The 55,708-nt window shown below is 64.9% G+C and carries 54 protein-coding genes, 2 tRNA genes and 1 pseudogene; 17 read left to right on the top strand and 40 right to left on the bottom strand.

Going from position 1 to position 55,708, the window contains the following annotated elements:
- Positions 1–221: 221 nt before the first annotated feature.
- The 9 genes and pseudogenes from IPV08_RS14230 to IPV08_RS14195 all read right to left on the bottom strand — a co-directional run bounded on the left by IPV08_RS14230 (position 222) and on the right by IPV08_RS14195 (position 8,371).
- Positions 222–596, bottom strand: a complete 375-nt coding sequence (locus IPV08_RS14230) for a VOC family protein (protein ID WP_207412323.1) — start codon at positions 594–596, stop codon at positions 222–224.
- A 149-nt stretch (positions 597–745) separates the two neighbouring features.
- The gene (locus IPV08_RS14225; protein ID WP_207412322.1) at positions 746–1,291 is read right to left on the bottom strand and encodes a recombinase family protein; all 546 of its coding nucleotides are present in this window, start codon (positions 1,289–1,291) and stop codon (positions 746–748) included.
- A 132-nt stretch (positions 1,292–1,423) separates the two neighbouring features.
- Positions 1,424–3,574, bottom strand: coding sequence for an SIR2 family protein (locus IPV08_RS14220; RefSeq protein WP_207412353.1), 2,151 nt, complete (start codon positions 3,572–3,574; stop codon positions 1,424–1,426).
- A 12-nt stretch (positions 3,575–3,586) separates the two neighbouring features.
- On the bottom strand, positions 3,587–3,868 hold the full coding sequence (locus tag IPV08_RS14215; RefSeq protein ID WP_207412321.1) for a hypothetical protein: 282 nt from the start codon (positions 3,866–3,868) through the stop codon (positions 3,587–3,589).
- Between the two features lie 182 nt (positions 3,869–4,050).
- Positions 4,051–4,272: pseudogene (locus tag IPV08_RS24625) on the bottom strand (metallophosphoesterase); the annotation flags it as partial.
- A gap of 3 nt (positions 4,273–4,275) precedes the next feature.
- Positions 4,276–4,476: a hypothetical protein gene (locus IPV08_RS14210; protein WP_348646124.1), complete on the bottom strand. Its 201-nt coding sequence runs from the start codon at positions 4,474–4,476 to the stop codon at positions 4,276–4,278.
- Positions 4,477–5,253: 777 nt separating this feature from the next.
- The gene (locus IPV08_RS14205; protein ID WP_207412319.1) at positions 5,254–6,144 is read right to left on the bottom strand and encodes an ImmA/IrrE family metallo-endopeptidase; all 891 of its coding nucleotides are present in this window, start codon (positions 6,142–6,144) and stop codon (positions 5,254–5,256) included.
- Between the two features lie 197 nt (positions 6,145–6,341).
- A complete protein-coding gene (groL, locus tag IPV08_RS14200; RefSeq protein ID WP_207412318.1) occupies positions 6,342–7,988 on the bottom strand; it encodes a chaperonin GroEL in 1,647 nt (548 codons plus the stop codon).
- A 95-nt stretch (positions 7,989–8,083) separates the two neighbouring features.
- Complete coding sequence (locus IPV08_RS14195) at positions 8,084–8,371, bottom strand: co-chaperone GroES (RefSeq protein ID WP_207412317.1); 288 nt, start codon at positions 8,369–8,371, stop codon at positions 8,084–8,086.
- A 282-nt stretch (positions 8,372–8,653) separates the two neighbouring features.
- Here IPV08_RS14195 and IPV08_RS14190 point away from each other — a divergent pair, with 282 nt between their 5' ends.
- Entirely contained in the window at positions 8,654–9,112 is a 459-nt protein-coding gene (locus tag IPV08_RS14190; protein ID WP_207412316.1) for a GNAT family N-acetyltransferase, read from the top strand.
- A 50-nt stretch (positions 9,113–9,162) separates the two neighbouring features.
- Here the strand turns inward: IPV08_RS14190 and IPV08_RS14185 are convergent, their stop codons facing one another.
- The 3 genes from IPV08_RS14185 to htpG form a co-directional block, all read right to left on the bottom strand.
- The gene (locus IPV08_RS14185) at positions 9,163–10,059 is read right to left on the bottom strand and encodes a 3'-5' exonuclease (RefSeq protein ID WP_207412315.1); all 897 of its coding nucleotides are present in this window, start codon (positions 10,057–10,059) and stop codon (positions 9,163–9,165) included.
- Between the two features lie 357 nt (positions 10,060–10,416).
- Positions 10,417–10,506: transfer RNA gene (locus tag IPV08_RS14180), tRNA-Ser, on the bottom strand.
- Positions 10,507–10,664: 158 nt separating this feature from the next.
- On the bottom strand, positions 10,665–12,497 hold the full coding sequence (htpG, locus tag IPV08_RS14175; RefSeq protein ID WP_056421920.1) for a molecular chaperone HtpG: 1,833 nt from the start codon (positions 12,495–12,497) through the stop codon (positions 10,665–10,667).
- A gap of 248 nt (positions 12,498–12,745) precedes the next feature.
- Here htpG and IPV08_RS14170 point away from each other — a divergent pair, with 248 nt between their 5' ends.
- The 3 genes from IPV08_RS14170 to IPV08_RS14160 all read left to right on the top strand — a co-directional run bounded on the left by IPV08_RS14170 (position 12,746) and on the right by IPV08_RS14160 (position 15,657).
- Positions 12,746–13,039: a hypothetical protein gene (locus tag IPV08_RS14170; RefSeq protein ID WP_348646123.1), complete on the top strand. Its 294-nt coding sequence runs from the start codon at positions 12,746–12,748 to the stop codon at positions 13,037–13,039.
- 138 nt (positions 13,040–13,177) lie between these two features.
- The gene (locus tag IPV08_RS14165) at positions 13,178–14,329 is read left to right on the top strand and encodes an FIST N-terminal domain-containing protein (protein WP_207412314.1); all 1,152 of its coding nucleotides are present in this window, start codon (positions 13,178–13,180) and stop codon (positions 14,327–14,329) included.
- Positions 14,326–15,657, top strand: a complete 1,332-nt coding sequence (locus tag IPV08_RS14160; protein WP_207412313.1) for a hybrid sensor histidine kinase/response regulator — start codon at positions 14,326–14,328, stop codon at positions 15,655–15,657. The genes IPV08_RS14165 and IPV08_RS14160 overlap by 4 nt, the downstream gene beginning before the upstream one ends.
- On the opposite strand, the gene IPV08_RS14155 is transcribed toward IPV08_RS14160, so the two are convergent.
- The 6 genes from IPV08_RS14155 to IPV08_RS14130 form a co-directional block, all read right to left on the bottom strand.
- Positions 15,658–16,848 carry an L-dopachrome tautomerase-related protein gene (locus IPV08_RS14155; RefSeq protein ID WP_207412312.1) on the bottom strand — a complete coding sequence of 397 codons (1,191 nt, stop codon included), beginning with the start codon at positions 16,846–16,848 and terminating at the stop codon, positions 15,658–15,660.
- A gap of 32 nt (positions 16,849–16,880) precedes the next feature.
- Complete coding sequence (locus IPV08_RS14150; protein WP_207412311.1) at positions 16,881–17,852, bottom strand: SMP-30/gluconolactonase/LRE family protein; 972 nt, start codon at positions 17,850–17,852, stop codon at positions 16,881–16,883.
- 69 nt (positions 17,853–17,921) lie between these two features.
- Positions 17,922–19,127, bottom strand: coding sequence for an L-dopachrome tautomerase-related protein (locus tag IPV08_RS14145; protein WP_207412310.1), 1,206 nt, complete (start codon positions 19,125–19,127; stop codon positions 17,922–17,924).
- Positions 19,128–19,223: 96 nt separating this feature from the next.
- Complete coding sequence (locus IPV08_RS14140) at positions 19,224–19,589, bottom strand: response regulator (protein ID WP_056421932.1); 366 nt, start codon at positions 19,587–19,589, stop codon at positions 19,224–19,226.
- A 190-nt stretch (positions 19,590–19,779) separates the two neighbouring features.
- Positions 19,780–20,349, bottom strand: coding sequence for a hypoxanthine phosphoribosyltransferase (gene hpt, locus IPV08_RS14135; RefSeq protein WP_056421935.1), 570 nt, complete (start codon positions 20,347–20,349; stop codon positions 19,780–19,782).
- Between the two features lie 70 nt (positions 20,350–20,419).
- Positions 20,420–21,199: a zinc-ribbon domain-containing protein gene (locus IPV08_RS14130; RefSeq protein WP_207412309.1), complete on the bottom strand. Its 780-nt coding sequence runs from the start codon at positions 21,197–21,199 to the stop codon at positions 20,420–20,422.
- 159 nt (positions 21,200–21,358) lie between these two features.
- Between IPV08_RS14130 and ftsE the strand changes: the two genes are divergently transcribed.
- From ftsE to IPV08_RS14115, 3 genes are all read left to right on the top strand, one after another.
- Positions 21,359–22,057 (top strand): cell division ATP-binding protein FtsE, encoded by a 699-nt coding sequence (gene ftsE, locus IPV08_RS14125; protein WP_056421937.1) that lies wholly within the window; start codon positions 21,359–21,361, stop codon positions 22,055–22,057.
- Positions 22,058–22,089: 32 nt separating this feature from the next.
- Positions 22,090–23,025: an ABC transporter permease gene (locus IPV08_RS14120; protein WP_244478210.1), complete on the top strand. Its 936-nt coding sequence runs from the start codon at positions 22,090–22,092 to the stop codon at positions 23,023–23,025.
- A 270-nt stretch (positions 23,026–23,295) separates the two neighbouring features.
- Positions 23,296–23,982 (top strand): YdcF family protein, encoded by a 687-nt coding sequence (locus IPV08_RS14115; protein WP_246747954.1) that lies wholly within the window; start codon positions 23,296–23,298, stop codon positions 23,980–23,982.
- Between the two features lie 13 nt (positions 23,983–23,995).
- Here IPV08_RS14115 and IPV08_RS14110 read toward each other — a convergent pair whose 3' ends face one another.
- From IPV08_RS14110 to IPV08_RS14090, 5 genes are all read right to left on the bottom strand, one after another.
- Positions 23,996–24,415 (bottom strand): hypothetical protein, encoded by a 420-nt coding sequence (locus IPV08_RS14110; protein WP_207412358.1) that lies wholly within the window; start codon positions 24,413–24,415, stop codon positions 23,996–23,998.
- 180 nt (positions 24,416–24,595) lie between these two features.
- Positions 24,596–24,847, bottom strand: a complete 252-nt coding sequence (locus tag IPV08_RS14105) for a hypothetical protein (RefSeq protein WP_207412308.1) — start codon at positions 24,845–24,847, stop codon at positions 24,596–24,598.
- Positions 24,848–25,089: 242 nt separating this feature from the next.
- On the bottom strand, positions 25,090–25,248 hold the full coding sequence (locus tag IPV08_RS14100; protein WP_200919001.1) for a hypothetical protein: 159 nt from the start codon (positions 25,246–25,248) through the stop codon (positions 25,090–25,092).
- Positions 25,249–25,380: 132 nt separating this feature from the next.
- Positions 25,381–25,704 carry a hypothetical protein gene (locus tag IPV08_RS14095; RefSeq protein WP_056421950.1) on the bottom strand — a complete coding sequence of 108 codons (324 nt, stop codon included), beginning with the start codon at positions 25,702–25,704 and terminating at the stop codon, positions 25,381–25,383.
- Positions 25,701–25,874, bottom strand: a complete 174-nt coding sequence (locus IPV08_RS14090) for a hypothetical protein (protein WP_207412307.1) — start codon at positions 25,872–25,874, stop codon at positions 25,701–25,703. Before IPV08_RS14090 ends, IPV08_RS14095 begins: the two co-directional genes overlap by 4 nt.
- A 728-nt stretch (positions 25,875–26,602) precedes the next feature.
- Between IPV08_RS14090 and IPV08_RS14085 the strand changes: the two genes are divergently transcribed.
- Entirely contained in the window at positions 26,603–27,514 is a 912-nt protein-coding gene (locus tag IPV08_RS14085; protein ID WP_056421952.1) for an MBL fold metallo-hydrolase, read from the top strand.
- A gap of 63 nt (positions 27,515–27,577) precedes the next feature.
- On the opposite strand, the gene IPV08_RS14080 is transcribed toward IPV08_RS14085, so the two are convergent.
- Positions 27,578–29,047: an amino acid permease gene (locus tag IPV08_RS14080; protein ID WP_056454785.1), complete on the bottom strand. Its 1,470-nt coding sequence runs from the start codon at positions 29,045–29,047 to the stop codon at positions 27,578–27,580.
- A gap of 172 nt (positions 29,048–29,219) precedes the next feature.
- Positions 29,220–29,987, bottom strand: coding sequence for a DJ-1/PfpI family protein (locus IPV08_RS14075; protein WP_082470619.1), 768 nt, complete (start codon positions 29,985–29,987; stop codon positions 29,220–29,222).
- Between the two features lie 302 nt (positions 29,988–30,289).
- Here IPV08_RS14075 and IPV08_RS14070 point away from each other — a divergent pair, with 302 nt between their 5' ends.
- The 3 genes from IPV08_RS14070 (at position 30,290) to IPV08_RS14060 (ending at position 32,182) form a co-directional block, all read left to right on the top strand.
- Positions 30,290–31,033 (top strand): sigma-70 family RNA polymerase sigma factor, encoded by a 744-nt coding sequence (locus IPV08_RS14070; RefSeq protein ID WP_056421955.1) that lies wholly within the window; start codon positions 30,290–30,292, stop codon positions 31,031–31,033.
- A 224-nt stretch (positions 31,034–31,257) separates the two neighbouring features.
- Positions 31,258–31,668 (top strand): DUF1236 domain-containing protein, encoded by a 411-nt coding sequence (locus IPV08_RS14065; protein ID WP_056421956.1) that lies wholly within the window; start codon positions 31,258–31,260, stop codon positions 31,666–31,668.
- 208 nt (positions 31,669–31,876) lie between these two features.
- Positions 31,877–32,182, top strand: a complete 306-nt coding sequence (locus IPV08_RS14060; RefSeq protein ID WP_244478209.1) for a hypothetical protein — start codon at positions 31,877–31,879, stop codon at positions 32,180–32,182.
- Between the two features lie 2 nt (positions 32,183–32,184).
- On the opposite strand, the gene mscL is transcribed toward IPV08_RS14060, so the two are convergent.
- From mscL to IPV08_RS14045, 3 genes are all read right to left on the bottom strand, one after another.
- Complete coding sequence (mscL, locus tag IPV08_RS14055; RefSeq protein ID WP_056423204.1) at positions 32,185–32,607, bottom strand: large conductance mechanosensitive channel protein MscL; 423 nt, start codon at positions 32,605–32,607, stop codon at positions 32,185–32,187.
- A 56-nt stretch (positions 32,608–32,663) separates the two neighbouring features.
- Positions 32,664–33,509: a phosphatidylcholine/phosphatidylserine synthase gene (locus IPV08_RS14050; protein ID WP_056421958.1), complete on the bottom strand. Its 846-nt coding sequence runs from the start codon at positions 33,507–33,509 to the stop codon at positions 32,664–32,666.
- An 89-nt stretch (positions 33,510–33,598) separates the two neighbouring features.
- A complete protein-coding gene (locus IPV08_RS14045) occupies positions 33,599–34,309 on the bottom strand; it encodes a phosphatidylserine decarboxylase (RefSeq protein WP_018045459.1) in 711 nt (236 codons plus the stop codon).
- A 268-nt stretch (positions 34,310–34,577) separates the two neighbouring features.
- On the opposite strand from IPV08_RS14045, the gene IPV08_RS14040 reads away from it, so the two are divergent.
- Positions 34,578–34,748: a hypothetical protein gene (locus IPV08_RS14040; RefSeq protein ID WP_200919005.1), complete on the top strand. Its 171-nt coding sequence runs from the start codon at positions 34,578–34,580 to the stop codon at positions 34,746–34,748.
- A 37-nt stretch (positions 34,749–34,785) separates the two neighbouring features.
- On the opposite strand, the gene IPV08_RS14035 is transcribed toward IPV08_RS14040, so the two are convergent.
- The gene (locus IPV08_RS14035; RefSeq protein ID WP_207412306.1) at positions 34,786–35,718 is read right to left on the bottom strand and encodes a pyridoxamine 5'-phosphate oxidase family protein; all 933 of its coding nucleotides are present in this window, start codon (positions 35,716–35,718) and stop codon (positions 34,786–34,788) included.
- Between the two features lie 28 nt (positions 35,719–35,746).
- Positions 35,747–36,361: a glutathione S-transferase gene (locus tag IPV08_RS14030; protein WP_207412305.1), complete on the bottom strand. Its 615-nt coding sequence runs from the start codon at positions 36,359–36,361 to the stop codon at positions 35,747–35,749.
- Between the two features lie 139 nt (positions 36,362–36,500).
- On the opposite strand from IPV08_RS14030, the gene IPV08_RS14025 reads away from it, so the two are divergent.
- The gene (locus IPV08_RS14025; protein ID WP_056454775.1) at positions 36,501–37,409 is read left to right on the top strand and encodes a LysR family transcriptional regulator; all 909 of its coding nucleotides are present in this window, start codon (positions 36,501–36,503) and stop codon (positions 37,407–37,409) included.
- 45 nt (positions 37,410–37,454) lie between these two features.
- Here the strand turns inward: IPV08_RS14025 and IPV08_RS14020 are convergent, their stop codons facing one another.
- The gene (locus tag IPV08_RS14020; RefSeq protein ID WP_207412304.1) at positions 37,455–38,276 is read right to left on the bottom strand and encodes an oxidoreductase; all 822 of its coding nucleotides are present in this window, start codon (positions 38,274–38,276) and stop codon (positions 37,455–37,457) included.
- Between the two features lie 330 nt (positions 38,277–38,606).
- Positions 38,607–39,182: a TetR/AcrR family transcriptional regulator gene (locus IPV08_RS14015; RefSeq protein ID WP_207412303.1), complete on the bottom strand. Its 576-nt coding sequence runs from the start codon at positions 39,180–39,182 to the stop codon at positions 38,607–38,609.
- Between the two features lie 114 nt (positions 39,183–39,296).
- On the opposite strand from IPV08_RS14015, the gene IPV08_RS14010 reads away from it, so the two are divergent.
- Positions 39,297–39,995, top strand: a complete 699-nt coding sequence (locus IPV08_RS14010) for a glutathione S-transferase C-terminal domain-containing protein (protein WP_207412302.1) — start codon at positions 39,297–39,299, stop codon at positions 39,993–39,995.
- A 424-nt stretch (positions 39,996–40,419) separates the two neighbouring features.
- On the opposite strand, the gene IPV08_RS14005 is transcribed toward IPV08_RS14010, so the two are convergent.
- The 5 genes from IPV08_RS14005 to IPV08_RS13985 all read right to left on the bottom strand — a co-directional run bounded on the left by IPV08_RS14005 (position 40,420) and on the right by IPV08_RS13985 (position 50,567).
- Positions 40,420–42,114 (bottom strand): HAMP domain-containing methyl-accepting chemotaxis protein, encoded by a 1,695-nt coding sequence (locus IPV08_RS14005; protein ID WP_207412301.1) that lies wholly within the window; start codon positions 42,112–42,114, stop codon positions 40,420–40,422.
- Positions 42,115–42,469: 355 nt separating this feature from the next.
- On the bottom strand, positions 42,470–44,278 hold the full coding sequence (locus IPV08_RS14000; RefSeq protein ID WP_207412300.1) for a reverse transcriptase family protein: 1,809 nt from the start codon (positions 44,276–44,278) through the stop codon (positions 42,470–42,472).
- Between the two features lie 316 nt (positions 44,279–44,594).
- Positions 44,595–46,259 (bottom strand): SWIM zinc finger family protein, encoded by a 1,665-nt coding sequence (locus IPV08_RS13995; RefSeq protein WP_207412299.1) that lies wholly within the window; start codon positions 46,257–46,259, stop codon positions 44,595–44,597.
- Positions 46,256–49,384, bottom strand: coding sequence for a hypothetical protein (locus tag IPV08_RS13990; RefSeq protein ID WP_207412298.1), 3,129 nt, complete (start codon positions 49,382–49,384; stop codon positions 46,256–46,258). Before IPV08_RS13990 ends, IPV08_RS13995 begins: the two co-directional genes overlap by 4 nt.
- A 202-nt stretch (positions 49,385–49,586) precedes the next feature.
- Positions 49,587–50,567, bottom strand: a complete 981-nt coding sequence (locus IPV08_RS13985) for a hypothetical protein (RefSeq protein ID WP_207412297.1) — start codon at positions 50,565–50,567, stop codon at positions 49,587–49,589.
- 238 nt (positions 50,568–50,805) lie between these two features.
- Between IPV08_RS13985 and IPV08_RS13980 the strand changes: the two genes are divergently transcribed.
- Together IPV08_RS13980 and IPV08_RS13975 are read left to right on the top strand one after the other, a co-directional pair.
- Entirely contained in the window at positions 50,806–50,958 is a 153-nt protein-coding gene (locus tag IPV08_RS13980) for an RNase H family protein (protein ID WP_207412296.1), read from the top strand.
- Positions 50,951–51,781 carry an Abi-alpha family protein gene (locus IPV08_RS13975; RefSeq protein ID WP_207412295.1) on the top strand — a complete coding sequence of 277 codons (831 nt, stop codon included), beginning with the start codon at positions 50,951–50,953 and terminating at the stop codon, positions 51,779–51,781. The genes IPV08_RS13980 and IPV08_RS13975 overlap by 8 nt, the downstream gene beginning before the upstream one ends.
- Positions 51,782–52,223: 442 nt before the next feature.
- Here IPV08_RS13975 and IPV08_RS13970 read toward each other — a convergent pair whose 3' ends face one another.
- From IPV08_RS13970 to leuC, 3 genes are all read right to left on the bottom strand, one after another.
- Entirely contained in the window at positions 52,224–52,505 is a 282-nt protein-coding gene (locus tag IPV08_RS13970; RefSeq protein ID WP_207412294.1) for a hypothetical protein, read from the bottom strand.
- Between the two features lie 225 nt (positions 52,506–52,730).
- A tRNA-Leu gene (locus tag IPV08_RS13965) sits at positions 52,731–52,815 on the bottom strand.
- 104 nt (positions 52,816–52,919) lie between these two features.
- Positions 52,920–54,335 carry a 3-isopropylmalate dehydratase large subunit gene (leuC, locus tag IPV08_RS13960; RefSeq protein ID WP_056421992.1) on the bottom strand — a complete coding sequence of 472 codons (1,416 nt, stop codon included), beginning with the start codon at positions 54,333–54,335 and terminating at the stop codon, positions 52,920–52,922.
- 271 nt (positions 54,336–54,606) lie between these two features.
- Here leuC and IPV08_RS13955 point away from each other — a divergent pair, with 271 nt between their 5' ends.
- The gene (locus IPV08_RS13955) at positions 54,607–55,587 is read left to right on the top strand and encodes a 2-hydroxyacid dehydrogenase (protein WP_207412293.1); all 981 of its coding nucleotides are present in this window, start codon (positions 54,607–54,609) and stop codon (positions 55,585–55,587) included.
- Positions 55,588–55,708: the final 121 nt, after the last annotated feature.

The raw sequence follows: 55,708 nt of genomic DNA, 5'->3' as shown, positions 1-55,708 counted from the left end.
CGATCCCAAGCCGAAGTTGCTGCACGGCCGACGAATGACCGCTTTCCGGAAGCACCAATGTCCGTCTCAACGACCGTGTTGGGTCGCAGGCGGAACGTCCGCTTCTGGGCGAAAGGCCAGGGTCCGCTCCCCGTCCTTCTCAGACGCACAGCATCAGCGCTCGCCCTCGCCCTCGCCCTCGGTTTCGACGCCGAGCAGAGCGATGGCGACCATGGATTTTGTCACTCCGTGGCCTGAGTCCGTACGGTGAGCTTGTTTCCGTCCGGATCGCGAAGGTAAGCAACAAAGGACCCGTTCGGGCGCTCTGCGGGAGGGCTTTCGATGGCGGCGCCACCATGCTCGGTGCCGGCCTGATGCCACGCCAGAACACGCTCGCGGCTTGATGCGGCGATACCGATGGTTCCGCCGTTGGCTGCGGTCGCCGGCTTGCCATCGATGGGCTTCGTGATCATCAGCCGCCCGCCCTCGTGGTCGTAGATCAGCCTGCCTCTGGGGTCCATCACGCCGGGCTTTCCTCCCAACGCAGCGAATGTGGCATCGTAGAAGCACCGTGCCCGGTCCAGATCGTTGCTGCCGATCATGACGTGGGTGAACATAACTTCTCTCCGTAGAGGGGCAGCACGGGATAGCCGTGGTAGAGCGCGGCGACGAGCCGTTGCCGAAGGCATACCCGCATGTCCCGGGTGGCTCAACGACCGCTCATCAGCGGACCAGAAAATCGGCATAGCCCGCAACAGCTGGGCGCTCAGGCTTCTCGTAGTACCCGATACACCTGCATACGGGAGCAGCCCAAGGCCACAGCGATTGCTGCGGCCCCGCTGCCTGCCGATGCCATGGCCTTGATCTGATCACGGTCGAGGCGGCGCTTGCCACCAGCATACACGCCACTCCCCTTCGCGCGCTCAATGCCCTCGCGCTGCCGCTCCTTGATGAACCGCCGTTCCATCTGCGCCACCATGCCGAGCACCGTTAAAACGACATGCCCCATCTCCCCTCGGGTCGAGACATGGGGGTCGAGCACCGTGACATGCGCACCGCGCTGCTCGGCCTCATGAATGAGATTAAGGACGTCTCGGGTGTCGCGGCCGAGCCGGTCGAGGCGGGTGACCATCAACTCGTCACCGGGCCGAAGGAACTCCAGCACAGTCGCCAGCTCGGCGCGGCCGTCGCGACTGCCACCCGATACCTTCTCCGACCGAATGACGCCGCAGCCTTCGGCCTTGAGCCGGGCGACCTGCCCATCGAGATCCTGATCGAGGGTGCTGACGCGGGCGTAACCGATGCGGGCCATAGTTTGTAACCTCAGGGTGTAAGCCCGAGGCTACCTTGTCACAAATAGCCGGTGTCAACCCAGATATTACGATGACCGGCACCGGCTATGTTACGTCACGTAAGGGTATACCCTAATGTGAATTGAGTTCAGTTACTCTTCAATGACCTCATCGACCTCATGCTCTGTTGGTTCAACGTGAATTGCGGACATTCTTCTCTCAAACCGCGCAACCATTTTGCTGATATCTGCATCACCAATATCTTCTTCTGCTTTTTTCAATAGGGATATCGCGGAGTCAAAAGTCTCAAATTTTCCCGTTAATTTAGCTATCTCGATACCCACCTCGCAATAAGCACCAAGGACCGATTTCTGAGATTTGTATCTTTTCGCCGCCTCCACTGCGATAGCCTCCGCCTTACCAATCAGGGCTATCCGATCTTCTTGCATCAATCCCTTTGATCGCACAGCACGGGCGGTGGCTAGCTTAATACGATAGCGTGTGGTTGGAGCATCAATACGAAAATCAGAGCGAAACGTCTTAATCTCTGTTTCTGCGGCATCGAAATGCCCCATTTCAATAAGATTTCTGATCAGCCTATGCCGGGGAACCCGTTCGCCTGGTGCTACCGAGATCATTTTGCGAAGCAAAAAGTTTTGGTCCTTGAGGTTCACAATTGTAGCCAAACCGGACTCAACATTGCAAAGGTCGCGAATTGTTCTTATCTCAATGTCATATGTCGGCCTGATATTATCTATAATACGCTCGAACAAATCATAGCGCTTGTTTTTTTCATAATATTTATGTTCGGCAATAATTTTCATGATAACTTGATGCCGACCGCGCCAAGAATAGATGCCCGTTCGCGTATCAACGGCTTTCTCGTGTATGATGTCCTCAAGACGAGCCAGCACCGAACTAACTTGATCAGCAGGCAGTCCCAATAAGCGAATTACAAGTTGCCTATGAACATGCACGCCTGCGCTTTCCATTGCAGCAACAGATTTGTAGATATCCTGTAGGGTGTTTTCTAGCGTTGCATATTCACGGAGAATAATGTCATCAAGCTTGTCCGAAGAAAAGATGTTCTTAAGGCAGACGAACATATCTGCTTCACAACGCTGTGTTAGACGTCTCCTGCGCTCGGCCCTATTATATCCAGCAAATTCACTTTCTACTAATACACGAAGAGTATTGTTTCGATCAACTGAGTCCAAAAGCCGATCTATTTCGCTTCCTGCAACTTTATTTAAATTAAATGTCTTCGCAATCTTAAATAAAGGCGGCGACTTGAGCCTCGGTCCCCAGTTATGATTTGTAGACACCAGAACAAGACGCAGCGACGTACTGCCGTCCCTATGTAAGCCATCCACTAATTCATTAATTTTTGGCAGTTCTGTATGCGCATCATCGACAAGCAATACGCCATTTAAGGATTGGCTTGTTAATTTTAGGGCCATTTCTCGCCATTTATCAGGCAGAAAAACCTGGTCTTCAGAATGTTGCCAAGCATGAAAGCCGCTATCGACTAGGGATTTAAGTACTTGTCTAGCTGCTGTCGTCTTTCCTACCCCACTTGGTCCTAGCATAATTGCTATGTGGGTAGTAGACTTCGCAAAAGCATCAACAATATCATCGGCCATCAGTCGTCGAAAAGCAATACCCGCAGAAATATCTCCAAATGTTGCTGGCCAACCATTATACATAGCACTCACGTTTGAAGGCTGAGTCGCTAGAGCGTGTGCAGCGTCAATCGTAGAGGGGCGCAGTGCAATTAGGCTGTCCAACGGATCTCCAGAAACATCCGCTGTCGGGGCAACGTCGATCTTTCCTACAAGGCCGGCAAAAAAATCGTCCAGACTACCAAAGACGATTTCGACCCCACGGGCTTCCCACAGGGAAGCTCTACCTTCGTCGCGGGAATACATAAGTAAAGATATTCTTCCTTGCAGCCCGGATCTTGCTCTTAGAGATAAAGCCCTATTAACTACCGTGCGAATATCCTCATCGGCCAAAGAATGACCGATAATAATAAGATGCGACTCCCCAATATCTGCCTTAAGGCGATCAAATAGCTGATCCCTGTATTGATCTGTTACATCATAGTCGGCTTCCGTAATAATAATTCTAGATCTATCCCCTAGGCTCACATCCTTGCTTATTGTTCCATGAAGTTTAAAATATTCAGTTTCGTCGGGGCTGTCCTTCATTGTGAAATCAAAATTAGTTGAATATACCTTTATCGAGCGCATTCGTCGCTTGTAGGCGCCTTCTATTATCTCGTCGTAATTCGTAGTGTATATGCTTTTCCAGCTTTATAACGGCAGGTTTAGTATGGCTCCAGTGGGTTTTAGCCCCTTAAACTGGCTTTGCAACTCCTCAATTAAGCTTCTTCGGTCCCTAGTTGTCTGCTCTATGATGCCTGTTTGCTCAGCCAGACTGTATCCGACGCCGGAAACGCCAAATTTGTTTTCAAAATGGTGCTGCAGCCGGGCAACACTTGGGGCGCTTGATGGTATTGATGAACCAGCTCCAAACAGCAATACCGTTTTAGTTGGGCGAACATCCTGCACAAACTTTGCAATATCGATAGGCATTCCGGCTCCCAAATGCTTAAATTTTCAAAAAAGTAAGATACTCTGGGGCCGCCTGCAAACGCTTTTACATCCAATTGCATTAGTCCGCTGCATGATTTGGTCGCATGTTAGAATCGCATCATCCCGCAACGCCCATCGGCGGTGGCCCTTGCGTCCGTTGGGGATGCGTAGGAGAAACGAATGTTGGACAGTGATCTATGAGTATGACCATAGAGGTGCTGCGTCCCGCGCCACAGGCCCGGCCAAGTTCGATGCGCGTAGTGAATAAGAAACAGCCGCCATTCCGCACCAGCGGCATCGCTTACAGTGATCCGCGCACTTTCCTGCGGCGGCTTGAGCCACGGCAATTCGAGGACGCGATGGGTGTCGTGATTACCTCGAATCAGCCGCTTTCGGCCTCTTAGGCCTCAAGGTGCGCCAACGGCCTCGATGTCGAGCGAAAGATGAGCCCGGTAGACAACCCTACGCGCATCGTCTCGCACCACCGCGAGGTAGTCGTGGCGGTCGTTAGCAGGGTCGAACCCTTCGGCCACCCTGCGCATGATTTGCACGAGTTTTTCCCGCGCGGCGTCGGGATCCGGGAGATCGAAACCAACCGTATCCTGCACGTGGGTGGCTCCGTCGTGGATGTCGATGAAGTACCTTGGCATTGCCCGTGGCCTTTGAATGGGCTCCCCGGGGCGGCTTGTACTCCTTGGCGGGGGTGATGTGCCCAATCCCTATAGCCGCAGGAGGCCGGTTACCGTTCGGTGATGCTATCGGGCCGCTACCCTTCACCAGGCCAGAGCGGGGCCGCTGGGTATGACACGGCGGTGAGGGCCGTCGGTGCTTGGTGACATAGTCCCATCACGCGGTGGTGAACCTGCGTTGCCCACGCCCGTTGACCCAGCAGTTACTCTTACCCGCAAGCCAGGAGTGCTGATGCCGGATGCCCCCCTCATGCCACCTCAAGCCCCGATGGACGTCACCTTCAAGGGACGTGGGCTGGGCCGCATGTTGGGCTTAAAGCTTGCCTTACTGATTTGCCCAAGGTGCTCTCAACGGAACGCTCCGAAAATCGAGGCGAAGGGCTACTGCAACTGGTGCTCCTACGAGGCCACGCGGGAGGACGCGGAGCCGGCGGGGAGAGGGTGAAGGATAAAGGTTCGAGGGCCGGCTATCCGGCGCGGAATATACAACGACTCACAAACAAGATCGAAATGGCGAACCTCACTGGCAAATAGTTCCCCATATCTAGCACCGTCGAGAAAGCCCGCTGCGAGCAATTTCGGAATGCCAAGTCATTTGCGGGGTCGAACAGGCGCACCGGCACCGCAGGCCGCGGATGCTATGCGGGATGGGTACAAGTTAGTTCACTGCCCTATCCAATTCGGCCTGAGTGACGCCTACCGTCGCCCTGAGTGAAAGCGGTAGCGCCAGCCCTCCTCCAGCCTGCGCTCCTCCGCGCTCTCCTCCGGGGGTAGTTCTAGCCTCAGCAGGATCATCGCGAAGCCGTTCTGCTGGAGATACACCTGCTCGTAGATGACTGGCGCACGGAGGTCGCGCTTCACATCGATCCAAAGATCGGGACTACACGCGGCGATGTCGCTCGCGATGTTCGGCCGATGCGAACTGCGGTGATAAAGCGAGCCTGTCGGGACCGGGCTGCCGACCCTGCAGACGATGGTGGGAAAGGAGAGGCTGCGGTAGCACCGCTGCACTCGGCCGTTGCCCACCACGACGATGGCGATCTGCTCGGGGTGGTACTGCACGTAGGCCCGAGCCACCGTCTCCCGACCGACCGCGAAGTCGCGTGCGAGCGTAAGAACGTGCTGCAGATTGGGCTCGCGAAAGGCCGCCATGGCCCCTCGCAGCAGGTGCGGGGGCATCAGCACGAGAGCGGCGAAGCGGTTGGCCTCGACCTCCCTGCGCTGCCGCTGGTCGCCCTCCTTCGCTTGCACGCGCAGTAAATCAGAATTCTTGCACAGGAACCGGCCGGGCTGATCCGGGACATGGTGCGCCATCAGGAAGTGGCCGAGTTCGTGCGCGATGATGAAGCGGCGACGCGGTTCGCCCCCGCGCTTGGCGAGGATGATCCCTTCGGACCGCTTCGCGTCGGTCGCGAGGCCGCCTTCGAACCCATCGGCGTCGAGGTCGTCGATCCTCAGGATTCCGAGGCGCGCGCATAGCTGCTGGATCGGCACGGGTACCAGAAGGTTGGGCTCGGCCTGTAAGATGCGTTTGACGAGCGCCTCCGGCGAGCCCACATCCGCCAGATCCTTCCTGCTGATCGGCATGCGCGGTGCCCCTTCCTATTCCCGAGCCGATTCATCAGGCCGCCACGCACCCGCGATCCCGAAACCGGACTGCGGGGAGTTCGTACAGGTAGCAAGCCGAAACAGGCTTCGTAGCCGATTGAGTGGCATGCCATATTGAAAAGGGCCGCCCCAAAAGGCGGCCCTATCAAACCGGATAGCTTGGGTTTTTACGCGGATCAGAAATCCATGCCGCCCATACCACCCATACCACCGCCGCCACCGGGCATCGCCGGCGCTTCCTTCCTCGGAGCATCCGAGATCATGGCTTCAGTGGTGACCAGGAGCCCAGCAACTGACGCTGCACCTTGTAGTGCTGCACGCACGACCTTTGCGGGATCAACGATACCGGCCTGGAGCATGTCAACGTATTCCTCGGTCTGGGCGTTGAAGCCATAAGTCGCTGAGGAGTTGGCAAGGATCTTCCCGACCACAATCGAGCCTTCGACGCCCGAGTTCTGGGCGATCTGACGGATCGGGGCTTCGAGCGCCTTCAGCACGATCTTGATGCCGGCCTGAACGTCAGGGTTGTCGTTGGTAAGACCCTGAGCCGCGGCCTTGGCGCGAAGGAGCGCTACGCCGCCGCCGGGCACGATGCCTTCCTCGACCGCCGCACGGGTCGCATGAAGCGCATCATCAACGCGGTCCTTCTTCTCCTTGACCTCGACCTCGGTCGAGCCGCCGACGCGAATGACGGCGACGCCGCCGGCGAGCTTGGCCTGCCGCTCCTGGAGCTTCTCACGGTCGTAGTCCGAGGTGGTGTCCTCGATCTGCGCCTTGATCTGCGCCACACGTGCTTCGATGTCGGCCTTGTCGCCGGCACCGTCGATGATCGTGGTGGTCTCTTTGTCGATGCGCACCCGCTTGGCGTGGCCCAGCATTTCAAGTGTGACGTTCTCGAGTTTGATTCCAAGATCCTCGGCGATCATCTGGCCTTTGGTCAGCAGGGCAATGTCTTCGAGCATGGCCTTGCGACGGTCACCAAAGCCCGGAGCCTTCACAGCGGCTACCTTGAGGCCGCCGCGCAGCTTGTTCACCACGAGGGTGGCAAGCGCCTCGCCCTCGATGTCCTCGGCGATAATGAGCAGCGGCTTACCCGTCTGCACCACGGCTTCGAGGATGGGCAGTAAGGCCTGAAGCGAACCGAGCTTCTTTTCGTGGATGAGGATGTAGGGATCCTCGAGATCCGCCATCATCTTCTCGGGGTTCGTGACGAAGTACGGCGAGAGATACCCACGGTCGAACTGCATGCCCTCGACGACGTCGAGCTCGGTTTCGGCAGTCTTGGCCTCTTCGACAGTGATGACGCCTTCCTTGCCAACCTTCTCCATGGCGTGGGCGATCATCTCGCCGATTTCCTTGTCGCCATTGGCAGAGATCGTGCCCACTTGGGCGATCTCCTCGGAGGAGGCCACCTTGCGGGCACGCTCACCGATGTCCTTCACGACCGCCGCAACAGCGAGGTCGATGCCACGCTTCAGGTCCATTGGGTTCATGCCGGCGGCCACGTACTTCACGCCCTCGCGGACGATGGAGGCAGCCAGCACGGTTGCCGTTGTGGTGCCGTCGCCGGCGATGTCGCTCGACTTCGAGGCCACTTCGCGCACCATCTGGGCGCCCATATTCTCGAACTTGTCGGCGAGTTCGATCTCCTTGGCGACGGTGACGCCGTCCTTGGTGATGCGAGGCGCGCCGTAGCTCTTTTCGATAACGACGTTGCGACCCTTGGGCCCCAGCGTGACCTTCACGGCGCTGGCAAGAAGCTCGACACCGCGCAACATTTTCTCGCGGGCATCGACGGAGAAACGAACGTCTTTGGCAGCCATGGGGGTGATCTCTTCAGTGATGTAAGGCCCTGAGGCACGCCACAGCGGCCGCCTCGAAAGGGCAGGTCATTGGGTTTGCGAGCGACGCAACCGACCTAGGCGACGACGCCCATGATGTCGGATTCCTTCATGATCAGAAGGTCCTGACCGTCGATCTTGACTTCGGTGCCAGACCACTTACCGAACAACACCCGGTCACCAGCCTTCACATCAGGCGGGTTGATCCGGCCGGCTTCGTCCCGAGCGCCAGGGCCGACGGCAATGATCTCGCCCTCTTGCGGCTTCTCCTTGACGGTATCCGGGATGATGATGCCGCCCTTGGTCTTCTCTTCGCCTTCGATGCGGCGGACGACGACACGGTCGTGTAGGGGGCGAAACTTCATGTTTTGGATCCGGTTTCCTGGCGATCAACCGTCGCCAGTACGGCGCGGAATTGCAGGAGAGGCGACCGTAAAAGTCCTACAGCTAACCCCGCAACGTAGCCTTAGCACTCAATCCGCGAGAGCGCTAAACATCATCGTCGGCGCAGTGGTGGGATCGCGATGCAATGCTGGCCGGGATGTCGCTAAAATGTGTCTCAGCGTTGCGAAGCGTATCTGCTCAGTTGAGGCACTTCCCTCGCCTTGGGCGTTACGGCTGACAATCTAGGAAGAAACCGGCAAGACATGCATATCCGTCCCTGCAGGTGTGGAGACGACGAGGCTGCGGCCCTCGCGGTTTTTGACAGGACGTTCCCGATCTCGCATTCGTTCTTGGAGGGCCGGGAGCAAACCGCTGCTCGTGAGCATCTGGCACTTCTACTGAGGCACTCAGAAACTCTGATAATAGAGGTGGATAGCTCCGTGATTGCCTTCATCACCGTGGATGATGGAGATTACATTTCAGCATTGTACGTAGATCTCCCACATGTCAGCCGGGGTGTGGCATCGGCCCTCCTGCAGGCGGCACAAGATCGTCACCAGATCCTTTGGCTTCACGTCTTCGCGCAGAATGTTTCTGCCGTGCAGTTCTACAAAGCTCGGGGCTTCGCCGTAGTGGATGAGGATAGGCAAATCGATAGCTCAGGTCGCCGGCACCGACGCTTCGAAATGGAAAACGCCAACGGTTTCGCCACGTATCGTTGACTGCGAGCCACGCGACGGAGCTTCAGCTTGCGTTGGCTCAGCTCAGGCAGTTAGTCCGATGCTTCGGGGTTTACCCTTATGGAGAACCGATCACGCGCCGTGATGCGTTCGGTGGGGAGATCGATCACTTCCCCCTGGAAGATTTCCTGGCTTAAAAAGGCGCGCTCAATGTCGAACAGTTCTTCTTCGACGTCGATGTACCAGCACCGCCTACGACCGCTCCAGCGATAACTGCGAGCTTTCAGAACGTCCTTCGTTGCGATGGGTGAGCCGGCGGCCCAAATGCGGAGCGTGGGCTTGCGCGCGGTTTCGAGCAGGCACGCCAGCGCAAGCCGACCGGACGTCTTTAGGGGGGCTGCCAGGAGTGCACGAAGGGCATGGCAATCGTCGATGGCACGGTGGCCCTTATGGAAGAAACCGTAATCGGTCAGCAGGTAGCCGAGCTTCATGCCCTCGTGGCCTTCGTTACGCCATGGCACCTGATAGCAAGAGCAAGCCCAGTTCTTCTCAACGAAGATCGGCCAGCGGCTCTCACAAAACTGGCGGTCGAAGCTTGCGTTATGGGCGATCACCACGACGGCATCGCCAGCCATCGCTCGTACCGCCGCGTCATTGATCCGTTGACCGGCTACGTCAGCGTCCGTGATGCCGGTCAGTCGCGTGACCTCTGGCGGGATCGGCTTCTGCGGCTCTTGGAGTTGGTTGAAGACCTGAAGCACCCGGTAGATGCGGCCGCTCGCGCCGTACTCGAACTTGATCATGCCAAGCTCGATCACCTCGTCGTGTGTGTGATCGACCCCAGTCGTTTCGGTATCGAGTATCAGGCCAATGAAAGTAGGCTCGGTCGGCTGATCGGTGCAATCGGCGAACGGTCCGACCCTCCTAAGCACGCGGTATTCGCCTGTGCTCTCGAGCACAGAAGCTATGCTGTCGAGGGGGTGAATCACCGCTACCGTGTCCTTACCTTCAGACTCACCGTCGCATGGCATCTAAGGGGTGCGACCCGCTCGTGGAAAGACACGGTTGCGTTGGCTCAATTCGACGTGCTGAGCCTCGGTGCCCGAGGGAATCAGCATGTGTCAGGGTTCATGCCCCCAAAGGCAAAGCGGCTATGCGGCCCTACGGCTTACCCGCAATAACGCTGCCACGCTCTTCAAGCGCTCGGCCTCGCGTGCGCGAGGCGAAGTCCAGCAAGATCCAGCTTTAGCCGACGCAAGCCGATACAAAATGTGGGGTAAATTGAGGGCGACTGCCCAACGCTAAACCGGCTTTCCGAGCAAAAGCAATGACTTAGCAAGGGTAAATGGCGGAGAGGGGGGGATTCGAACCCCCGATGGGCTTGCACCCATGCCGCATTTCGAGTGCGGTACAATCAACCGCTCTGCCACCTCTCCGCGGGGCGCCTCGATGAGACGAAGGCTCGTTAGCACGAGTGCGGCGGAGATCGCAAGACGAGAAGCGCAAGACGAGAAGCGCGAGTCGAGAACCGCATCGGTACTCATGGCTGGCCAACGGAGGCGCCTGCTCCCGGCAGGCGCCTCCGGTCGTGCGTTCAGGCGCCGGGGGCCAGGGCAGCGGCGACCTTGCGGGCGAAGGCCACGGGGTCGCGCGGGGTGTCGCCGTCCTGAATGCGGGCGAGATCGACGAGGGTGCCGGCGGCCTCCGCCACATCCTCCCCGGCTTCCGCCTTGGCGCCGAGGGAGGCGATCAGCGGGTGGCGCGGGTTGATCTCGAGGATCGGCAATCCGCCGGCTCCACGCCCGGCCCGGCGCAGAAGGCGCTGCATCTGCAGGTCGGGTCCGCTACCGGAGGCCGAGAGCACCACGGCGCTCTCCACCAGCCGGTCGGTGGTTCGCACGTCGGCGACGTCCTTCGCGAGCGCCGTCTTGAGGGCGGCGACGAGGGCATCGACGGAGGCGGGCGCCTCGCCGGCTTCCTCGGTGGCGGCGATCTTCGAGAGGTCGAGGCCGCCCTGGGTCACCGAACGCAGGGGCTTCTCCTCGAACCGGCCGAGCTGCTCCGGCCAGAACGCGTCCACATGGTCGGAGAGCAGCAGAACCTCGACGCCGCGTGCGCGGAACCCCTCGAGCTGCGGCGAGGAGGCCAGGGCGTCGGCATCGTCGGCCACGAGGTAATAGATCGCCTCCTGACCGTCCTTCATGCGCGAGACGTAATCGGGCAGCGAGGTCCAGCCTTCCACGGCCGAGGAGCGGAAGCGCAGAAGCGGAGCGATCTCGCCCCGGCGCTCGTAATCCTCGTAGATGCCCTCCTTCAGGACGGGCCCGAAATTCTCCCAGAAGGACTGGTAGCCCTCCGCATCCTTGGCTCGGGTGCCGAGTTCGGAGAGGACGCGACCGGTGACGGCGCGACGGATCTTGGTGAGGACCGGTGTCGCCTGCAGCATCTCGCGGGAGACGTTGAGGGGCAGGTCCTCGGTGTCGACCACGCCCTGTACGAAACGCAGCCAGGTCGGCAGCAACTCGGCCTCGTCGGTGATGAACATGCGCCGGACGTGAAGGCGAACCTTGCTCGCGCGCTCGCCCTCCACCGCCTGGAACGGCTTCATGCCGGGGATGAACAGCAGCGCCGAGAATTCGAGGGCCCCTTCCACCCGCCAGTGCAGGGTCGCCCAGGGCTCGTCGAAGTTCATGCCGACATGGCGGTAGAACTCGGTGTACTGCTCCGGGGTGACCTCGGATTTCGACTTGCGCCACAGGGCCGTGCCCTGGTTCGCGGTCTCGGTCTTGCCCTCGGCGACGATGGCGACCGGCACGGTGATGTGGTCGGCCCATTTGCGCACGACGTGGTCGAGCCGGTAGCTCTCCAGATACTCGTCGGCATCCTCCTTGAGATGAAGGACGATGTCCGTGCCGGGCTCGTCGCGTGTCGCCTGTTCCAGGGTATAACTGCCCTGGCCCTCCGAGGCCCAGGTCCAGGCTTCGTCGGAGCCGGCGCGCCGAGAGGTCACGGTCACGCGGTCGGCCACCATGAAGGCGGAGTAGAAGCCGACGCCGAACTGGCCGATCAGGCTGGGTTTGTCCTCGGCCTTCGCGTCTCCGAGCGACTGGCTGAAGGCCCGGGTGCCGGAACGGGCGATGGTGCCGAGATTCTGCGCCAGCTCCGCCTTGGTCATGCCGATGCCGGGATCGGAGATCGTCAGCGTGCGCGCGGTCTTCTCGGGGGTGATCGTGACCTTTGCGTCGGCCGGCGGCGCCGAGACCGATTGCGTCAGCGCCTCGAAACGGCGCCGGTCCAGGGCATCGGCGGCGTTGGCCACCAGTTCCCGTAGGAAGATTTCACGGTCGGAGTAAAGGGCATGGACCACGAGGTCCAACAGCCGGCCGACCTCGGCACCGAATTCGTGCCGTTCCAGGGTATCGCTCAAGGGTTTGCCTCCGGGGATCGAACGGTGCGCGATATGATCCCTACAACGGGGAAATTCAATGCGTGCAACCGAGTGCGGGCAAACGGATGCCGGGAGAAGCGAACCGGTGTGCCGACTCGGAACGGCGCGAAAAACCGGCAGGTCGTGCAATCGATGGGTCGGCGGCTCCCCAGGAATGCAACCATGTCGGCTTTCAGGCGTAGCCGTGCCAGACGCACGACCCTGTTTGGAGGATGACGATGGAACCGATGAAGCCCATGGAACCGATGAAGCCTATGGAGCCGATGAAACCGATGTCCGGCGGCGAGGCCTGGTGGCCGCAGGAGCTGGGCCAGCCCTCCACCAGCGGCGGCCAGAACGGAATGCGCTATGCGTTCTTCCCCCATGCCCGCCGCCTCGTGATCGATACCGACGGCAAGCGCACCACCTACGATACCGGCGATCACCAGATCAGCGGCGTCTCCCAGAGCAACGGTTCCGCGCCGACCTTCTCGTCGCGGCAGGGCGACGTCTCGGTCAAGGACCTCAAGACGGTGGATTGACAGGTAAGGGCGGCGCGGGAGAGCGCCGCCATTGCACCCCGCTCGGCGCGCCGACATACTCGCCAGCGGCGTGACGACGAAGGCGCAAAGCCAGTCCACGACGCCGGAGGGAGCGCGACGGTGGAGGAGGACACGCGGATGCGTGGGCATCTGTGCGGGATCAAGACCTCCTGGACGATGGCGACGGCGGAGGCCGACGCCGTGGCGGACATCGCCGCCCATATCGGCCCGGCCGGCCTCTCGCACATGCTGGCCTTCTTCTCCCCCGATTACGATGTCGGCGCCCTGAACGCCGCCCTGGGGGAGGCCTTCCCCGGCACCCCCATCACCGGGTGTACGATGTCGGGCGGGATCTGTCCTGCGGGGGGCCTGGAGGGCGGCCTCGTCGTCGTGGCGTTTCCGGCCAAGGGATTTCGCGTCGTCTCGGCGATCCTCGATGCCATCGACCATCTCGATGTGGCTCGCACGGCCTCGTCGGTCCGCACGCTGCGCCGGGCGCTGGCGACGGACCCCACCGACCACGCGACGAACCGGCTCTTCGCCTTGTCCTTCATCGACGGGCTCGCCAATGCGGAGGAGACGGTGGTCTCGACCATCGCCTGGGCCCTCGACGGCATTCCGCTGGTCGGGGGATCGGCCGGCGACGATCTGCATTTCCGCGAAACGGTCTTGCTCCACGGCGGCACGATCCATCGCAGGGCGGCCGTGGTGGTGCTGGTGGAGACGGATCACCCGTTCCAGACCTTCAAAAGCGATCATTTCGAGCCGACATCGACGAAGTTCGTGGTGACGGCTTCCGACGACGAGCAGCGCATCGTCCATGAATTGAACGCCGAGCCCGCCGCCCGCGAATACGCCATGGCGGTGGGGCTCGATCCGGAAGCGCTGACACCGATGAGCTTTGCCGCCTATCCGCTCGCCGTGAAGGTCGGCGGCGAGTATTTCTGCCGCTCGATCCGGCGCATGAACGCCGACGGCTCGCTGACCTTCTTTTGCGCCATCGACGAAGGCGTCGTGCTGACCCTGGCCCAGCCACGCGACATCGTGGAGACCACCCGCAACGACCTCGCCCGCCTCGATGCGGCGTTGGGTGGGATCGACCTGATCATCGGCTTCGATTGCGTCCTGCGCCGCCTCGACGCGGAAAGCCGACAGGTCCGCCAGGGCATCTGCAATCTCTACCGCCGCTACGACGTGGTCGGGTTCGAGACCTACGGCGAGCAATACCGGGCGATGCATCTCAACCAGACCTTCACCGGCATCGCCATCGGCCGGCCGCGCGCCCGATGAAGGCCGATCATCCTGACGATGCCGCCCGCCGCATCGCCAAGCTCGAGCGCATCAACGCCGCCCTCATGGCGCATGTGGAACGCAACATGGACCAGCAGGGCGGGGCCTATTCGCTGTTTCAGACCGCGATCATCCTCGAGGGTCGGGTCCGCTCGCGCACCGAGGAGCTGACCGGGCTGATGTACAGCCTGGAGCGCTCCAACGCCGCCCTCGTCGCGGCAAAGGAGGAAGCCGAGACCGCCAACCGCTCGAAGACCCGCTTCCTCGCCGCCGCCGGCCATGATCTGCTTCAGCCGCTGAATGCCGCGCGCCTCTCGGCCTCGGCCCTCTCCGACATGCCGCTCAGCCCGGAAGCCCTGGCGATGTCGGGGCAGGTGGAGCGCGGCCTGCAGACCATCGAAGATCTGATCAAGACGCTGCTCGACATCTCCAAGCTCGATGCCGGCATCGTCCGGCCGATCATCCACCCGGTGGCCCTCGCCGATCTGCTCGGAGGCATCGCTGCGAGCTTCATGCCGATGGCCGAGCGCAAGGGCCTGCGCCTCGCGGTCCGCTGCCCGGAGCTCCGGGTGGACAGCGACCCGATCCTGCTTCGGCGCATCCTGCAGAACCTCGTCTCCAATGCCGTCCGCTACACCAGCCGCGGAGGTGTGCTGATCGCCGCGCGTCGGCGGGACCAGGCGTGCCGCATCGAGATCATCGATACCGGTTGCGGCATCGAGGAGAGCGAGCGGCATCTCGTCTTCGAGGAATTCTACCGGGGCGGCAGGGAGGGTGACGAGGGTGAGCCCGGTCTCGGTCTCGGGCTCTCCATCGTCCAGCGCATGGCAACGGCCCTCGATCACGCGCTCACCCTGAATTCCCGGCCCGGCCACGGAACGCGGATGAGCCTGACCGTCCCCATCGGCACCTCTCCGATCGAGCCGGTGGCCGGCCCCACGCCGATCGCGACGCGGCTGACGGGCGCGCGCGTGCTCATCGTGGAGAACGATCCGGCCACCGCAGATGCACTGACGCGCCTGCTGCGGAACTGGGATGCCGATGTGAGTGCTCATCGCGATCTCGCAAGCGTCGGAGAGTACGTCTCCGCCGGACGTCCACCACCGGACGTGCTGATCCTGGATTACCACCTCGACAACGGCGCCTGCGGCCTGGACGTGGCCACCTACCTGCGGGGCGTGACCCGCGCGGACCTGCCAGCGATCGTCACCACCGCCGACCATTCCGCCGCGATCGAAGCCGATGTGGCGAGGCTCGGGGCGGAACTGATGCACAAGCCGATCAAGCCGGCGCAACTACGCGCGCTGCTCACACATCTGCTCGGCTGATCACGCCGGGTCGGCGTCGATGCGTATCCTTAGAATCTTATAGGGCGGCTGCCTGAGGTCGCGCCCGTTATTGTAGTCGGGGCTGCGATTGACCTGCGCGGCCGTGATGTAGAGCCAGCGGTCGGGGGTGATCCAGAACGTGTCGGCCCAGATGAGCCGGGGATCCGTGGCGAGGATCGTGACAGTGCCGTCCGTCTCGCGCCGGCCGACCGCGTTGTGCTCCTGCAGGGCGAGATACACGCGGTCCTTGGAATCGGCAATGAGCCCTCCGGTCATGCCCTTCTCGCCGAGATCCTCCACAGCGGCGGCGACCTCGGCATCGGACACCGCCGGGTCGAGGAGAAGAGCGGTCTCCACCGCATAGAGGCGCCGGCCCATCAGTGGGGCGTAGTAGAGGCGTCGGCCGTTGGGGCTGAGGGCGATGCCGTTCGCGCCGCCCTGGACCGGACGCGGCGGCCCCTCGGCCTTGCGCTGCAGGATCTGGCGATTCTCGACTACTTTGACGATGCCCTTCTGGGACTCGGTACTAGCATGCCGGGCAAGTCGCCGGGTAACACGACCGCTCGCGAGATCAACCGCGAGGATGGCACCATGGCCGTCCTGGCCCTGGTCCGTGATGAACGCCACCGCCCGTCCGTCCCGGATATCGACCCTGAGGTCGTTGAGCGAGGAGGTCGCCGTGACGCCGGCCTCCAGCGGGACCACCTGGGCGATCCGGTTGGTGGTCAGATCGAACCGGACGAGCTTGGCACCTCCCGGCATGGGCGGGCCCGACCCATCCGGCAATCCGGCATCGAGCACCCAGAGCCTGTCGTCGCGGTCCATCACACCATTGGGGACGTGAAGGAGCCGGTGCTGAGAGGCCTTCGGGTCGGGCTGATTGGTGGCCTCGTCGGGATAGGGCGTCACGCTCCCGTCCGGCATGACCTCGCCGAGGGTGAAAGGGACCTTGGCGTTGAAGCGCGGCATCATCACGAAGACGCGGCCGCTTCGCGACAGGGTGATGCCGGTGGGGTTCGAGGGCGCATTCGCCAGCATGGCGAGTTCGAGCCCGGGAACGCCCTGATCGCTGGCGACCCCCGTGCCGGATTCTGCTTGGGACGCGTCCTTTTGCTCAGCGGAGGCCTGGCTGGTCAGTGCGGCAAATCCGGCGAGGCCGGCAGCCAGCATGTCACGTCGAGCGAAGGTCATGGATGCTGCAATCCTGAAGGATATGAATGCGGTCAGCGGGCTTTCACCGCGCCCCGGACCTTGAGATCGATGGCCGCCACCACGGAGCCCGCCGAAATGAAGAGGCGATTCCCGTCCTGCCCGCCGAACTCGACATTGGAGGCCGGCGTCGCGGTGGCGATCCGGCCGAGCAACGTCCCGTCGGGCAGGTAAACACGTACGCCGTCGTCACAGGCCGCGTAGATCCGCCCGGCTTCGTCGATGGCGAGCCCGTCCGGAGCGCCCGTCTCGAGCGAGGCGACGACGCGTGGATCACCGAGACGGCTCTCTTCCACCGGAAAGGCGAGGATAGCGCGGGCCCCTTCCGCATTGTCGAGGGCGGCACTGGTCTCGGTGACGTAGAGCGTTCGCCCATCAGGCGAGAAGGCGATGCCGTTCGGTTGGCCGACCGCGTCGGTCATGGCCAGGATCTCACCGGCCGGATCGATCCGGTAGACCCGCCTCGCGGACTGGGAAGGCGTGGTCTGAATGCCTTCATCCGGCACGGTGATGCCGAAGACAGGGTCGGTGAACCAGATCGCACCGTCCGGCGCGAGCGCCGCGTCGTTGGGGGAATTCAATGGCTGGCCGCCATACATGTCGGCCAACACAACCATCGATCCATCGGATTCGCGGCGAACGACGCGACGGGTGCGGTGCTCGCAGGTGACGAGACGTCCCTGACCATCGAGGACGTTTCCATTGGCATTGTTGGACGGATCGCGGAACGGCATCACTCCGCCATCCTCGCCGATCACCAGCATGCGGTTCGATCGCACATCGCTGACGATGAGGCCCCCAAGGTGCGGCGCCCAGCACACGCCTTCGCACCACCGACCCTCGCGGTAGAGGGTCACCGGCCGGGCGGAGGGATCGACCAGTTCGGCGAACCGGGGATCGTCCGAACGAAGGATCGGGGCCGCCGAGGCCGGCGGGCTCCAGAGGGAAGATGCGGCGAGGCCGCAGAGGATATCGCGTCGGCGCATGGAAAAGCTCGCAACGGAGGGCAGCGGCGAGGCCCAGGCGGGTCTCGTCGACAGGTCGGGCCTTCGGTCTCAGCGGGCCGATGGGCTCGTCGTCGAGCCGGCGGCGTCGCTCGTCAGTTTGATGCTCCACAGGTCGGTCGGCAGAGCCGCCGGGGCGCCGGCCTTGTAGAAGGCCGAATCCTGGATACGAGAGGTCGTCACGTAGAGGGTCCCGTCCGGTCCCTCGGCGAAAGTATCGGGCCAGCGCAGGCGCTTGTCCTGAATCAGAATCGTGAGGGCGGAGCCCTTGGTGGACAGGTCCCGAACCTTGATCGAATCGTCCTGGGGCGAGGTGACGTACATCCGCCCATCCTTGCGCGAGATGATGAGGCCGTCAGCGGGACCGTTGTCGCCCACCGTCTCGACCTTGGCCGACAGGCTCCGGTCGCTGAGCGCCTCCGGCACAAGCGACGAGGTCAGCCAGCCGGTGAGCGCGGATGTGGGCAGGCTGTAGAGGGTTCGCCCCTTGATCGCCTGCCAGTAGAGGGTGCCGCCATCGGGCGAGAGGGCGATACCATCGGCGGCGAATTCCACGCCGCGCCCATCGGGTCGCCGCAGCGGCTTGCCCTCATAGGTCACCGTGACGCTCTTGTCGGGTTGGGTCGTCGGATCGCCGTCGAGGAGGCGACGGGCCTTGCCGCTGGCGAGATCGACCACGACGAGGGCACCGCTGGCACCCGAGTCGGTGATGTAGGCGGTCTTCCCATCCGGCGAGAAGCGGACGTCGTTGAGGTAGGAGCCCTGCGGGGCCACCGCCTCGTCGAAGGCGATGATGCGAGCGGGCTTGTTCGTCTTGAGGTCGATCTCCACGAGCTTCGGCCCGTTCTTCACCAATGCGGCCATAGCGGGAGCGGCCGGATCGAGAACCCAGAGATTGCCGTCGGGGCTCGCCACGACACTCTGGACACAGATCCAATGGTCGCCCGCCGAAACCTCGTCCTTGCGCGCGTTGCGCCAGGCGTTCCACTCGGCATCGGGGAAGGGCGTGATCCGACCGTCCTTTACCTCGGCAACGGAGACGGCGCTGTCCTCCGTCCAACGGGGGAAATTGACGAAGACGCGTCCGTCCTTCGTCACGGTAACGCCGGTCACTTGGTGCTCGAAGCTGGCGACCTTGGCGAGGGCGCCGGCGGGTGCCGAACCGGTCTGGGCTTCAGCCCATGCGGAGCCCGCGACGATCGTGCCGGAGAGAAGCACCGCGGCCAGGGCGGCGCGGGTGGTCGTCGATGACATCATGGGGCACTCGTGGCGGGGAGAGAGAGGTACTGCTCCCTCCGGCAACGCAACGACCGGCGGCCAAGCTTCAATCAAATTTTCAAGGATGACGCGTCTTCAGGCGGCGAGCGCGCGCCTCACGGTGGAACGCAGGTCCGCCAGCGAGAACGGCTTCGTCAGCACGTCGGTGACGATGGCGTCGAGACCGCGGGCACGCTCGCGCTGGTCGGCGAACCCCGTCATCAGGAGGATGGTCAAGTTGGGAAAATCGCGCTTTGCTGCGAGGGCGAGGGCGATGCCGTCCATGAGCGGCATGCGGATATCGGTGAGCATCAAATCGAACGCCCCGTCCGCCTCCGTCAGCCGATCCAGTCCGTCACTGCCATCCGACGCCGTCACGACGGAATGACCGTCAATTTCCAGGCCCCGCTTCAGGAAACCACGTACCGGCTCTTCGTCATCAACAAGGAGAATTCGCGCCATCAACTCTTTGTCTCTGCTGGACCGCCCAGACTGCGCTTCTACTCAGCCCCTATGTCAAGGGCTGCTTTGCATCAAATAATACGTAAATGTTGCGCAATATGTGGCCGCGCGCAATTGTCGCCATAAACCCACGGGTGAACCCTCGCGAACCCGATTCATCGCGTGCCTCGCCTCCCTGAAGAGGGGGGGCTCAGGTTCCGCCGAAGAGATCCGGCTCGCTGCTCACATGGTCCACGAGACCGACGAAGGGAAGTTGCCGATATTCGTGCGCGACATCCATGCCGTAGCCCACCACGAACACATCGGGGCAGGTGAAGCCGACGAAATCGGCATCGATGGTCACGGCCCGCTTGCCCGGCTTCTCCAGCAGAACGGCGGTCAGCACCCGCTTGGCCCCACGCGCCATGAGCAGATCCTTGGCGAAGACGACGGTGCGTCCCGATTCAAGGATATCGTCCACGAGCAGCACGTCGCGTCCGCGAACCTCGCTCTCCACGTCCCGCAGGATCGCGACCTGCCCCGAGGATACCGTCCCGCTGCGGTAGCTCGACAGGTGCACGAACTCGACCTGTGGCGACAGGCCCGAGCGGTGCAATGCCCGCAGTAGGTCGGCGGCGAACATGAAGCTGCCTTTGAGAACCGCCACGACAAGGAGGTTCTCGGGCTTGGCCGCGACGATGGCTGCGGCTAGCTCCTCGTTGCGGTTCGCGATGGCGGCTTCGTCGAAGAGGACGCGGACGCGTCGGGTCGGGCTGGTCATACATTCTCCCTACCACGAGCAGAGCCGGCTGGCATCGATTTTCGCCCTCAACCAGCGGCAATGTCAGGGGTCAGTGAGCGACATCCGCTTCCGGCGCACCCCGTTCCGGTGCGAACCCGACCTTGATCGTACGCCCCTGTGCCGGAGGAGACGACAGGCTCGCCCTGAACCGGGCCGTCTCGCGGTCCTCGAGGCTGGAACGCGGCGGCGTCACGGTCCAGCGGTAGATGGTCTGGTCCTGCGCGTCGCGCACCTGGATTTCGATCGGCGGTACCGGGACGGTGGTGCCCGCCACACCGACCACGTCGCCTTCTATGACGAGTTGGGACGCCGCCCCCTCGCCCTGGGTCTGGTAGGCCGCGAGATCGCGGATCTCGATGCCGCGAAGGTTCACCGGCATACCGATCCGGGCATAGAGCGAGGCGCTCTGGGGCATGGCCCGAACCACGGTGCTGCGCGCGAGGAGCGCCAGGGGAATGCCGGCCAGCAGGGCGAGCCCGAAGGCGGCGGCGGGCGACGGGGCGCTCCAGCGCTTCTTTGGCGGCGTCCGCCCCCTGGCCTTGCGAACCGGCTTATCTTCGGACACCGGCTCTACCGTCGCGGACTGGGCCTCCTCGGCCAAAGCCGCCTCCCATGCATCGAGATCGGCCTGCGCTTCGCCGCGCCCCTCCACAGAGCCCATCGCCGCCTGAATCTCGGCCATCTCCTCGGCAAGGGCGGCGGCGACCTCGTCGGGTGAGATGAACCAGGTCTCGCGACAGGCGGCGCAGCGCACGGAGCGACCCTCGACGCCGACCCTGTCGGTGGCGATGTCGTATTCACTTGCGCAGGAGGGGCATACGATCAGCATGGCGAATCGCCGCCTCGAATATCTCGATCGGCAGTTGCCGGCTCGGTGAAAAAGACTCACACCGTCATCGCCGGAAGCGGTTAATCCTCCGTGAAGCGGCGGATATGGGAGGGCAGGCTTGTCAGCAGAATCGCGCATCGACGGATCCGGGACCCTAGCGTGAGCCGTGACAGCCTCCTGTCGGGCGTCGAGGAGCCCGTGGTTCAGTTCGAGAATGTCGGCATGCGCTACGGCCTCGGGCCGGAAGTGCTGAGCGACGTGAGCTTCCAGATCGCCCCGCGCTCGTTCCAGTTCCTCACCGGCCCTTCGGGCGCGGGAAAGACCACCCTGCTGCGCCTGATCCTGCTTTCGGTGCGGCCGACGCGCGGATTGGTCTCGGTGTTCGGGGAAGAGGTCAGCGATATTTCCAACGAGGCGCTCACCGGCCTGCGTCGGCGGATGGGCATCGTGTTTCAGGATTTCCGCCTGCTCGACCACCTGACCACCTACGAGAACGTCGCCCTCCCCCTGCGCGTCCAGGGTCGGGCGGAAACGAGTTACCGCGCCGAGGTGGTGGAACTCCTGCGCTGGGTCGGCCTCGGCGAGCGCATGCATGTCCTGCCGCCGCTTCTGTCGGGCGGCGAGAAACAGCGCGCGGCGATCGCCCGCGCGCTGATCGCCCGGCCCGACCTGCTCCTTGCCGACGAACCCACCGGCAATGTCGATCCCGGCCTCGGCCGCCGTCTGTTGCGGCTGTTCATCGAACTCAACCGCCTTGGCACCTCGGTCCTGATCGCGACCCACGATTTCGCCTTGATGGACCTCGTCGACGCCCCCCGGCTCGTTCTGGGCCAGGGCCGGCTTCAGATCGAACGCTGATGGGTGAGGCTAGCCTAGACCCGCGTCCCGCGATGCCCGTCACACCAGACCAGGAGGCCGGCCTGCCGGCGACCCTGCGACGCAACGCGCCCCTCGTCCCCACCGATTCGGCGGCGAGCCGGGCGCTCGCCGCGGTGATCGCGATCCTGACCTTCCTGGCCGCCCTCTGCGCCGGGGCGGCCGAGATCGTCGCGTCCAGTGCCAACCAGTGGCAGGGCAGCGTCGCGCAGGAAGTGACGATCCAGGTGAGGCCCAGCGTCGGCCGTGACATCGATGCCGATGTGGCGAGGGCCGAGTCGCTGGCCAAGGCCACGCCCGGCATCGCCAGCACGCGGATCTTCTCGAAGACGGAGGCGGAGCGCCTGCTCGAACCCTGGCTCGGGAGCGGCCTCGACCTCTCGGACCTTCCGGTACCGCGTCTCGTAACCCTGAAGCTCGCGGAATCCCCTCCCCCGGATTTGAAGGGATTGCGGGGGTCGCTCAGCGAGGCGATGCCGGGGGTCGCGAGCCTCGACGACCATGCCTTGTGGCTTCAGCGGCTCTCGACCATGGCCAATACCTTCGTCGGCGTCGGAGTCGGTATCGTGACCCTCGTCCTGATCGCCACCGGCCTCGCCGTCGTGTTCGCCACACGAGGAGCCATGGCCGGCAATCGCGAGGTCGTGGAGGTGCTGCATTTCGTCGGCGCGAACGACGACTTCATCGCCCGCGCGTTCCAGCGTCGGTTCTTCCGCCTCGGCCTGCGTGGCGGGATCATCGGCTCGTGCTTGGCTCTGGCCGTGTTCGCGCTCGCCGGACTGCTCGCCCAGGTCTGGCGCTCGGGACCCGCCGGGGACGAGATCGAGGCCTTATTCGGTGCGTTCCATATCGGTTGGCGCGGCTATGCCGCTGTCCTCCTCATCGGCGTCATCGCATCGGTGGTCACCGGCATCGTCTCGCGGCTGACCGTCCGGCGTTTCCTGCGCTGAAGCCGGTTTTCCGGTCGCCGGACCCGCCAGATCAGCGGTTCCGTATGACATCATAGGACTACAGACATCCGCGCCGGATCCGCGTTAACCATTCGTAAACCCATCGGGGCGGAAATGTCGCCTCGCGGATGACGCATTCCGCGCTACCTTTGGAGAATGGCCACGCGGATGTCAGGACACGGCACCACTCGCCCTCCAGAGGCGTTCGGTTGGGTCTGGCCACGGGGTCGGGCGGAATCGTCGGTGCCTCCCGCGCGGATCGCCATGGTGATGTCTTCAACCCTCCGCCGTCTCGGTCAAATCGCCTTCGGCCTCGGTGCCGTCGCTACCCTGGCCCTGGTCGCCGGCTTCCTGGTGTTCGCGGAATCGATCGCCCGTGACGAGCGCACTCTCGACGGCCGTGCGGACGGGATCGTGGCCTTGACCGGGGGTGCCCAGCGCATCGGCGACGCGATCGACCTTCTGGCCGGTGGCTATGGCCGACGTCTTCTCATTACCGGCGTGAACGAGCGGACCAGCCGCGACGAGATCGCCCGGCTCAATCCGAGCCAGCGCCACTGGATCGAGTGCTGCGTCGATCTCGATTACCGGGCTCGCAACACGATCGGCAACGCCATCGAGACCCGTCGCTGGATGCGCCAGCACCGGTTCAACACCGTGGCCGTGGTGACGTCGAATTATCATATGCCCCGAACCTTGGTGGAGCTCGACCACGCATTGATGGGCAAGGACCGCGTCCTCCCCCATCCGGTGATAGCAGAAGGTTTCGACGCCGATCGCTGGTGGCGTCATCCGGGAACGGCGAAGCTCATTGGTTCAGAATACCTGAAGTTCCTCGTCGCCTGGTTGCGGACGCGGTTCGAGGCCGACCCGGAACAGTCGCGGGCGGCGATCATGATGGGCAGGGGAAAGCCGATCAAGCTCGTCTCCGAAGCGGTCCTGCGCGCGCAATACTGACAAGGCTCTGTCTTCAGCGCGAGCTGGTGCGCTCCATGCGCAGGGTCACGACCTCCGCGCCGGCCTGATGGTGTATGGCAAGAGATGCAGGATCCGGCTTTCGCGCCTTACGCGACACAATGCGCGGCCCGGGATTGCGGGTCTGGCGCATGACCCGGCGGGCGGGCGTGTCGATCACGTATACAACGGGTGTCCCTACTGAGGCGGGACGGATGCCGGTCGCGGTGGGAATGCCGTAAGTTCCATAGCCCCAAGCGCTCGGAACGAGTTCGGTCGGACGCGGGAACCGTACCAGCGGAGCGACACCATACGCCGCAGCCGGATACGGTCCGGCGTAGCGATCATCGAACCGGAGATCCGAATGACCGTAGCCGGAAGTCACCGCTCTCTGAGCATGGGCAACGGGCACAACGAGGAGGGTGAGCATCAGCATTGCTGAATGCGCTGACCATCTCCTCATCGCCAACATGCGAACCTCGCAGCGCGTAGGCCTGAGCCGGGAACGATGGCTCGACTGACGACCGAGCCATACGGTGGTCGGATAGCCGGAATGAACGAAACGGACGAGACCCCATGGATGAACCGGTCCCGCACGACTACGGCGGCGATCACCTCAGCGGCAGGTGGTGACCCGGCGAACGATCCAGCCCTCGCCATCGACGAACAACCGCTTGCGCGATTTCGTGCAGGCCAGGGCATCGTCCTCGGCCTCTACCGTCAATGCGACTTTGCCGACTTCCGCGTCCCGCTGAACACTCGTGGACGAGGCTCCCTCGGTTCCCGGCATCGCGGAGGCCGGGATAGAGGTGGCGCCGACGATGAGCGCAACGCCCAACGCAGCGGAAAGACCGAATCGTTTCGCCATCGCAACCTTGCCCGCGCGCCGTTGTCCGGAGCGCCTTAAAGACCCAAGCCAATGCGCTCACCGCAGCGCTTGGTCTATAAAGTCGCGTGAGGGCGAAACAGTTGCAGTGCGATGACGCAACGCACTGTGAAAGTCGTCAGCATGGGTCGATTGTGTCGAACCGCACAGCCAGCGCCATGATCGTCGCCTGAGGCGATCACTTCAGGCATCGTCTGCCGGGTCGCAAATCCGGCGCGAAACCCTCAATGTGCGGCGGTGACACTGAGCAAGGGCAGGGTCACGGCGAGTTCCGGAGCGCCGAGTATCCGGGGCGCCAGCGAAGGAAGGGCCAAGGCCGCGATGCCAAGGACCAGGGTGAGGCCGAGGAGCGACGTTTCGAGACCGCGGTAGATCACGTCCATTCCCACCTCCACCCTGCAGGATCGACCCAATCATGCGGGCTGGTGGGTTAACCAATCCCTTCCGCGATGTTGCGTCTCGATAGGGGGGACGGTGGATCGACGCCCCGGCGCGCCAGTGACCCCGATGGGACGTCACGCTCGTCCGAGCGTCACCATGTGGGCGAGGTCTGGTTCGGGCGGCTTCAGCAGGGAAGCGGCCAGATTGGCTTCGAGCACGATGAGATCGCTGTCCGGATCGGGCTCCCAACCGCAACCACAGCCGCCGGGGCCTTCATGTGCCTGGGCAATCTGTCGATACAGGGTCCCGATGGTCCGTGCCGCCGTGGCCAGCGCCTGGAGCGCTGGAAGGGGATGGCGGTTCAGGCTGGTCCAGAAGGCGCGGCGCAAGGCCTCGTCCAGTTCGCTTCCCTCTTTGGGCGGCTCGATACATGGCCGGGTCGATCGGAAGGCGCTCACGCAATCTCTCCTTTTACAATCGGAATCGGCTCGTGCCTAAGCACCGGCTCCCTCGCGGCAGCCAGGAAATCGATGAAGTCGGCAAGGCGGTGAAGGCGCATGTCGACGGCACAGCCATCCCACCACGCCAGCCGTGCATAGCCGCGGACCAGTTCCAGCATCCGTTCCATTTTGGATGGGCCTTCTCATCGCGCATTGCCCCGATAACCGACATAAAGAGGCAATATCCCCAATCAATCAAGAGTAAGCTGGAATATTGGAAAGACTATAAAACGCGAGCAGCGGAAATATTCCGCAGTCTTGATTTAGAAATATTCGAATTCGTGAGCCATAGCTGCCCATCAGCGGTAGCACGGGAGAGCGCCAAGCTGCTCCACGTCCGGTTCCTTGCATCCGCATCCAGCGCCAGCGATGGCCGTGACGGCCCATGCTGTCAGCCCGGCCATAGGCCGGAATCCATGCGCAGCCTCGGCCCTCATCGTCTTCTGGACGATAGACTTCAGCAAAGACATTTCCCAATTTTCTCTGGAATCGCGACGGAGATGCTGTCGTCAGGATCGGGCACGAACTCGTCACGAGGGCCGGCTTCGCCGTCTCGTCAACGCCACATTGGCTCTGCCCGAAACAACGGCCGCCCGGAGCATCGGCCATTTCACGCAGGCGAATATTGGGCTCGCTCCGATTGAAAGCTGGCCGGTGAGCGCGGTTTTGCCGGGGACGAGCGTCTCCAAGCTGTGTGCGTGGCCGCACATCGATGTCGGAGGGGGCTGACTACCTCATGGTCAACCCCACTTCGATCCTGGCAACCTGTTTGTGACCGTTCTCGCGAAGAATGGATCGCATCGGTGCGCCGAAAGGCACCGGGTCTCAGGCGGATCGGGCAATCGGTAGTCGAACCATGAGTATGACGCACACGCCCTCGACCGAAGACGGCCTCTCCCTACGCTTCTGGGGCGTCCGCGGTTCCACGCCCGTTAGCGGGCCGGATTATGTCGAGTTCGGCGGCAACACCCCGTGCCTGGAGATCCGCTGCGGCTCGCGCCTGTTCATCGTCGATGCCGGCTCGGGCCTGAATGCCTGCGGGCTGCATCACCGCGAGGAGATGCCGAAAGAGATCGACCTCCTGTTGAGCCATCTGCATCTCGACCACACGGCGGGTCTGCCGTTCTTCAAGCCGGTCATCTTCAACCCGGAACGGACGATCAACACCTATTGCGGCAATCTCGACGGAGCGAGCGCGAAGGAGACCCTGGACCGCCTGTTCTCGCCGCCACTCTTCCCGGTGACCTTGGACATCCTTCCCTGCACCCTTGCGCATCACGGCTTCAAGGCCGGCGAGGCGCTCGATTTCCCCGATGGGTCGCGTGTGGACACGATCCTCCTCAACCACCCGCAAGGATCGGTGGGGTACCGCTTCGACCATGGCGGAAAACGCCTCTGCATCATCAGCGACATCGAGCATTCCGACCCGTGGCCGGACGAGTCCCTGCGCCGGTTCGTGGAAGGCTCGGACCTCCTCGTCTACGACGGCATGTTCACCGAGTCGGAATATCCGCGCTGCTGCGGCTGGGGTCATTCCACATGGCAGAAGGGCGTCGAACTGGCGAAGGCCGCCGGTGCCAAGGCGCTCGCGATCATCCATCTCCATCCCGCCCATAGCGACGCCATGCTGCGTGCCGTGGAAGCCGAGATGCAGTCCGAAATGCCGACGGCGTTCGTCGCGCGCGAGCGGCAGATCGTCCATGTGGGCGAGGTGATGGTGGAGAAGGATTCCAAAAGCCCTCTCTTGTCGCTTATCAAGACAGCCTGACGGATCAGGCCGCCGTCCCGAGCACCGGATCCCGTTCCCCGGGGACGGCCGAGACTGCTACGGTCAGGCCGCCTCCTCCCGGCCGAGGCGGCTGTTGCGTCGGCTCCAGGCGAAGTAGATCACAAGTCCTACCGCGAGCCAGGCAATCAGTCGCAGCCAGGTCTGGCCGTCGAGGGACACCATCATGGCGAGGCAGCTGACGATGCCGAGGATCGGCACCAGCGGCACCAGCGGCGTCCGGTAGTCCCGTCGCGCATCGGGCTGAGTCCGGCGCAGGATGATGACTCCCGCACAGACCAGGATGAAGGCGAGCAGGGTGCCGATGCTGGTCATGTGGCCGAGCTGGCTGATCGGCAGGAAGCCGCCCAGAGCACTCGTGAACACCATGAAGAACAGGTTCGAACGATAGGGCGTCTTCCAGGTCGGATGAATCTTGGAGAAGAAGCCCGGCAACAGCCGGTCCTGGCTCATGGAATAGAACACCCGGCTCTGGCCCAGCAGCAGGACCAGGATCACGGTGGAGAAGCCGGCGATGACGCCGAGCGTCACGAGGCTTTTCAGCCACGGGAACGGTGTCTGGGCGATCGCCGTGTTCACCGGCGCGGCATCGCCCTTCATGGCGTCGTAATGCACGAGGCCGGTCAGCACGCCGGCGAAGGCAATGTAGATCACCGTGCAGATGGCCAGCGAGCCGAGGATGCCGATCATCATGTTGCGCTGGGGGTTCTTGGCCTCCTGCGCCGCAGTCGAGACCGCGTCGAACCCGATATAGGCAAAGAACACCACGCCGGCGCCGCGCATGATGCCGCTCCAACCGTATTCGCCGAAGGTCCCGGTGTTCTCGGGAATGAACGGCACGTAGTTCTGCGCCTTGATGTAGAACAGGCCGACGCCCACCACGACCGCCACCACCGCGAGTTTGATCGCCACGACGACGGCGTTGACCCGGGCGGATTCGCGGATGCCGATCATCAGCAGGGCCGAGACGGCGACGATGATGAGGATCGCCGGCAGGTTGACGATGCCATGCGCAGTCACCCCGTCGACCGTGTAGGTTTCGAAGGGGGAATTGACGAGGCTGGGCGGCAGGTTGATGCCGAGGGTGTCCCGCAGGAACCGGGTGACGTAGCTCGACCAGCTCACCGAGACGGTGGCCGCGCCGACAGCGTATTCGAGCACGAGGTCCCAGCCGATGATCCAGGCCACGAACTCGCCCATCGTGGCATAGGCGTAGGTATAGGCCGAACCCGCCACGGGGATCATGCCCGCGAGCTCGCTGTAGCACATGCCGGCGAAGGCGCAGGCGATCGACGCGATGGCGAAGGAGATCACTACGGCGGGACCGGCATGCTCGGCCGCCGCGATCCCGGTGAGGGAGAACAGGCCAGCTCCGATCACCGCGCCGATCCCGAGGGCGACGAGGCTCCAGGGACCGAGGGTGCGCTCGAGCTTGTGCTCCCCCCCTTCGGCATCGGCATTCAGTCGCTCGAGGGATTTCGTCCGGGTGAGATCGCCAGCGAGGCCTGATGCCATGGATCGATGCCCTTCATGGTTGGAGCGCGGAAGTCCGGCGGCCAGCGCATCGCGACCATGCAGCTTTCTCGCCAGGGGCTAAACCTTGGCAATTCAACGGAGTTCCGGCAAAATGACGCGCCCTCGCGGGAGACGGTGACCACGTCCGGTCGGAGGCCCCGCGCCCCGGACCTCATCGCGGCGCGTAGCTCGCTGCCGCCGCGAGAGACCCATCCACCAGATCCTTGAGAATCGCTCCGGCGCCAGCGGCGATATCCGGCCCGGCAGTCTCGGGCGTGCCGGCGGAGAAGGGCGGTTCCGGCGCATATTCGGCGACAAGCTGGCTCGTCCTCGCAGCATCGTCGCCGTGCAGAAGGGCGGCCAGGACGAGAGCGAAGTCGAGGCCGGCGGAAATACCCGCCGCCGTGATCCGGTTGCGATCGACCACCACGCGCCGGTTCACTGGAATGGCGCCGAGGCGGGGCAGCACGGTCTCGCGCACGCACCAGTGCGAGGTGGCGCGGTAGCCGTGGAGCAGTCCCGCCGCGCCGAGGATGAGCGAACCGGTGCAGACGCTGGTGACCCAGGACGCTCGTGCCGCCCGGTCGCGCAGGAAGGCGAGGGTCGCCTCCTCGCGCATCTGGCCGGGGGTCGCGTCGCCGCCGGGCACGAAGAGTACGTCGATCTCGCCCGGACAGGTCTCGAAGGACGTATCGGCCACCATTGTCAGGCCCGTATCGCTGGGGATCGGGCCTGTCTGGCGAGCCACGAGGTGGAGCCGGCCGCCGGCCAGACCCGCCAGGATCGCCTGCGGCCCGACGAGGTCGAGAGCCGTCATGCCGGGAAACATCAGCATGGCGATGCTGACGGGTGGCCTGCTACGAGCCGACGCGCGAACCGCATCGCCCGGCCCGGCCAGGACGGCCGCCGTGAGACTCGCCGTGAAGGCGCGACGATGCATGGACGATCCCTTTCGCGATGGCAGAGAGACAGGTGAGACAATGGCCGGATATGGGGCGCAAGCAGAGGCGGCCCTCCTTCCTCGATATCGGGAAGATGTCACCGCCGCCGATGCCATCCGCCGCATGTGGACGCGAACGGCGCAGGTCGCCATTTGCGTGGCTTGGCGGGGTGCGTGACCGGGTATGATGCGCTACAACCCGAGACACGCTACGGCCTCGCCGTCGATGTCAGGCGGACCGATCCGATACGGCCGGCCCGAACCGGACGATTTCCTGCCCAACGACCAGAATACGACGAGCCATGACACGCGACGTCCTTGAAACCAGCGACGACCTCCTGAGCGACACGAACGACGATGGGCGGCCGGGCCTGACCGCGACCATCCGCTCACATCTCGGCGACCAGCTCCGCACCGTCTACGACCGCCTTGGCGCGGACGAGCCGGCAACGCGCTTCGCCGAACTCATCGAGAAGCTGGAAGCCGCCCTGAAGGCCCGTGGCGAGCAGGTGGAACCCGAGTTCCGCAACGGTTTGCTGGCGGCGGTGCCGTCGCTGCGAGCCTTCGCGCTCTCGCTCACCAGCAATCCGGCCCGCTCGGACGATCTCGTGCAGGACACCCTGCTCAAGGGCTGGCAGCATCGCGCACGGTTCCAGCCGGGCACGAACCTGAATGCCTGGCTCTTCACCATCCTGCGCAACATCTTCTACTCGGACCACCGCAAGCGCGTGCGCGAGGTGGAAGACCAGGACGGCTCCTACGCGGCGCGTCTCGCGACGGCACCGCACCAGGGCGACCGCCTCGATGTCGAGGATCTGCAGACGGCGCTCGCCAAGCTTCCGCCCGATCAGCGCGAGGCCCTCGTCCTCGTGGGCGCCGAGGGTGTGTCCTACGAAGAGGCCGCCACGATCATGGGCTGCAAGGTCGGCACGGTGAAAAGCCGCGTGAGCCGTGCCCGCGGGCGGCTCGCCGAATTGCTCGGCTACGACGAAGAAGACCTCAGCTCGGACCGGCTGATCCAGTCGGCCATGCCGAAGGACGCCTGACTCCGCCCGGTGAGCGGTCGGGATCGGCTCCCCACCATGCTCACCGGGCTACCCCTTCCGCGACGCCTTGCGGACGGGGAATATCGTTCTCCCATTGGGGGCATGATCGGGACATTCCGGCAAAATCGATTTTCGAGGCATCCCTTTCCCGAGATGGGGCGTTACTGCCCCGAACCCCGCTGAGCGTCACCGTTCGCGGGTCATCGGATACGGAGATCTCGATCATGAACATCAAGACCCTTCTCGCCGCTTCGGCGATCGCTCTGTCCCTCCCCCTCGCCGCCCAGGCCCAGGGCCTCGTGCGCGGCGCTGAGCGTGGCGCCCAGGAAGGTGCCGATGCAGCTGGTCCCGTAGGTGCCATCGTCGGTGGTGCCGTCGGCGCTGCGACCGGAACCGTCGGTGGCATCCTCGGTGTCGACGACCGTCCCCGCTTCCGCCAGTACGTCACCCGCGAGCGTCACAGCTCCTACAATTACGACGGCGACGTCCGCGTCGGCGCGACCCTGCCCGGCACCGGCGTGACCTATTACGACGTGCCGTCCGAGTACAATGCCCGCGGCGCGCGCTACACCATCGTCAACGACCGTCCGGTCCTGGTGGATCGCAGCCGCCGCATCGTCGAAGTCATCGACTAATCATCGTCGATCGCAGCTGACCATTCGGCAAGAGCCCCCGGTGCCACGGCACCGGGGGCTTTTTCGTGGATCGGAAGATCGTCGGGGTTCGCGCGAGAAATACCAGAAATACCGGCGCTGGATCGGGTACCATCAACATTTGTGAGTCGAGGCACGCAACACTCTCCGCCCCGGCTGGTTATTGCTCTTGATTGAGGAGAGACCCGATATGGCGAACGATCCGATCTTCCGCATTGATAAATCGCCCCCCGGTCAGGCCGGCGGCGCGGATGTCGATCCGGCCTTGCCCGAGCCGGTGCGGGATCATCTCGGCCAGCAGCTGCGCTCCGTCTTCACCACGCAGGACGATGCGCCGAAATTCCTCGGCGATCCGGCTGTGCCGGAAGAGTTCGAGCCGCAATTGCGCCGTCTCGAGATCCGTCTGAAGACCCATGAGGAAGGCACCGGGGCGGTGGAGCAGGCCCTGGATGGCCTCCTCGACGACCTGAAGGTACCGCCCGCGACGACGATCTGATCTCAGACCTTGGGTCTGGCCGCGAGGATATCGCGGATCTCGCCCAGCAGCTTCACGTCCGCCGGGGTTTCGGGAACAGGCTTCGCCTCCTCCTGGGACTGGAGCTTGTTCATCGCCCGGATGACGAGAAATAGCACGAAGGCGACGATCATGAAGTTGAGCGCCACCGTGATGAACTGGCCGTAGCCGATCACTGCGCCCTGTTTCTTGGCGTCCGCGTAGGCCGCCCCCTTCTGCACGCTCGACGAGAGCGCGATGTAGTAGTTCGAGAAGTCGAGCCCGCCCGTGATCGCGCCGATGATCGGCATGAACACGTCCTGGACGGCGGAGGTGACAATGGAGCCGAAAGCGGCGCCGATGATCACGCCCACCGCCAGATCGACGACGTTGCCGCGCAACGCGAATTTCTTGAATTCTTCCAGCACCGTCGCCTCCAAAACTTGCGCCGCCCGCATTCCCGCCGGGACGTTAGGCGAGGCGATCAGGTTTCGACAGGCGCCGTACCGATCTGTCCACGGTCGGTTGCGTCGAGGCGCTCCTCGTGTTTCGCCCGGCGCCGATACTGCGCCGCCCCGATCGGCAGGGTGATGAGGTAGCCGGCCGCCATCACCACCATGGCCTCGAACGGGTAGCTGATGAAGAGGCCGAAGGCCGCGACCACCACGAGGAAGATCGGCAGCACCCATTCGCGGGGAACGCGCTTGCCCATGGTCTTGCCGGAGAAGGTCGGCACGGTGGAGACCACCAGGAGCGCGATGCAGAGCGTGTAGCCGAGCACCACCGGCGCGGCCCAACGCTCGATCGGCAGGCCGAGGAAGTGGAGATAGAGCGGCAGCAGAGCCGTCAGGGCCCCGGCCGGCGCCGGCATGCCGACGAAGAAATCCTTCTTCCAGGCGGGCCGGTTGGGATCGTCGAGCATCGCGTTGAAGCGGGCGAGACGCAGGGCCATGGCGATGGCGAAGATCAGGGCGACGATCCAGCCCAGCGAGCGCAGCTCCTTCAGGGCAAAGCCGTAGAGGATGAGCGCCGGCGCGCAGCCGAAATTGACGAAGTCGGCGAGGGAATCGAGCTCGGCGCCGAAACGTGACGTTCCCTTGAGCATGCGGGCGACGCGCCCGTCGATCCCGTCGAGGAAGGCGGCCGCGACGATGGCGATCACGGCCGGTTCGAACTTGCCCTCGAATGCCAGTCGGATCGCGGTCAGCCCGAGGCACACCGCCATCAGGGTGATCATGTTGGGCGCGATCATCCGGAAAGGCACCGCCTTGAAGCGGCGCGGCTTCGGCTCGTTGGCATCCGGCTCGAAGGGCGGAAAGAGATCGTCCATGACGCGCCTTTTCAGAAAGACGGGCGAACGGGCCTCAAGGGCACCGTCCGCGAAGGATCGCGACCCCGCCAGGGCGGGGCCGGGCGGGATCAGATGCGACGGAAGCTGCGCTCGGGGCCGCCGCCGAGATCGGCGAGAACGGTCTCGCCCGCCACCGCCTTCTGGCCGAGGCCGACCAGCACCCGAGTCCCCACCGGCAGGTAGACGTCGACGCGGGAGCCGAAGCGGATGAGGCCGAAGCGCTCGCCCACGTTCAAAGTATCGTTCGCCTGCACCCAGCCGACGATGCGACGGGCCACCAATCCGGCGATCTGCACGACGCCGACGCGCAGGGGGCTGCCGCGATGCGTGGTCTCGATGACGAGGCCGTTACGCTCGTTGTCGTCGCTGGCCTTGTCGAGTTCCGCATTGAGGAACAGGCCGGGCGTGTAGACGATCTGGCCGATCTTGCCGGTCACGGGAACGCGGTTCACGTGGCAATCGAACACGTTCATGAAGACCGAGATCCGGGTCATCGGCTCCTGCGGCAGGTCGAGTTCGGGCGGCGGCAGCACGGTGGAGATCAAGTTCACCCGGCCGTCGGCCGGGGAAACCACCAGGCCGTCCGCCACCGGGGTCACCCGCTCGGGATCGCGGAAGAAATAGCAGACCCACAGGGTGAGGATCAGGAAGATCCAGCCGGCGAACTGGGCGAAATAGCCGAACAGCACGGTCAGCACGATGCCGATCAGGATGAAGGGGTAGCCCTCCTTGTGGATCGGCACGAGGGTTCTGCGGATCGTCTCAAGCAGATCGGACATGAAGATTCGGTACTCCTGCGGACCGAGGGAGCGGCCGCGCCCGCAATGGGGCCGGGTTGGCAGTCCCGACGGCCTGCGTCAACTCTCGGAGCGGATCGGCGGCGCCGGGATGGCCCGCCCGCTGCCGGAGCGGACCTTCGTGAAGACGGGCGAAGAATGGACGCGTCCTTGGGCGCGCGCGACCGCTCCGCCCCGGCATCCGGCTTGATGATGCCTTAAGCACAGCGGCGCTAGGCAGGAAGGGAATGAGGCGAAGAGCGGGGTTCGGATGCTGGATCGGGCGCTGATGCATGTGCGAGCGGCGATCGCCCTGCGGGACTGTGCCGCGAGTGCTCCCTCGGACGTCGAACGCCGCCTCCTGATGAAGGTGGCCGCGATTCACGAGGCGCGGGCACGCAAGGTGCTCCACACGAAACAGAGCCAGGTCCGCCGTCGCTGAAGCGAAACACGGGGCGAAGTCCGTGCCGCCCAGGGGATCAGGCACCCCCGGGGGGTGAAGCGGCCTCGAACCGGAGCGGCACGGCCCCCACGCGCCGGACGAGGGTGCGGGGCGCGAAGCGCCAGAGCCGCTCGGCTCCCGGGAAACTCGCGATCTCGGGAGTATCGAGGAGCACCTCCGCCCGACCCGACATCTGCAGCAGGTCACCGCTGGTAAAGTCGATGAAGACGAGCCCGGCGCGAGGATTGGCACGGATGTTTCCAAGTGTATTGAAGAATCGGTTGCCGGAATAATCCGGGACCGTCAGCACGTCGTTTTCGCCGATCCGCACGAAACCTTTGGGGCCGCCGCGATGCGAGACATCGACTTGGCGGTTCCCCTGCTCCCCGTCCGCATAGGTCGCGACGAAGAACGTATCGGCGCCTGCGATGAGCGCCCGGGCGCGGTCATCGAGGCCGTGGGCGATCTCCGGGGCAGCCGCAACGGGAACAAGTAAACGCTCAGGCCCCTGTCGGACCCGGATGTATTGCGGGCAATTGCCGAAGCTTTGCTGCACCCGGACCTCGAATTCGTCGCCCCCCTCGCGCCGGACGATCCCGTTCAGGCGATTGCGGCGTCGCGTCGTCAGATCGATCCCGAGAAGACCGACCGCCGATCCGTCTGCCAGGCCAGCCTCGGCGGGATCGTGGGGATCGGCGGCGCTCCGAACGCGCAGGCGGAAGGGGTCCGGCGCGTCGAGAAATCCCGGCTCGCCGGCCCGGATCGTCGCCCAGACCTCACCCTTCGGGTCCACAGCCCCCAGCACCACGAAAGGTAAGTGCCGGAAGAAGTCGCGATGCTGGTCGATCATCCGGTCGCGGATGACGCGGGGACCGATCTCGGCCATGCGCTCGGTGACGCCCGCATGATTCTGAATCGCGATCTCGCCCGGATGCCAGGGTGAGGCGGGATGATGGTCGGATAAGGACATGGGTGATCTCCCGTGACAGGGTTTGGCGTCAGCCCACGCGCAGGCCGGCCGCCGTCGTCGGAAAGGGCACGAAGCCGGGCAGCGCCTCGATGCGGCCGAGCCAGGCACGGATCTCGGAATAAGGGCCGAGATCGACATTCCCCTCGGGGGCTGCGGCGACGTAGCTGTAGAGGGCCACATCCGCGATGGTCGGATGGTCGGCGGCGATCCAGTCGCGACCGGTGAGTTCCGCCTCGAGGTGGCCGAGGATTTGATGTGCACGGGCAATCACTTCGGCCGTGTCGAAGCGAGCGCCGAAGACAGTGATCAGCCGGGCGGCGGCGGGTCCGAAGGCGATGGGCCCGGCCGCCACCGAGAGCCAGCGCTGCACCCGCGCCGCCGCGAGGGCATCCTCCGGCAGCCAATCCGTGCGCCCGAGTGTCTTGGCCACGTAGACCAGGATGGCGTTGGAATCCGGAACCACCACGTCGCCGTCGACGAGCACCGGCACCTGTCCGAACGGGTTCAGGGCCAGGAAATCCGGCGTCTTGTGCGCGCCGGCGGCGAGGTCGACCTCGACGATCTCGCAATCCGCGCCCACCAGGGACAGGAACAGACGCGCCCGGTGCGCATGCCCGGACAGGGCCATGTGGAACAGTTTCATGATGGATCTCCGCGACGGCCGGACGAGGGCACCGGCCACGGACACATCAGAGACCCTTGCGTGGAACGCGTGAACCGGCATTCTCCGCAATCGACTATTCCAGTTTCTGGAATAATCCGCGGGTGAGGAGGAAGCCGGCATGGATCGGTGGCAGGCGATGCGGGTCTTCGTGCGGGTGGCGGAGAGCGGGGGGTTCGCCGCTGCGGCGCGCCAACTCAACATGAGCCCACCCGCAGTGACCCGTGCGGTGGCCGCCCTGGAGAACCGGATTGGCACCCGGCTGCTGACGCGGACCACGCGCTCGCTGATGCTCACCGAGGCGGGCGGACGCTATCTGGAGGATTGCCGCCGCATCCTCGCGGACATGGAAGAGGCGGAAGCACTCGCAGCCGGCGCCTATGCGACACCTTCCGGAACCTTGACGATCACCGCTCCGGTGCAGTTCGGCCGGCTTTATGTCTTACCCGCCATCGCGGATTTTCTTGCGCGTTACCCGGCCGTCGGCGTGCGCGCGCTGTTCCTCGACCGCGTGGTCAACCTGATCGAGGAGGGCGCCGATGTGGGAATCCGCATCGGGCACCTCGCCGATTCCGGGCTCGTTGCGGTTCGGGTCGGCACCGTCCGACGGGTTCTCTGCGCCGCGCCGGACTATCTCGACCGGCACGGAACACCGCAATCGATGGGGGATTTGCACCGCCACGCGACCATCGGTTCGACCGCCATGGGACTGCCCTTCGAGCGCCATTCCCCGGCCGAAGGGCCGACGCGTGGCGCCACGCGATGCCGGTTGATCTGCAACACGATCGACGCGGTCCTGGCGGCCGCCCTCGCCGGCCAGGGGATCGCATCTCTGCTGTCCTATCAGGTGGCGCCGTCGGTCGCCGAAGGCCGGCTCAGGCTGGTCCTCGACGATCCGGACGCGGTGCCGCTCCCGGTCCATATCGTGACCCTGGAGGGAAGGCGCGCGCCGGCCAAGGTGCGCGCCTTCATCGGTCTGGCCGCGGCGAGGCTCCAAGCCGACCCGATGGTCAATCCCGATCGTGCCTGAGAGACGGGCGGACCATGCTTCCCACGTCCCCCGAAGGGCGGAGGCTCAGGAGACCGGGGGAAGGCGCATCTGCTTGCGGTAGCTTTTGTCGAACTGCTTTGCCGGCACGAAACGGCGCAGGAGGCTGGCCTGCCGCGCCATCGATCCGGCGGTGTAGCGCAGATGGGGCGCCGCCGCGGTGGCGGCTTTCACCACGACCTCGGCGACGATCTCGGGCGCGTCGGCCGTGGCCATGACCTCCCGCGTGAAACGCTCCCGGCCCGCGCGATCGGAATCGTAGAGGCTCAACGGGGCATCGGGGGAGACCAGGTTCGCGTCGAAGGCCGTGCGCGTATAGGCGGGCTCGACCAGCACGACGCGGATGCCCTGGCCGCGGACCTCGTGGTCGAGGGATTCCGAATAGCCTTCCAGCGCGTGCTTGCTGGCCGAATAGACAGCCATGTAGGGCGCCGGGACGAGCCCCAGGATGGAGCTGATGTTGACGATGCGGCCGCCCGCCTGCGCCCGCATCAGCGGCAGCACCGCCCGAATCGTGCGGATGACGCCGAACAGGTTGACGTCGAAGAGTGCCTGCGCCTGCGCGACCGTGGATTCCTCCGCCGCGCCGCTGATGCCGAAACCGGCATTGTTGACCAGCAGATCGATCCGCCCGGTCTCGCCGTGGACCGTCTGCACCAGGGCCTCGACGGAGGCGTCGTCGGTCACGTCGCAGGCCAGCATCGTGACGTCCCCGTCCCGCCCCTGCGCGGGTCTGCGGCTCGTGCCGTAGACCCGGTAGCCCGCCGCTTTCAGGGCCTTGGCCGTTGCCAGTCCGATGCCGGATGCCGCTCCGGTGACGATGGCCGTCTTGATGTCCGTCTTGCCCACGACACTCTCCCACGATGCGTCCCCTCGGGGGACTGCTTCGGCTTATAGATTATAATCATAATCTATAATTGCAAGACGTGTCGGGGGAGCCGTCCCATCCGCGATGGCGTGCGTCGACTTCACGTGGCCACCGCCCAAGTCGCCGGCAGGCAAGGGGCGGAAATTTCACGGTTGTTACCGTTCGCTCACGACCCTTGGCAGACGCTGGGAAGGTCTGCTTCCAGGCGGCCCAGCGAGCCAGAGAGTACGACTGGAATCGGTGGATTTAAGCCTGACCGCTTACGATCGACCAAGCATGGAAGCGGACCTTGTCTTCGTGCGGGCTTTTGATCAGTTCGGAAGGAGTCCTGTCTCTCGATAGCTCCTGACCAACGAGTCGAACAGATTTATATCCGAACGGCTTCGAGCGATGATCTGAGCTCCGGCTACAGCAGCATAGATGGCAAGGGCTCTCGTATTCCCGTCCTTCGCCTCGACTAGTTTTGCAGCAACGAGCTGCTCGCGTAGCCATGCCGTATTGACGCCTGCAAAAGACTGGACCTCCTTCAGAACCTGCTCAGGCAACGCGTCATACTCTGTCGCCATGAAGCTGCTGAGGCACATGCGATTATTGCGCTCCAGAGAGAGACGAAAAATGCTGGGGTATTGCCGCAGCGCTTCCATCGGACTTTGCGCATCCGTTGAAATAGCTTCAAGATCGCGGGCAATGTCTTCCCAATAGCGGCGCGCGACTGCCTCGCCGAGGATGGCCTTATTGGCGAAGTAGTAGTTGATGCTGGCGGCCTTGATGCCAACGGCCTGAGCGAGGTCGCGGAAATTGATGCCGCCGTATCCATAGGCCATCGCTGCTTCCCTCGCGGCCACGAGGATCGCCTCACGCACATCCCTCTTCAACGTCGCTGCCATTCTCAACCTCCTCCTGTCATATGGCAGACAGGGGTTGACGACACAAGATATCGGTCGTAGTTCGATGTCTGTCATCTGACAGACAGGCAAAACCCTTAGGAAAGCGAGACAACGATGTCCGACAAGCTCAAGCTCTTCACCTCACCCTCGGCCTTCCCGAACCCGCAGCGCCTGCGGATTTTCATGCACGAGAAGGGCATCGCCGATCACTTCGACGAGACGGTCTACGACATGTCACCGGTCGGCGAGCAGCGGGGTTGGAAGCACCTGAAGATGAACGCTTGGGGCGAGACACCGACCCTCGCGCTCGCCGATGGCTCTTACTTGAGCGAGACCTCCGCCATCGCTCGCTACCTCGACGACACGTTCGAAGGCCGCAAGATCATGGGCGAAACGGCGCATGAGCGTGGCCTTGATCAGATGTGGGACAACCGGGTGTGGGTGCACATCCTCTATCCCATCGTCACTGCATTCCATGTCCTGCATCAGGGTCTGGGCCCGAAGCTCGAACTGACCAGCAATCCGGCCTGGGGCGAGCACTCCCGCAAGGTGGCCCTGGCGCATGCCGGCTTGGTTGACCGGCACCTCTCCGACGGCCGTGCGTGGCTGCTGGGCGGCGATCAGCCGACGTTCTCGGACATCACGTTGGCGACGGCCATCGCGTTCTCCAAGTTCCCGGTGAACGCCACTCCACTCGATGAGCGCTTCGAGCATCTCGATGCCTTCTGGCAGCGCTGGCAGTCTCGGCCGGCCTTTATCGCTGCCTATGCGGACAGGAGCAGCGGTGTGCCGGAGATCGACAACCGGACGTGAGCGCAAAGCGGTCGGTCCCGGTGGGGGGCCGACCGCAATCTTGCCCGAGGAAATCATCATGCCTTTTGCACGGATCGACTTGATCCAGGGGAAGCCCTCCGAGTACCGCGCTGCCGTGGGGGACATCGTCGATCGAGGCATCGTCGACGTTCTCAAAGCACACGATGGCGATCGCTTTGGGGAAGCGCCGACTTCATCGTAACGACTGGCATGGGCCGGGAGCGGAATGTCCGTTTCAAGGCAAAGGCTCAGCGCCCGCCCTCACCCATCTCGGACGTCTAGGGGTTGGTACCTCCACCAGGATGGATTCGGGCTGTCCCGCCGACATGGGGGCCCGCTCGCCGTGGCCATCCCGAGCGCCAGGGCGAACATGCCCGGTCTTCAGGAGCGACCCGTATCCCTCATCCGGGGACCATTCGCCCGATCAGCGAGACGCGACCACGGACCGGAGGAAGGTCTCCACCGTGCTCGCGAGATCTTCATTCGCGGACACCAGTTCGGTCGCGACGCTGGCGACGTTTCCGGAGGCCACCGTCGTCAAGTTCGCAGCGCCCACCAACTCCTCCATGGCGTTGGTGACCCGCGCCGTCCCCTCCGAGGCGCCGAGCGCGCTGTCGCTGATCCCTTTCGTGGCCGCGCCCTGCTGAGAGATCGACTGTGCGATCAGGCTCATGCACGCGTTGGCCTCGTGCATCGACACCGTGATGGCTTCGATCGCGACGACGGAGTCCCGGGTCGATGTCTGGATGCCATCCACCTGCTTGGCAATTTCCTGGGTGGCGGCGGAGGTCTGTTCGGCCAATTGCTTGACCTCACTCGCCACCACAGCGAACCCCTTACCGGCATCGCCCGCGCGCGCCGCTTCGATGGTTGCATTCAACGCCAGCAGATTGGTCTGTCGGGCGATCGTTGAGATGACCTGAACCACGTCACCGATGCGGGCCGCGGCCTGGGAAAGGCCCGCAATCATCGTGTTGCTGGACAAGGCACTCTGGCTTGCGCGGCCAACCACTTCGGCGGAGTAAGAGACACGGTCGGCAACCTCGTTGATCGACAGGGCAATCCTGCTCGCCGAGTCCGCAACCGTGCTCACGCTGTCTGCCGACTCGTTGGCCGCGTCAGTCGCTTCATTGGCTTTGCTGAGGGATGCTGCCGCGATCCCGCCAAGACTTGCCGCAGTAGCCTGCATTCGGGCGGCATCCGACGTCGTCTTTTTCAGCAAGGAGCCGACATGGTTCCGGAAGTCGTCAATCAGTTCTTCGGTTTTCGATTGATGCCGAATGCGCATCTGCTCATCGGCCCGCGCCTCGGCTTCGAGGCGTTGGCGTTGCGATGCATTCTCGCGGAAAACGTTGATGGCCTGGCCCATCCGCGCGAGTTCGTCCCGCCCTTTGCTGAAGGGAATCGCGACATGGATGTCGCCGCGGGCCAGATCGAGCATGGTCTTGGTCACGGCTTGAACCCTGACGATGACGAGCTTGTGGATGAGCCAGAACAGGCAGCCGAACACCAGCGTAATCATGATGGCGAGAACGGAAGCGACGGTCCTCGCCTCGCTGTCGGATTTTGCGATCGCCGATTTCAGCGGGGCATACGCATTGATGGACCCCAGAACGGTCTTCGATCCGACCGGTAAGTCATGACAGTTCGCACATCCCGGATGTGCGGAGGCCGGAAGTGGAGCCGAAATCTTGAGGAAGCCGTCTTCCTCGGTGACGATCGGTTCATTGCGACCGTCGATGAACTGCTGCAGAGCTTTTCGCTCAAAATCCGTTTCGACCGCCGTCGCGGTTCCGCCCGACGATGGTATGCCCGTGATGGCGGGATCATTCACGAGGCGGACACGCAGATTGTCGGGGCCAAAATCATGGATGACAGCGTCGTCGACGGCGCGGATCGTCGTCGTCCACGTCTCTCGGACAGCGTCCTTATCTTGTTTGGAAGAGGCCTGTTCGAACTCGGCGTTGAATTTCTTTGTCGAAACCATGAACATTTCGACGGATCGGGCGATGCCGGTCATGGCCGAAGTCATTGCGGCGTCCCGCGCCATCGGCCGTAGCGTAAACGCGCCGATGTATATCGCGAGTGTCGAGCACAGCACGACGAGCGACACAGCCATGAGTGCAAAAATCTTATTCCTCACGGGCACCCGCCTTGATCAGCAACGATTGATGCCATGCGTAATATATAAAGCCGATTAACGAAATTATAACGCAGATAATGACTCAAAAAACCCCATATCTACAGTCTTGATTGGCCAGCAGCGAGTTATATTTCTATTTTCTCAGGTAAATCAGGCTGCGCGACGACGTCCGCACAACCCCGCTCGGGTTTTAGGGATACGAGTCAGAGATGTTCGGCGCCGGGATGTGTAAGAGCGGGTCTGTTTCGAGCCGTCCAGCCTCGGCAGACCATGCATCGAATATGGCTTTGTCAGATGTGAGGCCTTGCCGCACCTTTAGAGCGCCCCGTGATCACCTGCCGCGCCGGCGGCGGAGCCAACGCCGGATTGCGATCACGAGTGAAGCGGCGAGCACCAGCAATCCCAGGACCGGGTGCACGATGGCGCCGGCCTGGAACAGGACGAACACGCCGAGCACCACCATCCAGGGCTTCAGCGGCGTGTCCTCTCCGACATCGCCGCCGGGCGGCGATCCGGGACGCGGCTGGTCGGCGGCCGGCTCGGGGCGACGGCCGATGGAGGGCAGGCCGCTTCGTCCGGGCACGCTTCTGGCGGGCCGCTCGGCCTCGAGCAGGATGGGATCGGGCTGCGGCGGCGGGCGTTCGGCCGGGCTCCACCAGCCCTCGCGCGGCGGCACGCCCCGCGCGGATTGCGCGCGGAAGGGGGTGATCCGGGGCTGGGCCGATTGCTGCGGCGCCCCGTATTTCTCGGCGAGCCGCCGCGCCTGCGCGACCAGGGGAGCACCGGCTTCGGGCGTGACCATCCGGACGAAGCGGGCAAAGCCCAAAGCCGCCGCGAGCACCGCCTGCCCCTCGCTCCGGCCCCAGCGGCGGCCGGCGGGTCCGTGCCCCTCGATGCCGTGCAGCAGGGCGCGGAACCGGCGCAGGGTCTCGCGCGGCACCGCGACCCGCTCGTTCACCGTGAGCCCGGTGACCTCCTGGTGCCGCCCCCGCCGCATCACCCGCGTCTTGTCGGGATGGATTGTGAAGCCTTCCCCGGCGACGATCTCGTGCACGTATTTGAGGAGCGCGCCGGTCTTGCCCGCGGCCTCGCCCGAGGCCGAGAAGGTCATGTCGTCGGCGTAGCGGGTGTAGGTGAAGCCGAGCGACGCGGCGAGGCCGGTGAGCCGCGCGTCGAGGCGGGTGCAGACGAGGTTGGTGAGAGCCGGGCTCGTGGGCGCCCCCTGGGGCAGGCGGCGCGGTCCGCGCGCCGCGTAGAGACGCTGCCCGTCGATCTCGACCTCGTCCACGTCCGGCTCGGTGCAGAGCAGGGCGAGCACCGTAGCCACCGGCTCGGCATAGCCGAGGCCCCGGAACTTGCCCTTGATCCGGCGGTAATCCAGCGTCGGGAAGAAGTCCTTGAGGTCGAGGTTGACCACCACGTCCCGCCCCACATGAAGGGCGGCGTTCGTCAGGATCGAGCGACCCGGAACGAAGCCGTGGGCGGCCTCGTGGATGCCCGCATGGGCGAGCACGGCATCGAGAATCCAGTATTGCGCCCGCTTGAGCCGGGGCATCGGCGCCGAGATGGCACGCAGCCCACCGGTCTTCTTCGGGATGGTGAAACGCTGGTAATGGCTCACCGTGGCGAGCGCCCGATCATAGGCGAGGAAGCGCAGCTCTCCGAGGCCGATCCCCATGGCCTCGGCCACCGCGACGGGGCTCGCCAGGTCCGGCAAGCCGTCGGCTCGCGACGCCCCGGCGTCTCCCCCCGAGAGCCCCGCCGAGACGCCCTCGCCGAGATAAAGGATCTCCCGGTTCCGGCGCCCGTGCCAGGCGAGCGCGCGTTCGTGCCGCCCGCGTGCGCCGTTGAGCTTGGTTTCGCGCCGCCGTTCCAGGGCCGCCTTCTTCCGGCGCTTGTGCATCGCCTTGAGGGCGGCGTCCGGATTCTTCCAGAGCGCCGCGCTCCGATGCAGCTCCGTCAGTTCGCGGGTGAGCTCGCCCCTTCGGCGGATGACGTCCTCGGGGAGGTTCGGCTGATCCGTCCCGGCCGGCCAGTAGCCGAGCCGGATCATCTCTTCGAGGACGACCTCGTCCTTCGAGCTCTCGCGGATGCGGTCGTAGAGCTGCTGCCGGGTGAGCGAGCCGGGCTGGACGCTCATGGGCGGCTCGCCCGCACGGGAGGACGAATGAGGGACGCCGGGCGGAAAGCCTTCGTCAAGTCTCGGGACTGGTCCGGTCCACTCGATGCCGGCACGACCCCTACCGCGCGATTGGGTTCAGGGAACCCAAACAGAAAGCGCGCGGTAGGGGTCTGTGCCGGCCCAGTGAAGAGCGGGCCAGTGACGCTTTGCCGGGCAGGGTGCAGGGACGGCGAAACGCCGCCCAGAATGCAAGGTCCGCTCCGCCCGACGTCCCTCAAGGGAAGAAGCTTAAAGCATGCCGGGGAGGGCATCAATCGGTTCCCGACGCGGTTCCTCACGCCTGACTCCTCATCGGCTTGCCCTCGACCTGCGCGTGGACGATGCGGCGCAGGGCCAGCATGTGCTCGCAGGGGCCGCGCATCAGTTTGTTGCGGATGTAGAAGCCGCAGGTGCAGTGGCCTCCGACCATGCGGTCGTCCGCGTCGATCTCGACGGCGGTCGCCATGGCCCGGCCGTCGTCCAACACGGAGCCGGTGAGGCTGCGCCGGCCCTCGGCGCGGGTGATGGGGCCGAGGGTCACCAGCCCGGCGGCGACGAAACGGTCGGCCTTGGCCTCCTGCTCCGAGGCGAAGCGCAGGGCGCCCGCGTCGAGGGGCTCGCGGGTGAGTTCGCGCAGGCGAAACACCCGCTTGTCGAGGTCGAACATGACGCGGCCGGCCTGGACGTAGCCGCCGAGCGCGGCCTCCACCGTCGCCCGGTCGAGGCCGGTCTCGGCGGCGAGGGTCCCGGCATCGGCGAAGAGATGGCGGCCGAGCGCCGCGAAGACCCGCGCGGCGGTGCCCGCATCGACATCCGTGCGGGGCGCGAGAAGGTCGAACTGGCCGGCGCGGGACCAGTCGTTGGCGGTCCAGCCGGACAGGCCGAGGGTGAAGCGCAGGCCGCCGTAATCGACCACCGCGAAGGAGGGCAGACCGGTGCCGAGGAGATGGAGGCGCACCGATCTGGCGAGCGGCAGGGCGCGGGCGAGGATCGCCAGCCGCCGACGGCCCCAGAGCCGGATCTCGGCGCTCGCCGATCCCCGGTAGATCGAGCGCCGGAAGGTCAGCCGCTCGTTCCAGGGTTCGATCAGCACGCTCACCGGCCGGTCCGGTTCGAGCAGGAAGCGCAGGGAGCGCGGGCCGTGCCGCTCCCGGCGGGCGGCGAGCCGGGTGAGGATCGCGTGCATGTCGACGGGGTGGAGATCGACCACGCAGGCGGGCTGCGCCATGGCGCTCGAGACCTGCAGGAAGCCCCGCATCCAGGAATCGGGCAGATCGATCTTGTCCTCGCGGTATTCCTCCGTGCCGCTGGTCTGCACCGAGAAGCCGGAGGGGTCGATGGCGAGTTCGGTGTCCCGGTCGCTGCGGATCTTCTGGAACTCGTCGTACAGAGCGTGGCTGTAATCGATGTTGGTGGTGCCAAAGGCCATCTCGCCCATGCGCTCGAACACGTCGTGGTCGCAGGAGAGGCGCCCGTAGGTGGATTCGTCGAGGCTGAAACACTCGAAGAAAATCTCGTCCGGATGCACGGTGATGACCGGGTCGAGGACGATCCAGGCGTCGAGATCCTCCTTGTAGAGGCGGTCGAAATAAAGCTGCCGCGCCTTGTAGAACGGCCGCATCACCGTCTGGGACGCGGCATCGATGTCCCTGAGTTCGCGGCGCAGGGACTCGATCTCGGCCTCCAGCTCGTCTCTGCCGGCCAGCGCTTCGGCGAGAAGCTGCTGCTCGTTGGCCTGCAGCCAGGCGAAATAGGCGCTGCGGTCCTTCGGCTTGAAGCGCAGGTCCGACACCACGACGTGGTGCAGGGCCGAGATCGCCTCGCGGAACGGCAGGTGGCGGGCGACCCGTCCGTTGAAGAAGGTCGGCGCGCGCAAGGTATCGGGCGCGAAGCCGAGCCGCGTCGTTCCCCCTTCCGTGACGGCGCGGCTCTCGCCGAGGTAGCGATGGACGACGTTCATCGGGCACCCTCCGACAGGGATCCGGGGGCGGGCCGTGCCACGGAGGGGCGCCGGACGAGGGGCGTCTCGAGATCCGGATAGGCGTCGGCGATGTCGCGAAGCGCCAGGATCGCGGCGTTCCGGTCGCGCGCCGTGACGCTCAGGGACAGGTCGGCGAAGAGGGGCAGCAAACCTTGCGCCCGCTCCAGGCTGCGCAGGGCCTCCCCCTTCAGGAAGGCGGCCATCCTGTCCTTGGCGGTCCGCCCCGTCAGCACCTGCAGCATGACGATGCGGGCGAGCGGCACGAGACGGGCGAAGGCGTCTTCGCTGGCCACCGCCTGCGCCGTCAGGAGCTCCGTCACCAGGAGGTGCATCGAGGGCGAGGGATGTTCGAGGAGGCGCAGGATCTGGGCATCCGCCTCCCCCGGCCGCAGCCGGCTGCGCAGGAGCCGGCGGGCGAAGGCCAGGACCTCCGGCTTGACGCTGTCGGTGACGATGGAAAGCGCCTCCGGCGTCCAGGCCTCCTCCGGCCAGGTCGCGAAATGGCTCTCCGCGAAGGCGAAGGTCTCCGGCCAGTCGCTCTCGACGAGGAGGACGGCCTCGGCCGCCTCGGCCTGGAAGCGGGAAGGCTCGGCGAGATAAGCGGCCATCGCCCATTGCCGCACGGCGAGATGCGAATGGCCCCCGAGCCGCGCGATCTGGCGCACGCTGAAGAGGCCCGGCGCCCGCTCGGCCAGCACGATCGCCCCGAGGCGCTGCGCGCCCTTGGCCTGCGCCTGGAGGAGGCGCCACAGGGTGCCGGCGTCGAGGGCAGCGAGTTCCCCGGGCATCGCCTCGCCCAGGAGCGCGACGATGTCGGCGACGAACCGGTCGTCCGGCGCGGTGCGGAACAGGCTCGCGATGAGGGCTTGCGCCAGCGGGCCGGCGCTGGCCGGATCGGCATCGACCAGGCGCTTCACCAGGGGCCGCGCCGCCGTTCGCAGAATGGGCGAAGGACCGGAGGCGAAGGCGAGGATGGGGTCGGCGTGCCGGCGGAGCCGGGCGTCGTCGAGGCGCGACAGGAGGCCGATGGCGGCGTCCCGCACGTCCAGGGAGTCCGAGCCGATCAGGGCGTACCATTGCTCGGCGGGCAGGCCATCGGCATCGGTGCCGGACAAGGCCAGCAGCGCGACGCCCGCAGCCATCATCTCCGGGGCAGGATGCGCCATCAACGCGGCGATGTCCTGCCCGTCCACCGGCATGTCGTGGTCCGGCCAGAGCAGCGGCAGGCCCGCGCGCATGGCCCGGATCGATGCCGCCGCCTCCGCGTCGAGGACCGGCGGCATCGCCCGCAGCCATGCCACCAGCCGCTCGGCCAAAGGCCCGGCGACGCCGGCCGGAAGCCCGCGCTCGCGGGCGAGGGGGAGGAGCGCCGCCTCGACCTCCGGCGCGGCACTCGTGAGCAGCGCGAAGGCCAGCGCCACGTTCGACCAGGGCAAATCCGCCTCGGCCTCGATCCGCCGCAGGGCGAGCATCCGCGCCTCAGGGAACCGGGCCTGGACCAGGACGGCGAGGAGTTCGGGATCGGCCCCGCCCCGGGCGAGCCGCTCCCGCGCGATTTCCAGGCCGAGGGCGGCGACGGCGGGCAGAGTCGCGCCGAGCAGGCGACCGATCGCGGCGGCATCGAGGGCGGCGCAGGCGGCGGCGTCGGCCCGCAGGACGCGCAGTCCCAGCATCGCCACGGGGTCGATCCGCCCCTCCGTGGCGAGACGGAGGGCAAGGTCGGGCCGGGCGCTCCAGAGATCGGGGAAGGCCTCGTCCCGCGAGTCGAGGTCGGTATCGGCATCGAGGAAGAACGTGGCCGAGCCCGAGCGCGGCCGTGCCTGCGGGGCATGGCGGAACAGGAGATGGCTCGCCGCCCATTGGGTCGCGAGGGGGCCGCGCAGGCGAGGCTCGCGGCCCCAGGCGCCGTTCGCCTGACGCCGCCACAGGGTCGAGACCGTGCGCTGGCCCAGATCCTCGGGCCGCAACCTCAGCAGCAGGCCGGACGCCATTTCGGCGAAGGCCGGATCGCCGACCTCGCCGCGCTTGCGCAGGGCCCGCCAGATCCGGCGCTTGAGGTAGAGCGAAGTGGCCGAGGACAGGCCGATCCGCGCGTCCGGACCGCCCCGTTCATCGCGCACCACGAATTGCCGCCGCAACTCGGCCGAGTAGACCATGGGGTCGCCGGATTTGTACATCGCCTTCGCGCTCTCGAGCCGGAGGGCGGTGGCGCCGAAGAGGCCGGCATCGTCGGCCATCTCGGCATGTTTGAAGAGGCGGCGCAGGCCGATGAGGTAGGGCGGCCGGGGGGCCAAGCGCGGGAGCGCGGCGCAGAGGCAGGCATGCAGCGCTACATCGTCCTGCGCGCAGCGGCCGAGCGCCACCAGCGTCGGCCCGACGGCGAGGGGCTTGCCCCTGGCGAGGGCGGTCAGCGCGGCGACGAGGCCGTCCGCGTCGCCGGCGCGGGCCGGCCGGGCGACCGCCTCCGGCAGGTCCGCCTCTTCGCCCGAGGGGCGTCGTTGCGTGCCCATCAGCGGCGAGACCAGGGCGAAGCGGGCGAGGTCGCGGATCACGACGCTGCTCGTTTCGGCCGCCACGGCCTCGAGGATCGGTGCCGCCTTGCCCCCCACGGCGCGGGCCAGCGCCCAGACCAGGGCGTAGCTCGCCCCCGCCGGCCCGACATCCCGCACCAGGGCGACGAGATCCGGCTCCGCTTGCGCGATGCGGAGCTGGCCGATGCGCCAGAGCAGGCGCTCGCGATCCTTCTCCGGCCACGGCCAGCGCCAGCAGGATGCCAGCCGCGCGAGAAGGATGCCGTCGCGGCCCTCGGCCGGGGCCCCGGCCGCGCCCGTCACGGATGACGCTACGGGCTGGTCGCTCCGGCGGTAGCCGCCGTTGATCTTCGCGACGACGACGCTGTCGAACACTTTCGCGGCGGCATCGGCCGAGATCGGCTGCGCCGTCTTCGATCCCTCACGCAGGATCGCGCCGCGTCGTCCGTAGCGGATGTTGACGAGGAACCGCTCCGGTGCTGCGACCGCGTCGTTCTCCACGAGGTCCACCTCGTAGACCTTGTCGGAAGCCCCCTCCTTCAGGTGGAGGCGCGCCGCGCGGACGACCCTCATGCAGCGGACCCGGAGAGGGCGATACTGCGATCCTTGGGTCTCTGCATCGTGGCTCCTCGCGAGACGGGGAAGAGGCGGCGACCGGCCCGGTGACGTGCGGCGTTCCGGTCGCAGGGATGTCTAGCCGCCCCGGGATCGCGGGGGCAACCCTAAGAGGCAGGGGCGGACCGTGATGAGCGCGTCCCCATACCGCCCCGCCTGATCAGCGCGGAACCACCGAGGCGGCGACGCGCTCGGCCCGCGCGAGGGCGTCCGGCTGGTCCGCGCCGGCGAGACCGATGACGCGCAGGTAGGTCTTGCCCTCGAAGCGGATCGTCTGGGTCACCCCGACCTGACGGCCGGACCGGACGTCCTTGCCGGTGGCCCGCAGGCGGATGACGACCGCGCCGCCCTCGGTGGTGCGGCTCTCGTCGGTGACCGCGATGTCCTTCACCTCGCGGATTGTGCCCAGCGCCTTGCGGGCGAAGGCGCTCTGCTGGCCGGTCGCGACCGGAGCCTTCCCCAGGGAAGGCGCCACGATGACGAGCGGCTGGGTGCCTTCGGGATCGACGTCCTTGGGGCCGTCGGTGAGCAGAAGGGTGTTTCCCATCAGCGTCCGCACCGGGCGGAACCCGGCCAGGTCCCCCACCGAATAGGGCATGGCCGCGATCTGGTCGGCGACGCTGCCGGGGGAGCGGAAGGCGATCGTGCCCAGCGCCGCCTCCACCGCCTGGTTCGGCACCTGCCCACGGGCCGCTTCCGGAACCTGCACGGTGACGAGGCCGGTGCCATCCCCGCCCCGCACCACCGCGACCCACTTGGTATAGGCGATCCCCCTGGCCGACTGGCTGCCACGCAGGACCCGGCCCTCGCCGCCGGCGACCGGCAGCGGCTCGGCCGCTCCCACGGCGGCGAAGCCCGTCGCGCGCAGGGAATCGGGGGTGAACTTTTCGGCGAGCTGCCCATACGCCTCGGCCGGCATCGCGACGATGACGATGGAGGCGCCGGAGGGATGCTCGAAACCGGCGAAGCTCTTGGCCAACGTCATCCCGGCGGGTGGAACCAGACCGATCCCGCCGGCAGGCGGAAAGACCGCCTCGGCGGCACGGGCCGGCATGAGCGGAGCCGAGACGAGCAAGGACACGACAAGGCCGAGGAGGGCAAGCAGCCGGCCGGTGGCGCGGCGGAAACGGGGAAGACGCATTCTGGAAGGGTCTCTCGAGAGGGGGACGTCGGCGTCGGCGGGGAATGCCCCGACGCCGGCTCGCAATTCCCGAGAGCTTGGCCGGCGGACGCTCGGAGCGTCAAGCCACCGGGATCCGTGCATGAGCCGTCCGCCCTGACCCGCTTCGCCGCTGACACCGCACAACGCGCGCCCGCGCTTCGTTGACATCGCGCGCTAGGGCACCTGTGGAGCTCTCAGCCTCAGTGCCGTGGTCACCATGCTGGGTGATAGCAAGTATGTCATCCAGGGCATCACCGGATGGCTTCCTGGCTGGAAGGCCGCCGGCGGGAAGTCAGTGGCGAATATGGAGCTATGGCAGGCGCTGGAGATGACCGTGGCGCGGCACGAGAGCGTCACCTGGAATGAGTGAAGGAGCACGCTGGACACGAATTAAACGAGCGCGTGGAAGCCTCTACGACCTTGCAACCCCTGACAACACCGTAATATCTCATACTTCACGCGATGAAGGGTTTGCAATTATGCCGCTTAATGAAGAAGCAAAAGCTGTTCAGGAAGTCGCGAAGGCATCAGGCGAAGCCATCAAGGCAGCCCGTGACGCAGGTGGATTTATTTCACGATTTATTGCTGCACCCCTCGAAACTGCTTCTGACATATTAAATGACAAGCTACGATATGCTCGGTGGGAGCGTCAGCAGCGCCTAGTTATACGAGGAAAGCAGTTTCTTGCAGAGGCGGGGCTCTCAGAACCTAATCGGCGGCTTCCCCTGAACTTCGCGGTCCCACTATTAGAAGCCGCAACGCTTGAAGAAGACGATGAGCTCCAAGACGCTTACGCGCGGTTGCTGGTTAACGCCGCAAACTTAGATAGCGGGATCGAGTTGAGACGAACCTTTATCAGCATACTTGAGAATCTCAACTCATTGGATGTTAAAATTTTGGATATGATTGTCAATGCTCCAGATTCAGTTTTAGAAGAAGGGGAACATGGAGTTCAAACCGCAGGCTTGCCTAATAGATACATCTCTCCATCAGAGTATGTAGGCGATACCGGCACGTCATTTCCACCTCACCCAAACGAGCTTATTTCAACCTCTCTCTGGAACATTATAAGATTGGGTTGCATCGTCCCAGTTGCCGGGTTCTCTGGACCGCTTCTACGATCCGTCCATTCAACCCCTTTAGGGGCTTCTCTTGTGAAGGCGTGCACGATCATACCCGTAAAAGCGCGCTAAGTTAGCCCGCCAGTCTGACAGGCACACTCCTACCCCATCCTATCCGCGGCAACCTAAAAGCGCGCGGGCAGTTATATCTTTATGCGCTCCAGAGCATCCTTCATCGTCATTAAGGGCACCGTACCATACGCCTTCGCCACGCTGTTAGGAGCGTGCCCCCGCGATGGCATCCGCAACGCTGTCGTTGACCTTTGCAGCCCGAGCTAGAGTCGTGAAGCGGTGCCGCCAAGCATGGGACAGATCTCTTCGGTGCGCTCGGCCAACCTCTAACCCAAGCCCCAGCACAAGGCTGGCCTGCCGTAGAGCTGCCAGATTGTGCTCATTGAGCGTACGGCAGCTGTGTTGGTCGATAATGAGACCACGGCGACCGAGCACCCCGCAGAGAAGCCCTCTGCACACTCCTTGATACTCCTTGCACGGAGCTCAACGTCTGACAGGATCATCAGTGCGGCACGTCCGAACTGCCCACCTTCGCCTTCAGGTTTCCTACTTCAGCCCGTAGCCACCGCTCCGCTGTGCCCGGATCATCCTCCAGGGTGTCAGCAAGGGCGCAGTAGAACTCGCCTGCAAGCGCCAGAGCCTCTTTATGAATCAGCCCTTTGGGGCCTTCGCGCACGTAGGGCCATACGGCCTCCAGGTACGCCACTGCTACTACTTGCCGAACCTTGGCTTCCTGCGGTTCGCGAGTGCGCAGCGAGACGCGAACGTACTTCGCTGAGATCACCTTTGTGACGAACGAGTACCGATAGGGATAGCCAACGTCAGGCTACGCTCTCTGTCGAGCACGTCAGCTGGGATACGCTGGATAAGTTGGTGGGCCGTGCTGACTGACGCCTCATCGGGCGTGGCATCCGAAGGGGCATGTTGAACGCATCTGTTGAACAGTCAGATGCGGAGAAAACCCTTCAAAATGAAATGCTTTTTGCGGATCAGCGGCTTAGCCAACTGATGGTGCCCAGGAAAGGACTCGAACCTTCACCTCTTGCAAGACTGGTACCTGAAACCAGCGCGTCTACCAATTCCGCCACCTGGGCCGGTCGGCAGATGTTTGCCGACGCGGAGGTTCGTTTAGGCGGACGGGCCGGCCGCGTCAATCGCGATTCCGGCCCGTTTCGCGGATTCCGCCTAAGCTGGGCGCTCAGGCCTCGCCGCGCCACTCGCGGATGTCGACGAAGCGGCCCGCCACGGCGGCGGCGGCGGCCATGGCGGGGGAGACGAGGTGGGTGCGCCCGCGATGGCCCTGGCGGCCCTCGAAGTTGCGGTTGGAGGTGGAGGCGCAGCGCTCGTTGGGGCTGAGGCGGTCGGCATTCATGCCGAGGCACATGGAGCAGCCCGGCTCGCGCCAATCGAACCCGGCCTCCTTGAGGATGAGGTCGATGCCTTCCGCTTCCGCCTGGGCCTTCACCACGCCGGAGCCCGGCACCACCATGGCCGAGACCGACGGGTGGACCTTGCGGCCCTCCACCATCTTGGCCACGGCGCGCAGGTCCTCGATGCGGCCGTTGGTGCAGGAGCCGATGAAGACCCGGTCGAGGGTGATGTCGGTGATCTTGGTGCCCGGCGTGAGGCCCATATAGTCGAGGGCCTTCGCCTTCGACTGGCGCTTGTTCTCGTCGGCGATGGCGGCCGGGTCGGGCACGAGCCCGGAGATCGAGACCACGTCCTCGGGGCTGGTGCCCCAGCTCACCAGGGGCGGCAGGCTCGCCGCGTCGAGGCGGACCTCGCGGTCGAAGAAGGCGCCCTCGTCGGTGGCGAGGCTGTCCCAATAGGCGCGGGCCCGCTCGAACGCCTCGCCCTTGGGGGCCTTGGGGCGATCCTTGACGTAGGCGTAGGTGATGGCGTCCGGCGCCACCAGGCCGGCGCGGGCGCCGCCCTCGATCGACATGTTGCAGATCGTCATGCGCCCCTCCATCGAGAGGGCGCGGATCGCCTCGCCGGCATATTCGATGACGTAGCCGGTGCCGCCGGCGGTGCCGATCTCGCCGATGATGGCGAGGATGATGTCCTTGGCGGTGACGCCCGGCGGCAGGGTGCCGTCCACGGTCACGCGCATGTTCTTGGCCTTGCGCTGCAGCAGCGTCTGAGTGGCGAGCACGTGCTCCACCTCCGAGGTGCCGATGCCATGCGCCAGCGCGCCGAACGCGCCGTGGGTCGAGGTGTGGCTGTCGCCGCAGACGATGGTCTGGCCCGGCAGGGTGAAGCCCTGTTCGGGGCCGATGACGTGGACGATGCCCTGGCGGCGGTCGAGGGCATCGTAGAACTCGATGCCGAAGTCGCGCACGTTCTCGGCCAGCGTCTCCAGCTGGAGGCGGCTCTCCGGATCCTCGATGCCGAAGCGGCGGTCCGAGGTCTGGACGTTGTGGTCCACCACGGCCAGGGTCTTCTCCGGGTGGCGCACGCGCCGTCCGGCCACGCGCAGCCCCTCGAAGGCCTGTGGGCTCGTCACCTCGTGGACGAGGTGGCGGTCGATGTAGAGGAGGCTGGTGCCGTCCGGCTCGACATCGACCACGTGGTCGTCCCAGATCTTGTCGTAGAGGGTGCGCGGGGCAGTCATGGCGTGGCTGTTTCGGTTTTCGTCGTTGATCGGATCGCGGGCGGATAAGTGACTCTCGCCCTCTTTAGTAATGTTCGAAAGGCCCGCTTGGAAGTAGGCCGGCGCACACGGCGCATCGCGGTCATGACTGCCGCCCGCGCGCCGCATGGCGACCTTGGCCGATGCGGACCCGCCGCGATGGCTGGACCCTGCCCGGACGGCGGATTACAGCCGTATCGTTTAATGGCCACGCCTCTCTTGGCCACTTCCGGGGACGGATGACGAGCGCGACATGCAGCCTGCCGACCTGTTGCTCCTGAAGCCAATGCAGCCCAGCGTGATGGAGGCGCTGGCGGGCGCCTTCACCCTCCACCGCGCCGACACCGCGCCCGATCCCGACGCGTTCTATCGCGAGATCGGACCGCGCATCCGCGCCATGGCGACCGGAGCGCAGGCCCCCGTCGACCGCACCCTCATCGAGAAACTGCCCCAACTCGAGATCGTGGCGAGTTTCGGCGTCGGCTACGATACGATCGATGTCGGCGCCGCGGCGGAGCGGGGAATCGTCGTCACGAACACGCCCGACGTGCTCTCCGACGAGGTGGCCGACCTCGCCCTCGGGCTGCTCCTGGCGACTGTGCGCGAGATTCCGCAGGCGGACCGCTACCTGCGCGCCGGGCACTGGCCGACACGGACCTACCCGCTGACCGCGACCCTGCGCGGCCGGCATGTGGGCATCCTCGGCCTCGGCCGGATCGGGCGGGCCATCGCGCGCCGCCTCGAAGGGTTCGGCGTGGCCCTCTCCTATCACGGCCGCCGCCGGCAGGACGACGTATCCTATGCCTTCCACCCGACCCTGCTGGAGATGGCGCGGGCCGTGGACGTCCTGATGATCGTGGCGCCCGGCGGCCCGGAGACGAACGGGATCGTCAATGCCGAGATCCTGGAGGCGCTCGGCCCCGACGGGATCGTCGTCAACGTCGCCCGCGGCAGCCTCGTCGACGAGCCGGCGCTGATCGAGGCCCTGCGATCGGGCGCGATCCACGGCGCGGGGCTCGATGTCTTCGCCGCCGAGCCCGAGGTGCCGGAGGCCTTCCTCGGCCTGGAACGCGTCGTCCTGCTGCCGCATGTGGGCTCCGGCTCCGTCCAGACCCGCGAGGTCATGGGCCAACTCGTGGTCGACAACCTGCTCTCCTGGTTCTCCGGCAAGGGTCCGCTGACGCCGGTGCCGGAAACGCCGGCGAACGCGCCCAGCACCGGAGCGGCCCGATGATCCGTCTCGCACGCTCCCTCGCCGGCCTTCTCGCCGGTCTCTTGACGGCAGCGGCCCTGGCCGGTCCGGCGCAGGCCCAGACTATGACCCAGAATGGGGGCCAGGGGATGGTTCAGGGCGC

Origin of the sequence: Methylobacterium sp. SD274, assembly GCF_017355285.1 — a bacterium.
Lineage (GTDB): Bacteria > Pseudomonadota > Alphaproteobacteria > Rhizobiales > Beijerinckiaceae > Methylobacterium.
This window is presented reverse-complemented; position numbering and strand designations above follow the sequence as displayed.

Coding starts and splice junctions, on each gene's coding strand:
- IPV08_RS14070 (WP_056421955.1), top strand. CDS start 30,290: ATGACACGCGACGTCCTTGAAACCAGCGACGACCTCCTGAGCGACACG.
- IPV08_RS14150 (WP_207412311.1), bottom strand. CDS start 17,852: ATGCGCCGACGCGATATCCTCTGCGGCCTCGCCGCATCTTCCCTCTGG.
- IPV08_RS14035 (WP_207412306.1), bottom strand. CDS start 35,718: ATGTCCTTATCCGACCATCATCCCGCCTCACCCTGGCATCCGGGCGAG.
- IPV08_RS13975 (WP_207412295.1), top strand. CDS start 50,951: ATGAGTGAAGGAGCACGCTGGACACGAATTAAACGAGCGCGTGGAAGC.
- IPV08_RS14085 (WP_056421952.1), top strand. CDS start 26,603: ATGAGTATGACGCACACGCCCTCGACCGAAGACGGCCTCTCCCTACGC.
- IPV08_RS14195 (WP_207412317.1), bottom strand. CDS start 8,371: ATGAAGTTTCGCCCCCTACACGACCGTGTCGTCGTCCGCCGCATCGAA.
- groL (WP_207412318.1), bottom strand. CDS start 7,988: ATGGCTGCCAAAGACGTTCGTTTCTCCGTCGATGCCCGCGAGAAAATG.
- IPV08_RS14050 (WP_056421958.1), bottom strand. CDS start 33,509: ATGGACGATCTCTTTCCGCCCTTCGAGCCGGATGCCAACGAGCCGAAG.
- IPV08_RS13995 (WP_207412299.1), bottom strand. CDS start 46,259: ATGAACGTCGTCCATCGCTACCTCGGCGAGAGCCGCGCCGTCACGGAA.
- IPV08_RS14080 (WP_056454785.1), bottom strand. CDS start 29,047: ATGGCATCAGGCCTCGCTGGCGATCTCACCCGGACGAAATCCCTCGAG.
- IPV08_RS14000 (WP_207412300.1), bottom strand. CDS start 44,278: ATGAGCGTCCAGCCCGGCTCGCTCACCCGGCAGCAGCTCTACGACCGC.
- IPV08_RS14105 (WP_207412308.1), bottom strand. CDS start 24,847: ATGGCGAAACGATTCGGTCTTTCCGCTGCGTTGGGCGTTGCGCTCATC.
- IPV08_RS14060 (WP_244478209.1), top strand. CDS start 31,877: ATGGCGAACGATCCGATCTTCCGCATTGATAAATCGCCCCCCGGTCAG.
- IPV08_RS14215 (WP_207412321.1), bottom strand. CDS start 3,868: ATGCCTATCGATATTGCAAAGTTTGTGCAGGATGTTCGCCCAACTAAA.
- IPV08_RS14140 (WP_056421932.1), bottom strand. CDS start 19,589: ATGGCGCGAATTCTCCTTGTTGATGACGAAGAGCCGGTACGTGGTTTC.
- IPV08_RS13985 (WP_207412297.1), bottom strand. CDS start 50,567: ATGCGTCTTCCCCGTTTCCGCCGCGCCACCGGCCGGCTGCTTGCCCTC.
- IPV08_RS14130 (WP_207412309.1), bottom strand. CDS start 21,199: ATGCTGATCGTATGCCCCTCCTGCGCAAGTGAATACGACATCGCCACC.
- IPV08_RS14110 (WP_207412358.1), bottom strand. CDS start 24,415: ATGCTGATGCTCACCCTCCTCGTTGTGCCCGTTGCCCATGCTCAGAGA.
- leuC (WP_056421992.1), bottom strand. CDS start 54,335: ATGACTGCCCCGCGCACCCTCTACGACAAGATCTGGGACGACCACGTG.
- hpt (WP_056421935.1), bottom strand. CDS start 20,349: ATGACCAGCCCGACCCGACGCGTCCGCGTCCTCTTCGACGAAGCCGCC.
- IPV08_RS14075 (WP_082470619.1), bottom strand. CDS start 29,987: ATGCATCGTCGCGCCTTCACGGCGAGTCTCACGGCGGCCGTCCTGGCC.
- IPV08_RS14030 (WP_207412305.1), bottom strand. CDS start 36,361: ATGAAACTGTTCCACATGGCCCTGTCCGGGCATGCGCACCGGGCGCGT.
- IPV08_RS13990 (WP_207412298.1), bottom strand. CDS start 49,384: ATGAGGGTCGTCCGCGCGGCGCGCCTCCACCTGAAGGAGGGGGCTTCC.
- IPV08_RS14045 (WP_018045459.1), bottom strand. CDS start 34,309: ATGTCCGATCTGCTTGAGACGATCCGCAGAACCCTCGTGCCGATCCAC.
- IPV08_RS14015 (WP_207412303.1), bottom strand. CDS start 39,182: ATGGCAGCGACGTTGAAGAGGGATGTGCGTGAGGCGATCCTCGTGGCC.
- IPV08_RS14005 (WP_207412301.1), bottom strand. CDS start 42,114: ATGGCTGTGTCGCTCGTCGTGCTGTGCTCGACACTCGCGATATACATC.
- IPV08_RS13980 (WP_207412296.1), top strand. CDS start 50,806: ATGCTGGGTGATAGCAAGTATGTCATCCAGGGCATCACCGGATGGCTT.
- IPV08_RS14120 (WP_244478210.1), top strand. CDS start 22,090: ATGCCCGTCACACCAGACCAGGAGGCCGGCCTGCCGGCGACCCTGCGA.
- IPV08_RS13955 (WP_207412293.1), top strand. CDS start 54,607: ATGCAGCCTGCCGACCTGTTGCTCCTGAAGCCAATGCAGCCCAGCGTG.
- IPV08_RS14155 (WP_207412312.1), bottom strand. CDS start 16,848: ATGACCTTCGCTCGACGTGACATGCTGGCTGCCGGCCTCGCCGGATTT.
- IPV08_RS14065 (WP_056421956.1), top strand. CDS start 31,258: ATGAACATCAAGACCCTTCTCGCCGCTTCGGCGATCGCTCTGTCCCTC.
- IPV08_RS14040 (WP_200919005.1), top strand. CDS start 34,578: ATGCTGGATCGGGCGCTGATGCATGTGCGAGCGGCGATCGCCCTGCGG.
- IPV08_RS14090 (WP_207412307.1), bottom strand. CDS start 25,874: ATGGAACGGATGCTGGAACTGGTCCGCGGCTATGCACGGCTGGCGTGG.
- IPV08_RS14115 (WP_246747954.1), top strand. CDS start 23,296: ATGTCTTCAACCCTCCGCCGTCTCGGTCAAATCGCCTTCGGCCTCGGT.
- IPV08_RS14205 (WP_207412319.1), bottom strand. CDS start 6,144: ATGCCGATCAGCAGGAAGGATCTGGCGGATGTGGGCTCGCCGGAGGCG.
- IPV08_RS14010 (WP_207412302.1), top strand. CDS start 39,297: ATGTCCGACAAGCTCAAGCTCTTCACCTCACCCTCGGCCTTCCCGAAC.
- IPV08_RS14230 (WP_207412323.1), bottom strand. CDS start 596: ATGTTCACCCACGTCATGATCGGCAGCAACGATCTGGACCGGGCACGG.
- IPV08_RS14190 (WP_207412316.1), top strand. CDS start 8,654: ATGCATATCCGTCCCTGCAGGTGTGGAGACGACGAGGCTGCGGCCCTC.
- IPV08_RS14145 (WP_207412310.1), bottom strand. CDS start 19,127: ATGATGTCATCGACGACCACCCGCGCCGCCCTGGCCGCGGTGCTTCTC.
- IPV08_RS14225 (WP_207412322.1), bottom strand. CDS start 1,291: ATGGCCCGCATCGGTTACGCCCGCGTCAGCACCCTCGATCAGGATCTC.
- IPV08_RS14165 (WP_207412314.1), top strand. CDS start 13,178: ATGCGTGGGCATCTGTGCGGGATCAAGACCTCCTGGACGATGGCGACG.
- IPV08_RS14170 (WP_348646123.1), top strand. CDS start 12,746: ATGAAGCCCATGGAACCGATGAAGCCTATGGAGCCGATGAAACCGATG.
- IPV08_RS14100 (WP_200919001.1), bottom strand. CDS start 25,248: ATGGACGTGATCTACCGCGGTCTCGAAACGTCGCTCCTCGGCCTCACC.
- IPV08_RS14025 (WP_056454775.1), top strand. CDS start 36,501: ATGGATCGGTGGCAGGCGATGCGGGTCTTCGTGCGGGTGGCGGAGAGC.
- IPV08_RS14160 (WP_207412313.1), top strand. CDS start 14,326: ATGAAGGCCGATCATCCTGACGATGCCGCCCGCCGCATCGCCAAGCTC.